Genomic DNA, 57,671 nt, shown 5'->3' with positions numbered 1-57,671 from the left:
CCGTTTGCTAAGCCCGCAGTATGAACGTCGGCAACTGAATCGAATACATGAGCGACATCAGAAAGACGTACTGGCTGATTATTGAAATAGCTAATAATAAGTGGGGCATATTCACTTGCTTTATGCATCTGATCATTATTACTGATTTCTGAAACGCTATCATCATGAATCAACTGCCCCTTAGCCCCTTTCACATTGGCATTGTTAATAGTTGCAGCAAGCTGGTTTAATCCAATTCCATATTTATTTAAAGCTGTAGGATTAATTTCAACACGAACTGCGGGTAATGAGCCCCCACCAACACCCACCTGCCCTACACCTTCAATACGCAAAATCTTTTGTTGCAATATAGTTGAAGCGACATCATACATCTGTCCTGGAGTATATTTATCCGAAGTCAATGCAATAATCATAATCGGCGCGTCAGCAGGATTTACTTTGCGATAAGTAGGATTATTAGTTAAGTTAGTGGGCAATTGACTTAATGACGCATTAATTGCTGCCTGGATGTCTCGCGCAGCTCCATCAATATTACGCGATAAATCAAATTGTACGGTGATACTGGCTTGCCCTAAAGTACTTGTTGAAGTAAGTTGAGTGACACCCGCAATTCGCCCTATCTGTCGTTCCAAAGGCGCTGCAACTGAGGTTGCCATAACTTCTGGGCTACCTCCTGGTAACTGAGCTTGAACCATAATGGTTGGGAAATCAATCTGAGGCAACGGTGCTACAGGTAATAAATCAAATGCAAGAATTCCTGCACAACTTAATCCAAACGCTAACAGAATTGTGGCAATAGGTTTCTTAATAAATAAGGAGGATAAATTCACAATCCAGTCTCCACAGCACCTGAATTGCGCTTGCCATAATTCATTATCTTACGCGATATACGATCAAAGGTCAGATAAATAATAGGGGTCGTATATAAAGTCACCAACTGACTCACGATCAGTCCCCCAATAATCGCAATACCTAATGGACGTCGTAATTCACCACCGATACCATTACTGAATGCCAAAGGAATTGCACCAAGCATGGAGGCCATAGTAGTCATCAAAATCGGCCTAAAACGTAATAAAGCAGCTTCATAAATTGCATTTTGAGGCTTGAGTTTGTATTCACGCTCTTGTTCAAGAGCAAAATCGATCATCATAATGGCATTTTTTAATACAATGCCAATCAATAAAATAATCGCAATTAAAGCAATGATACTCAGTTCATTCTTTGTTATATACAATGCAAACAATGCCCCCATTGAGGCTGAGGGTAAGGTAGATAAAATAGTAAGCGGATGTATATAACTTTCATAAAGCACACCTAAGATGATGTAAACAACAACCACTGCAGCAACAACCAACCACCCTTCATTAGCGAGTGATTTTTGAAAATTTTCTGTTGTTCCTTGAAAACCAGCTTCTATATTGAAAGGCATATCGAGACTATTTTTCACGGCTTCAATCTGAGTCACTGCATCACCTAAGGATGCATTATTTGCAAGATTGAACGAAAGCGTAGCAGAGGGAAATTGATCCTTATGAGTGATAACCAAGGGGCCAACCGACTGCTTCAAACGAGAAAACGTTTTAATGGGTACAGAACCGCTTGAGATCATCCCGGATGAAGAATTAAGGGTTTGTGAATTGCCTGTCAATGAATTACTCGACAAGTAATTTATCCCATTATTATTTGTTCCCGAAGAATTCATTGAAGAATTTGTAGAAGAATTAATTACAGAGGAATTAATATAAATATTGTCAAAAGCAATCGATTCTCTTTGCAATGGAGGCAATACTTCCAATACAACTCGGTATTGGTTTCGTTGCGTAAACATAATGGATATTTGCCGCTGACCGAACGAATCATATAAAGTATCATCAATCATCTGCATGGTAATACCCAATCGGTATGCTGTATCGCGATCAATATCCACTGAGGTAACCAAACCCATATTTTGTTGATCAGTATTAACGTCTTTCAAAATGGATAATTGGCGCATTTTCTCTAACATGAGCTGCGACCATTTAGTAACCTCCTCCCGATCAGGAGCACTAATGCTGTATTGATATTGTGTGCGACTGGTTAATGTATCAATCGTTAAATCTTGTACAGGTTGCATGTATAAAGAAGCCCCAGCAACCTGATTGATTTTGGATTGCAAACGATTCATCACCTCGATAACACCAGAACGTTGTTCCAAAGGTTTTAAGTTGATCAAAATACGCCCGCTATTGAGTGTTATATTCGTACCATCAATACCGATAAATGACGATACATTGTCAACGGCGGGATCAGAAAGTACTGCACGTACTAAAGCTTGCTGTCGATTAGCCATTTCTTTAAACGAAACCGATTCAGAAGCTACTGATATTCCTTGAATAATTCCAGTATCCTGGATGGGGAAAAAACCTTTAGGAATGAGATATAATAAAAGGCCTGTGATTAATACGGTAATCAAGAAAATCAGTAATATAAAAGGTTGTCGGGAAAGAACCCAATGCAGGGAGTTCTTATATCGCTCAATAAGATAATCTAATTGACGCTCCAGAAAACGCTCTAAATCAGTCACTTCACGTTCACTTTGCGGCTTTAGAAGCCGAGAACAAAGCATGGGCGTTAGCGTTAACGAAACGAATGCAGAAATGGCTATGGTTATGGTTATGGTCAATGCAAATTCACGAAATAATCGACCGACTATATCCCCCATAAACAATAAAGGAATCAATACTGCAATAAGAGAAATAGACAAAGAAACAATAGTAAATCCAATTTGAGCGGCTCCTTTGTGAGCGGCTTCCAAAGGTTTTTCACCCATCTCGATATAGCGCATGATGTTTTCAATCATCACGATCGCATCATCAACCACAAAACCTGCAGCAATAGTTAATCCCATCAACGTAAGATTATTAAGGCTAAACCCGAGCAAATACATTAGGCCTAATGTGCCTACAAGTGCCAATGGTACTGAAATACTAGGAATTATTGTTGCGGATAATTTACGTAAAAATAGAAAAATCACCATTACGACTAATGCTACTGACAAAAGTAATTCAAATTGGACATTTTCTACAGAAGAACGAATACTAATCGTACGATCTGTAAGTACTTTGATATGCATTCCTGCAGGAATTGCCAATTCCATTTGCTTCAATAAGTTTTTAACTCGCTCTGCTACCTCAATAACATTCGCTCCAGGTTGACGTTGGATATTGAGAATAATCGCTGGCTCTGAATCCATCCACGCTGCTTGCATCGTATTTTCTGCTCCATCAATGACATGGGCCACATCAGATAAACGCACTGGAGCTCCATTCTGATATGAAACAATTAATGGACGATAATCTGCAGCAGACAAGAGCTGATCATTTGAATTAATCGTATAAGCCAGGCGTGGGCCATCAAAATTTCCTTTAGCAGCATTCACATTTGAAGCCATAACGATGGAACGTACGTCTTCCATAGTTAATCCATATGCAGATAATGCATTAGGATTAGCCTGAATACGTACTGCAGGTCGATGTCCACCGCCGATACTTACCAAGCCAACACCCGATAATTGAGAGATTTTCGGAACAAGACGTGTCTCTGCATAATCCTCTACTTGAGTTAAAGGCAATGTACTTGTAGTCAAAGCCAATGTTAGAATTGGTGTATCTGCTGGATTGACTTTACTGTAGACAGGAGGATTGGGAAGATTAATTGGCAAATAATTACTTGCAGCGTTAATTGCTTGTTGAACTTGTTGCTCTGCCACATCCAAACTCATATCCAAATTAAATTGCAAGGTAATAATGGATGAACCACTTGAGCTGTTTGAAGTCATTTGATCCAAACCCGGCATTTGTCCAAATTGACGTTCAAGTGGAGCCGTAACTGTAGTACTCATTACATCCGGACTTGCTCCAGGATAAAAAGTTGATACTTGAATTGTGGGATATTCCACATCTGGCAGCGCTGAAACAGGTAATAGCCTGTAGGAAAGGACCCCACTCAGAAAAATCGCAAACATCAATAACGAAGTAGCTATGGCTCTTGCGATAAATGGACCTGAAATACTCATGTGAAACTGTTCACCTTTAAGCCTTTTTGGCTTTTTTGGACTGGAACACTCGATGCGTGCTCATTTTGGACAAGTACTTTGGAACCATTCATTAATTTATCAGCACCGTTTACTACTACTTTTTGCCCGGGTAATAAACCTCTTTTGATTACGGTATCATCACCGCTGGCGGGTCCCATAACTACCGTTTGAATTTTTACTGTATTATCTTCATTAAGAACGTAAATAAAATCTTCTGTTGTTGTATGCTGTAGAGCAGCTGTTGGCACAACCGTTGCCTGGTGCAATGTTTCAACTAATATCTTCACATTCACAAATTGATTGGGAAATAATTTGTTCTTTTTATTATTAAAGATTGCTCTGAGTTTTACGGTTCCTGTAGAAGTACTAATTTGGTTATCTAAAGCGAGTAATGTTCCTTTTGCAAGTAAATGGTCTTGTTGTCGATCATAAACGTTCACTTCCATCTCTTTACCAGCATAAGCTTGCGGTGCAATAAGCGGCACATAATCCTCTGCTACAGGGAAAATTACAGTAATGGGATCATGGGTAGTAATCACTGCAATACCTTGGGTGTTTGAGGTTTGCACAAAATTGCCTGGATCAACCAAACGCAAACCAATTCGTCCATCAATAGGCGAAATAATATTACAATAAATAAGATTGACTTTGGTACTCTGAATGAGACCCAGATCAGCTTTAACATTACCTTCATATTGTTCTACAAGTGATTGCTGCGTTGCTAAGGTTTGTTGGGAAATAGAATCTTCTTTCCATAGCTTTTGATAACGGTTTAAATCAATCTTTGCATTCGCTAACAGAGCTGAATCCCGTTTTAGATCCCCTTCATATTGAGTAAGTAATGCTTCATAAGGACGCTTATCAATTTGTGCCAGTAACTGACCTTTTTTAACCAATTGCCCTTCCTTGAACAGAACATTCATTAACAAACCATTTATTTGAGTTTGCACTGTAACGGTATACACCGGAGTTACTGTGCCCAGTGCCGCAACATAAATAGGTACATCACGAGTTGTAGAAATACCCGCAACAACGGGGATAGGTTTAGGACTCACATTATGCGTTTTCTTATTGGAGATATAGAACCATAATACAGCGACTAGAGTAACTAAAATTATGATTACGCCTAACGAATTTTCTGCAGGGAAATGTTCTCGCCAACGATCAGAAATCACCATTTTTTTATTCTTGGCTGGTGATTTTTCTCCTTCCATAAAAACTAGGTCCCTTAAGAAAAATATTGAAATTTATCATAACGAATTTTCGTTTGGGTAGCAAAAAAATCTAGATTAAAAAGGATTAGCCTTGCTTTTGACCGCAAAATAAATTAATTGCCCAAGTAAATACCAAAAATTAACACTATACTAATAAAAAATCATTTTTTTCAGCATCAAACTTAAATGAGTTACACAGGAGAGATATATGGAAATAAAGACCTTTCAATTCCTTAAAAATAAAGGATGGAGTTTGAAAGAATTTCCTGATCTTGACTCAGAGAACACATTAGTTCTAATTTTTGCAGCACCAGAGTTCAAGGATTTTCAAGATCCAATAATACAATTGGCTAACTTTTATTCCAACTCAAACATCATCGGTTGCTCCACTGCTGGAGAAATTTTTGGCAATAATCTTTTTGACCGTAGTATTACAGTTGCTGTAATCAAATTTGCTAAAACATCATTAAAAATTGCAAAAGCTGAGGTAAATAACAGCAAAGACTCAGAAAATGCTGGCAAGGTAATTGCCGAACAATTAAAAGCAGACGATCTACACAGTATTTTTATTTTATCTGACGGACTTAATGTAAATGGTTCGGAACTCGTGCAAGGATTAAATACGGTCAAGGCCAACCAAAATATCATTATTACAGGTGGATTAGCAGGTGATGGCAGCCAATTCGGAAAAACTTGGGCTATTTTAAATAATAAAATTCTTGATCATTATGCCGTTGCGGTAGGTTTTTATGGTTCTGATATTCATATTGGCCATGCTTCTATGGGAGGATGGGATATTTTTGGTCCAGTTCGTCGAATTACCCGCTCGGAATCCAATATTTTATATGAGCTTGATTATCAACCGGCTTTACAACTTTATAAAGAATATTTAGGTGAAAAAGCCTCTGAATTACCTTCTTCAGGATTACTTTATCCATTGGCTATTAATAATCCTCAGATACATGATGAGACCCAATTGGTTCGTACTATTCTTGCTATTAATGAGAAAGAACAATCCCTGACATTTGCAGGAGATATTCCAATGGGATGGCATGCGCAATTAATGAGAGCAAATTTTGATCGATTAATTGATAGTGCTCATGAAGCAGGTCTGCTCGCAAATAAATTGATGCTCAATGATAACCTGGAAAAATTAGGACCTGTTTTGGCTATTGATATCAGTTGTGTAGGCAGGAGACTACTTTTGGGCGAACGAACAGAAGAAGAAATTGAATCTACTATGTCTGCTCTGCCAAAAGGCTCAACTCAAGTGGGTTTTTATTCATATGGAGAATTATCGCCTTTTTCAGTGGGGAATTGTGAATTACATAACCAAACCATGACAATTACAACGATTTATGAGACATGAAAACATAAGGTTAAACTAAGACAATATGGAAATTCATAAATTATTAAAACGACAACTCGAACACTCAAACATTGGTCTAAATAAAAAACCAGAAACTGATGAGCAATGGGAAATTTTTATCCAGCGCATCAATAATACGTATATCGAAGCAGATCAAGAGCGTTATTTACATGAACGTTCGATGAAAATTTCTTCTCGTGAAATGATGAGTTTGAATGAAAAGCTTGAGTTTGCCCAACACATTGCAGGATTAGGATATTGGTCTTTTGACGGCAACACAGGGCACACCATCTGGTCCAATGAGTTATTCAATCTCTTTCATTTAAATCCGATCAATAAACCTCCTTCGCCGCAAGAATTTCTAGAGTTAGTTCATGAGCAAGATCGGTTTGAGTTTGTCCAAAAAATAGAGAGTGCTTTAAACGATAAAATTGATTATGAGTGTGAAATACGTGTAAGAAATCCTAATGGAAATTACCACTGGTACAGAGCGATTGGCCAATGCCAAAAGGGAAATAAGCAGCTTGCTGGCATTGTTATTGATATTCATAAAAGCAAAATTGCCGAAGAAAAAATCAAAGAATTAAATCAAAAAATATCAACTACCGCTCGTCGTGCGGGAATGGCAGAGGTAGCAACGACTATTTTGCACAACATTGGAAATATTTTAAATAGCTCCAATGTTTCCATCACATTATTAAAAAATAGTTTCCAACAAGATTATGATAAAAAATTATTAAAAATTATGGAGATGATGGAGGAAAATCAACACGATTTATCTGATTATTTATCCCATGATCCCAAAGGTAAAATTATTCCCAAATATCTATTAACCCTTGCCAAAATTATTTTGGAAGAAAATAAAAAAAATAATATTGAAGTGAATAATCTTCAGAATGATTTACAGCATATTAATCAAATCGTAGATACGCAAAAATCGATTAGTGGTTTATCGAGTGTAAATGAAAAAGTCTATCTTCCAGAATTGATTGATACCGCCATAAACATCACTATGAGTACCTCAAAAAATAGTAATATTAAGATAATTAAAGAGTTTCAGTCAGCACCATTAGTCATCGCAGATAAATCCAAGTTACTGCAAATATTGATCAATTTAATTCAAAATGCCAAAGAATCTTTACTAGAAAACACTGCTATTCACATTAAAGAAATCAAACTAATAGTACAAAAATCAGAGAAAAATTCAGTACAAGTCATTGTCGAAGATACTGGAGTTGGAATAAATGCGGATAATTTGCAACGTATCTTTGCTTTTGGTTTTACTACAAAAAAAAATGGCCATGGCTTTGGTTTACACAGTTCTGCCCTATCAGCCCGTGAAATGGGTGGATCTCTTTTGGCTGATAGCAAGGGTGAAGGTTGTGGTGCTCAATTTACATTGACTTTACCGATTATCGACAGATTAGATAAATTAGGGGGAACCTGATGAGTGATATACCACTAAATATTATGATTATTGATGATAATCCCTCGATACATCAGGATTTTATCAAGGTTTTGACTGCTTCGAATACAAAGTCAGAACTGAATCATTTAGACAAACAATTATTTGATGATGATCCATTTTTAAATGACTCAGGCGATCCTGATATAGAGTGTTTTTTACCTAAATTTATTTTTACTACAGCAAGTCAAGGCCAAGAGGCAATTATAAAAATTAAGGAAAACTTGGAAAGAGGGATACATTATGCCCTTGCATTTGTAGATATAAGAATGCCTCCTGGTTGGGACGGAATTGAAACAATTAAGCACATGTGGGAGGTAGATCCTGATATTCAAGTAGTGATTTGTACTGCTTACTCTGATTACAGTTGGGAAGAAACAGTTAAAGAATTAGGCATTGGAGATAATTATCTCATCTTGAAAAAGCCTTTTGATGTAGTTGCAGTAAGGCAACTTGCCTGCGCGTTAACAAGAAAATGGATTTTGGCCAATGATGCCAAACATCATGAGAAAATATTGCAGCAGACAGTTAAGGAACGTACCGAATCCTTACAACAATCCTTGTCACTCTTAAGATCCACATTTGAATCATCCGCGGATGGAATTTTAGTTATCGATTTAAACAACAAGTTAATCGATTGTAATTCAAAATTTATCTCCATGTGGAAGATCCCTCAATCCATGTTGGAAACTGATGATGGAAACATCTTTTTGTATTATATGCTGAATCAGCTCATTACCCCCAGAGAGTATTTAACAGATGTCGTTCGTCTAAGAAAAAACACTGATGAGGCTGGTAGGAGTATTGTGACTTTTAAGAGCGGCAAAATACTTGAATGCTATACTCTTCCACATCGGCTGAATAAGAAAACCATTGGTCGTGTATGGAGTTTTCGCGATATAACGGAACAAGCAAATCTTGAGAAACAACTTAAATATCAAGCACTGCATGATCCATTGACCCAATTACCTAATCGAGCGCTATTAATCCAAAGGATACTAGGCAGTATTGAATACGCACAGAAACACGAGTGTAAATTTGCCATCCTGTATTTTGATTTAGATCGATTTAAATTAATCAATGACAGTTTATCGCATGAAGTTGGTGATCAATTATTGCGTATGGTTGGGCAACGATGGTCCTCTCTAATTCGTAAAGAAGATACTTTAGCTCGGCTTGGTGGTGATGAGTTTGTCATGATTTGTCATGTAGTTAAAAATGAGGATACTAGTACAATTGCCAACAAAATTTTAGATTCAATGAAAAAACCATTCAAAATTGCAAATCGGGATATAACAATTACTCCTGCAGTTGGAATATGTATCTACCCAAAAGATGGGGAAACACCTGGAGATTTGTTAAAAAATGCCGATTTAGCGATGTATCAGGCTAAAGAGCGAGGGGGAAATCAATACTATTTTTATGCTACCCAATTACATGAGTATTCTAACCAATGTTTTAAACTCGAATCTGATTTACGGAATGCCCTTAAAAATCAAGAGTTTTTTTTATTATATCAACCGCAGTTTAATCTTGATAAAGAAAATTTATTATCCGTAGAAGCCTTAATTCGGTGGAATCATCCCGAAAGAGGATTATTGCTACCGATGGATTTTATTCCTCTTGCAGAAGAAACAGGTTTAATTATACCTATGGGTGAGTGGATTATCAGCGAAGCGTGCCAACAAATAAAAACCTGGCACAAAAAAGGCTTACCTTATATGCGAGTCGCGATTAATATTACCACCCGTCAATTACAACAATCGAATTTTATTTATTTTGTAGAAAAAACACTTAAAGAGTATCTACTTGATCCTCAATATATAGAATTTGAAATTTCCGAAAACGTGATTATAACGCACAGAGATATTGTAAAAACGCTCAATCAACTCAAGCAACTCGGCATTCAAATTGCATTAGATGATTTTGGAACCGGAAACTCCAGTATCAATTATCTGAAACAACTTCATATTGACTGCCTAAAAATCGATCAGTCTTTTATACAAAATATATCTGCTTCACGTAGTGATGAAGTAATCATTGAAGCAATCATTTCTATGGCGCGTAGTTTTAACTTTAAAGTTATTGCTGAAGGAGTAGAAAGTCAAAACCAACTGGATTTTTTAAAACAACAAAATTGTGACGAAGTACAGGGATTTTTTTTCAGCAAACCCCTGACATCCAGTGAGCTTGAACAGTTTTTAAAGTATCGTGGCTAGGCTTTCCTAATCGCTTATTTGTAGCGTGAACTACTACGCATTCACTCAAGCTACAACGGATCAGCTATATAGGTTCAAAGAACTCAGCTCGGGCCTAATTTTCTGCCATTGATTTAAGGGAGAGCAATCTGGTGTTGTCATCTTATCAACCGGCAGATAAAACGTTTGCTCTAACAAATGCTGCCCGCTTAGCGCTGCATGCGACACATGATCAGTAAAAACTATCCAGGTACTTTTAGCAGGAAAATCAATTCGCACTTTTTCAACATTTGCCTGATAAGTATCATCCAATTTCATCGTATCATGTAGATGCAGCATGTAATGATCATAGGCAGGTCTTAAAGTTTTTGTTGCTTTGACCCATTTCAGCATTTTTGCTTTCATTTTACTGTAAGGAGCAATTTTAGGTGCAAATCGATTAAGAACATCCTCAAATGGCTCACCAAGATTCCAAACTCGTGGTTCAGTAGGATTGATATTACAAAAAACTCGTAAAATTCTTAAACCATGGACAGGGCTTGCTGAAAAGGAATCCACATGCAAACGCGTATCATCTTTACGTTTTGAAGAAACACGGCCATTAATTTGCGCGGGCCGGAAACTGGTTCTTCCCCATTGCAAATGAGGCGCGTAAGAAGGAAGAGCAGTTTGAATTAATTGATGTGCAAATTCTGCATAACCATGCATCATATTTCTAAGTTTAGCATCCAAATTATTTATATCTTTTTTATAAGCGCTTAACTTTTTATTACGAATATCGTAACTTACATTTTTACGGCTGCCATCCAGGACATTCTCAGATAATAAAATCGAGTCTACAGGAGCATAAAAATATTCTGGAAAAAACAAAACTTTGCCAGCTTCTAATAGATTAACACTTTTTTGGTGATCGATTTGTTCTATGTTTTGCGTAAATAAATAGGAATTCATTATTTTACCTTAAATAATGTGTAATTTAGTAAAAATTTAATGCTACATCGAATATAATTCAAAAATCCAATTTTGACTTTTAGCTGGATCATACCATGTCATTTTGCCCTTGTGGATCACAAAATAAATATGAACTGTGTTGTGGTTTATATCTTGAGAAAAAACAACAACCAGAAACTCCAGAGCAATTGATGCGTTCTCGATATACTGCTTACAGTATGGGTAAAATTGATTACATCAAAAATACAATGAAAGGCAAAGCCTTAATGGGTTTTAATGAATTGGAGGCAGAGCAGTGGGCTAAAAGTGTAACCTGGATTAGTTTAGACGTTTTGAATTCAAATACACCGGATCCTGATAAAGGTTTTGTGGAGTTTGCTGCACGTTATTTCGAGGATAACCGAGTAAAAATTATTCATGAGCTAAGTGAATTTCACAAAGAAAATGGTCGTTGGTTTTATGTCAGCGGAGTTCACAAACAAAGATTAGAAAAAACTAATAAACCCAAAGTTGCACGTAATGCGCCCTGCCCTTGTGGTAGTGGCAAAAAATTTAAAAATTGTCATGCAAAATAACAATCAGAGTTAAAATTATGAATGGTCACTTGATGCTTAATATTTTCATCTTTCTTGCCGCAGCCAGCATTATGGTTCCTATTGCCAGCCGATTCAAATTAGGCTCCGTTCTCGGCTATCTTACCGTTGGTATTCTTATTGGCCCTTTTGGATTAAAACTAATAGGAAACTCACAACAAATTATGAATTTTGGCGAATTTGGTGTGATTATGATGTTGTTTCTTATTGGTTTGGAGCTGGAACCAGCCATGTTATGGAAATTACGAAAACTCATTGTGGGTTTGGGTGGTTTACAAGTACTCTTAACTACAAGCATCTTAACAGCTGTTGGGCTCCTCATTGGTTTTGATTGGCGAGCAACTTTAGCCGTAAGTATGGCTTTATCCCTTTCATCAACCGCTCTTGTTTTGCAGATGCTTCAAGAAAAAAATTTGCTCAAAACAGCCGAAGGTGAAACCTCATTCGCTGTATTATTATTTCAAGATATTGCAGTAATCCCTATCTTAATCATTATTCCATTACTCGAACAACATGCAAATATAAAAATCAACATCCACGAAACAGCATTTATCATGAATCTTCCTCGATGGTTACATGCAGTTTTGGTAACTGGAGTGATCGGTGCAGTTATTTTAGTGGGCCATTACTTATCCAGGCACTTGTTTTCAATTATTGCCAGAACCAATTTACGCGAAGTATTTACCGCCTTTTCTCTTGCTTTAGTAGTTGGTGTTACTTTATTAATGGAATCTATAGGCGTCTCTCCTGCATTAGGTGCTTTTATTGCTGGTGTTGTATTAGCTAACTCTCAATACAAACATGCAGTAGATGCTGATATTCAACCTTTTAAAGGAATTTTGCTTGGATTGTTCTTTATCTCTGTCGGAATGGGGATGAATTTCTCTCTCTTTTCCAATAAAGCACTGCTGATTATTGTTGCTGTACTTTCCTTAATTACCTTCAAAGCCATTATTTTGTACCTGTTAGGACGTTTCTTTGATTTAACTAAATTGCAAAGTTTAGGTTTTGCATTTGCGCTAGCGCAAGGGAGTGAATTTGCCTTCGTACTCTTCGAATATGCGGGTGTTACCAAAGTAATCAATCAGGAAAGTGCAGCCTTTTTTACTCTTGTTGTTGCATTATCCATGCTTGCAACTCCCTTTTTAATGCTTTTCTATCATCGATTTGTCCTACCCAAATTTATGAGTTTTTTACCGGAACGAGAATACGATTCGTTTAATGAAAAAAATGGGATTATTCTGGCAGGTTATGGTCGTTTTGGCCAAATTATAGGGCGCTTACTTAACGGTGAACATATAAAAATTACAGTATTGGAAAAAAATCCAGAACAAATCGAGTTGCTCAGAAAATTCGGTTATATCGGATATTTCGGAGATGCAAGCCGATTGGATATGTTAAAAAGTGCTGGTGCCGAACACGCGAAATTGCTCATAGTCGCCGTGGGAAATGTAGAAGCTAATTTAAAGATTGTGAAGTTAGCCAAACAACATTTTCCCCATTTAAAAATTTATGCCAGAGCTCGTAATCGTCGGCATGCATATGAATTATATCGAGCAGGTGTGGATTATTTCATTAGAGAATTATTTGATTCCTCTTTGAGCATGACTAAAGAGGTTATGAGATTTCTAGGATACGCGCATGAGGACATTCAGAGAAAAGCAACAGCCTTCAAAAAACACGATGAGACAACATTAATTCAATCCTTTGATTTTTTTGAAAAAGAAAGTGATTTAATCAATTTCTCACGACAAGCAAAAGGTGAATTAGAACGCATTCTTCAATCAAATTAAAAATGCATCCTGGTTCAGTTGCACTGAGCCAGGCTAACAATAAATTACACGGCTACGAGGAGTTTTAACTAGGCATGATTAATCTTCAGCAAATTTCTTTAGAAACTTTTCTCAGTGAATATTGGCAAAAAAAGCCTCTAGTAATTCGCAATGCATTGCCAGACTTTATTAATCCATTATCTCCCGATGAGTTGGCTGGTCTTGCTCTTGAAGAGGATGTAGAAAGCCGGCTTGTCTTTGAAACACCCCATGAAAAACCCCATTGGCATTTAAAGCGCGGCCCATTTTCTGAGCATGACTTTAATACCCTGCCCTCAACACATTGGACCCTTCTTGTCCAAGGAGTGGATAGATTAATTCCTGAAGTTTATGCGTTGCTTGAACATTTTAATTTTATTCCCCAATGGCGAATCGACGATATCATGATTAGTTATGCAGCACTTCATGGTAGTGTTGGACCTCATTACGATAATTATGATGTTTTTTTATATCAGGGTTTGGGGCGACGGGAATGGTCTCTTACCACTAAGAGGTGCAATAATGAAAATTACATCAACTCTCTCGAACTTCGTATCATGGAACAATTTGAAGTTGAAGAACGCATAATTCTCGAAGAAGGAGATATGTTGTATCTTCCACCACATGTAGGACACCATGGCATTTCTCTTACACAGGACTGTATGACTTATTCTTTTGGTTACCGCAGTTATCAAGGGCAAGAATTATTGGATAGTCTTGGTGAGTATTTAGCTGAAAAAGATACATTCAAAACATTATATCAAGATCCAGACTGGTCCCATTTGCGTAATACCTCTGAAATCACTCAGCCAGCCTGGCAAAACGCGCAAAAACTGTTACAGCAATTAATCAGTGATGAAAAAATAATTAAATCCTGGTTTGGATGCTTTGCAACACAGCTCGATCAACAAGCAGAACATCAATTACCATTGCCATTAGAAGACGATGAGTTAATTGATTTATCAAGTTTTATTAAAGAAATAAAAACAGGATTAAATTTCACCAGAGATGCATCATGTCGTTTTGCTTATCAAAGTCAGGATGAACAATCCGAATACCAACTTTATATTAACGGCTGTGAATGGGACATAGCTGGTGTGTCTCATGATTTACTAAGCTATGTGGCCAATAATCGTTACATATCTCATCAATTTCTTGCTAGTTATTTAAATACTACACAAAATCAAATATTTATTTATAATTTATGGAAATTGCAATGGCTACAAATTGCAGAAAATTAAAGTTTATTCATTTACTATTTTCTCAATTTAGAGTAGATAGGAAGTCGGAAAACTTGGATATAAATTGGTTAAACTCAAAATCGTAGAGTATAGTTAATATACATACTATAACAAGGATAGGTAATGAAAAAAATAATACTGGCTGTAATCCTAGTGTGTTCAACTGCTTTCTTAGTCAACTGTTCTAACGGCAATCCATGTTGCGGGACTTGTGCGAGTGATTGTGGTGGCTGTGGCGGTTGCAATGGAAGTTGGTATTAAAAATATCCGATCACTGCTGTATATGCTGTAACTTGGGGATCCCCCGGGTTATGGCGTAAGCCTTCACCCAGCTACAACTCATATGTCCTTGATGAGAAGGAATAAAATACTCCTGCACCACCCTATTAGCCAACATCTTCACTGCGTCGCATAAACTGAAACTTCAATTGGCCAAGATTGATTTTATGACTGAATAAAGTGATCAGCGCACCAGCTAATACCAACACAATTCCCACAACGCCCCACAGACTCACTTCTTCACCCAAGAGGAATACTCCAAAAATGACCACAAATACTGGTTCTAAAACAGATAAAATAGAAGCTTTTTCTGAGCTGATGTATTTCAAGCTGTATAACAACAAAATAATTGGAATTACGGTTGCAATAATTGAAATTCCCAAAAGATGATACCAAACATCCACTGAAGAAGGGGTTGAAAACGAGTGATTAAAAAGAGAAACAAATAAACTGGTTACCATGCATCCCAAACAAACCATAAAAGTAGACATATTTGGAGAAAGCTCATTTCTTTTACTGCCAATCACGTAACATGCATAAAAAAATGCAGAAGCAATGCCTAACAAAATACCCCATAAGTCAAAAGACAATGCATCGAAGTCCACCATAAGCACCATACCAATTAAAATAACCAGAATAGCGAAATAATAAATATGCGGAATAGACTGCCCATAAAGGAAATAATTGATCAACATAATCAGTACTGGATACGTAAAAAAGATAACCATCGCCAATCCAGAACCTATATATAGAGATGCTAAAAAATATAGCCAGGTAGATATACCATAAAAAAAGACCCCTGTTAAAAAGGCAATAGCCATATTTTTATAAGAATCGTTCGTTTTTTTTATTTTTGGCAGCATAATAATTAAAATAATCATGCTGGAAATTAAAAAGCGCCAAAACAACATTGTGCTCGCGGATAGATTGCCATTAATCGCATTCAAACCAAAATAACCAATAAAACCGTAAAGGAATCCGGATAAAATGGCGTAAATAGAACCGCGATACTCTTGATTTATCATTATGATACTGCCTGAAAAACTGACTTAAATAAAAGCAGGTTAGATTTTTAATCCAACCAGAACACATGAAAGCACTCTAAACCTACATAAAAATATAAAAAAATAGTGTATCATTTTTTCCACATAATACCATATTGAAAATAAAAAATACATAATGTATCATTTGCCTACTTTTTTATTGAGATTTCAACTATGCTTCGTTTTTTGCTCTTTATCTCCTGCCTTTTTGTAATAGGTAATAATGTTTATGCTGATTCGGCCGCGTGTTCTGAGCATGAATGCATTGCCGTTGTTGATGCAGGGAGTACTGGCTCTAGGCTTCATATTTTTGCTTATGATCTTGATGAAACCAACACTCCATCTCATATTGCTGAAATATGGTCTAAAAAGATCAAACCTGGATTTGCAATGATTGAAGCAAATCAAAATACTATCGATGCATATCTGACTACCCTTTTCTCTGGAGCTCCTGCACAAAACATCCCTGTTTATTTTTATGCAACAGCAGGCATGCGTCTTGTACCACAAACCAAACAAAAAATTTATTATCAGGAAGTACAAAAATGGTTTAGTCAGCAATCTGCATGGCAACTTATGGAAGCCAAAACCATTACAGGACATGATGAAGCATTATACGACTGGCTTGCAGTAAATTATCATATAGACGCACTCAAATCATCTTCTAGTAACCCCGTAGGAGTCATGGATATTGGTGGAGCGTCAGTGCAAATTGTTTTCCCAATACAAAAAAATACTGAAGAGAAAGGTACGCAAGTTGCATTAGATCTTTATGGCCAACATATTAATTTATCGGTCCACAGTTTCTTGGGACTTGGACAAAACGAAATGGCGCATCAACTTCTAGATACCGCTTCCTGCTTTTCAGATGGATATCCACTTTCTGATGGACGTTCTGGACAAGGTGATGCCTTAATCTGTGAGCGAGAAGTATCGCCCTTAATTAAAATGCATAAGGTCAAAAAAGAAGTACAACCTATTCTTTCTGCGAGTCATATTAACTCATGGTATGCGATCGGCGGTTTCCCAAATCTTGCAGAAAGCAAACCATTCCAATTTCAAAACAATCAATTGACTATTCAAGATTTGTTGCAACAAGCAAATAATCTGATTTGCCATCAACAATGGGAAACACTTAGTAATCAATTCCCTAACAATGAATACATTGAGTCATATTGTCTCTTACCGGCTTTTTATTATGCATTGATGGTGGAAGGTTATGGTTTAACAGCAAATCAACAGATAAATTATGTTTCTTCAGCACAAAATCTGGATTGGACTTTGGGTGTAGTATTACATCATTGATGATGTGTAGCCTGGTTGCGCTGTAACCAGGCTACATGCGTTCTAAATGAGGCTCACAATTCTTCTAAAGAAAAATCTTCAGCCTTTAAAAGAGTTGATTGACCATAAAAAGAACTTAAAGCATCACGAAATCTCTTTGCACGTGGTGATAATCCATACTGACAATAATGAACTACTTGTTCATAAACCGCCTTCTTAAAAGCAACAGTATCTGATTCTGAGCCATTTAAATTATCAATACTGATGTGAAATTTATGCCTGGCCGCTTTGGAAAGAATCCATTCTAATGCTTGCGGCTTTACCTCAACATGTTGAAATAAAGCTTGTTGTTCTGCAGTACGCCCATCAGGCATATACCAATACCCAAAATCTACTTGCTTTCTGCGCTCTTCCCCTGCAATGAGCCAATGAGCGCACTCATGTAACGCACTGCTATAAAAGCCATGAGCAAAATATATCGCGTTATAAGAATGCTCTTCATTAGCAGGTAAATAGATTGGCTCATCATCACCTTTAATGAGTCTGGTATTAAATTCTTTGCCAAAGCAATGATCAAAAAGAGTTATTAAATCCTGATAATGATGCATAAATAGCTTTTCACTCATTAATTTACACATAATGTCTAATTTATACTAATATAATAAAAGAGTCATTATTTTTTATGAGTTTACGGAATTTGGAGTTTCGACGATAATATGAAAAAAAAAGCACTGTCGTACCGATTGGGAAGATTTATAAATAAACTTCGATGGCCAATTATAGTTTTATGGTTGCTTGCCATTTTACTCTGCATCCCCTTTTTGCCACACATCATTTCTCCATTTAAAACAACTGGATTTATTGATGAGACTTCTGCGAGTGCGCGCGCCGAAGAGTATATGAATAAGCAATTAGGATATAATGATAACAATAAATTTCTTATCATGTATCACAGCAAACAGCTTTTGGCAACGAAAGATAAATTTAAAGAAAAAATTAAAAAATCATTGTCTGATTTAAAAGATTTTCCGATTAAACACACAATCATTTACCCTGATGATACGCATCAAATCTCCAAGGATAAACATACAGCTTATGTTGCAGTGATCATCAAGAGCAATAAGCCGCTTAGCAATGACTTATTAAACCAGTTTAAACAATCCATAAAAACACCGAGCCAGATGACGATGTGGATTGGAGGCGAGCCGCTCTTCGTAGAAAATGTGAACCAACAAACACAAACCGACCTTTATAAGGCCGATATTGTCGCCACACCCATAGCGATTATCACCTTGATTCTTGTATTTGGATCAGTAGTCGCGGCCACCCTTCCAATTATTCTGGGTGGCGGATGTGCCATAATCATCCTGACAACACTTTATTTCTTTGGACATCTGTTCACCCTTTCTATTTTCACCATTAACATCGCTTTATTGCTCGGCCTGTGTCTTTGTCTTGATTATTCATTGTTTTTTATTAATCGATTTAGAGATGAATTAAAGAACGGATTAAATATTGAGGAAGCGATAGCAACAACTCAAGAAACCGCTGGAAAAGCAATTTTTTTCAGTGGATTAGCCGTTTTTGTAAGCCTCAGTGCTTTATTTTTATTCCCGGTCAACATTCTTTTTTCAGTTGCAGTTGGTGGTTTGGCTGCTGTATTTTTTGCGGTATTAATCTCTACTATATTCCTACCTGCGATTCTTGCCGTATTGAAATCAAAAATTAATTTTCTTTCAGTACACATAATATTTAAGAACAAAAATCGTTCCAGTTCCTGGCGTTGGCTCGCAGAACGAGTTGTTCATCATCCCTATCTTTTTTTCCTTCCTATTCTCATTTTTTTATTAGTGCTTGGATATCCATTTTTAGAGGCGAAATTTGGCATATCCGATTATCGTATTTTCCCGGAGAAATCAGTAAACCGTGCTTTTTATGACACCTATGCAAAGAAATTTGACCTTGAACAATTAAGCCCTATAGTCCTGGTGATTGAATCGCCGTCTTCATCAATCTTATCACGTCATAACCTGTCCAAAATATATAATTTGGTCGAAAAATTGAAAGATAATCCAAGGGTCAAAGAGGTCAATGGCATTATCAGTAGCACTTCCGACTTAAAAAAGAATCAATATTACACTCTTTATCATTTGAATAAAAAATTGCTTGATCCACAGGTTAAACAATTATTGGATACGACAACAACCAAACATATGGCAATCCTTAATGTCATTAGCAAGTATCCCGTTAATTCAGAGGAAACCAAGACACTGGTAAATGAATTACAAAATATAAAATTAGGCTCAGGATTAAAAGTACAACTTACCGGAGTAACGGTGAGTAACTTTGATGTGCTACACAGTATTTATCATTATCTGCCTTATGCCATCATATGGATTATTGTATTTTCCTATCTAATTTTGCTTCTCTTATTAAGATCACTGTTCTTGCCTTTGAAAGCAATTATAATGACCTTAATAAGTCTATGTGCCTCATATGGTGCACTGGTTTTTGTATTTCAAGAGGGATACTTCTCCAGCATCCTTAACTTTCAACCACAAGAAATGCTCGACATCAGTTTATTGGTAATTATATTTTGTGCTCTGTTTGGTTTTTCGATGGACTATGAAGTATTTTTGCTCTCTCGAATCAAAGAAGCGCATCAATTAACTAAAGATAACAATAGCAGCATTATTTTTGGCATTGAAAAAAGCAGTCGTATTATTACTAGTGCTGCACTTATTGTTATTGTGATTAGCTGCTCCTTTTTGATCGCTGATGTCTTAATGGTCAAAGCATTTGGATTAGGCATTGCAGTTGCTATTTTTGTTGATGCCTTTTTAATCCGAAGCTTTTTAGTACCAGCAACAATGGCCATTTTTAAAAATTGGGTATGGTATCTACCCAAATGGCTGGATCGAATTCTGCCTAAGCTGTAGTACCAAGTGCAAATTTGAATATACCCAAACCGTCTAGTATACTGAATTTAAAGGTTTTTTAATTATTTTTTATAGTAGACGAAAAAAATCAAGAATATTGAAATCGTGAATACTTCATAAAAAATAACTACAAGACTTTTAAATTCTGCATAAGTTTTTAGTTTTACGCTACTCCTTAACTGCCGGATTTAGGATAAAAAATGGCGAATAAAAAAATAATACAAGCCTTATTTGAAGAGCATGCGCATCATTTCCCTAATCATGTTGCCGCTCTAAAAGGGAATGAAAAACTGACTTACAGTGAGCTCAATCGAAGAGCAAATCAACTCGCTCATTACCTACAAAGCTCAGGTTTAAAACCGGATACCCCTGTTGCGGTCTGTTTGGAGCGCTCCTTTGATTTTCTAATTACACTTATAGCCATTTTAAAAGCGGGCGGTGCTTATTTACCTATAGATGCATCCCAACCTGAAGAACGTTTACTATTTTTACTTCGTGATAGCCGAGCATCGATTTTAATTACTAAATCTACATTCAAAGATAAATTTAAACCATATCAGGGAACACTAATAGTATTGGACATAGATGATAAGGATATCAAAAAGCAGGTGACTGACAATCCATCTCCAACAAATAATCCAGAGCATTTAGCCTATATAATCTATACATCCGGCTCTACTGGAACTCCGAAAGGTGTGCTTATTGAGCACCGTTCGGTCATCAATTACTGCCACTGGTTTGCTAACTATACCCAATGCAAAGCGCAACAGCGTATCGATTTTTCTGCAAACCCTATTTTTGATATGTCAGTAACTACTACCCTCGTTCCTTTAATGCTTGGGTTAACTGTTGTTCTTTGCGAAGAAATTACCAAAAAAGAAGTTCGCTCGTATTTGCATTATTTAGCGAAATCACGCATCAACATCATAAAGTTAACTCCAAGTTACTTTAAAGTGCTTTTGCACGAAGCAAAAAATAATTTCATTATATTACCGCAGCTGCATTCCATTATTCTCGGCGGGGAAAATTTATCCTCTGCTGAATGCCAATCCTGGCTTGCATCGTATCCTAAACATGTTCTATTTAACGAATATGGACCAACTGAAGCAACGGTTGCAGTCTCCACTTATAAAGTAACTAATTTAAACTGTAACCATCTGGATACTAATGTTCCTATTGGCATAGCAGGAACTAATATGAGTTGCGTTATTCTCGATGCCAATAATCAACCTGTCCCTGAAGGGGAAGCAGGTGAGCTATTTATTGGTGGAACATGTCTGGCTCGCGGTTACTTAAATCAACCTCAATTAACACAAGAACGGTTTATTACACAGAGTAAAACTCGTTTATATAAAACTGGTGATTTATGCAAAAAACGTCCTGATGGAACAATTGAATATCTGGGAAGAATTGACGAGCAAGTCAAAATACGTGGATACCGTATTGAGCCAAGCGAAATAGCAAAATACATGATGAGTCATCACAGTATTAAAGAAGTTGCGCTTCTGGCTCAAAAAGACACTTTTGGAGAACAACGACTAGTAGCCTATTACATTCTAAAAGACCATGATGCCACATTAAATACAAATCAAATTCGCCAGTATTTGCAAAAATATTTACCGGAATATATGGTCCCTACAGTTTTTGTAAAAGTGGATGCCTTTCCTCTGACCATGAATGGTAAGTTGGATAAGTCAGCATTACCCGTACCTTTATTAACTGCTAGCCATAATTATGTTGAGCCTGTTACTGCTTTGGAAAAAAAGCTTGCGCAAATTTGGTCAGATGAATTAGGAGTTCAGCTCATCGGCGTTCATGATGATTTTTTTGATTTAGGGGGACACTCTTTATCAGCAGCACGAATCATTTCAAAAATAAATGATGAATTAAATAGAAACGTAAGCCTGCATGACTTTTATAAAGCCACGAACATTGCAACATTAGTCCCCATCATTAAGAATATTAAGAAGAACAAGAAAAAACGCACGCTTAGAGTCCCTAATTATCATAAGGTAGTTAATCTTCCTCTTAGTGATTTCCAGTTTTTATTGTGGATGTCGCACACATTTGAACCCAGAGCCCAAAAACTAAATATTGTCGCTAGAAAACGTCTCAGCGGTCGTTTAAATGAAAAGGCTTTAGATTTTGCTTTTCAAGCAATTTTAAAAAAGCATGAAACATTAACTTATCAAATATTCAAATTAAAACCCGCCCAAAAAAAACAGAAAAATTGGTCGTTCAAACTAGAGACTATTGATTTTACGATGCTTTCTTCACAAAAAAGCGAAAAAGAATTGCAAGACTCCATGACTCAATTAATTGATTTTTATCCATGGCCGAAAAACACTCCCTTGATTATTGGCAAATTATTTTACTTAAATGAGAATGAGTCGGAACTACAAATTTGTATACCGCATCTAATTTCTGATGATCATTGTACAGATATTTTATTCTCTGAATTATCCCAATTTTATGATCAATACTCTCGCTTAACCCTTGATCAAATTGAACCGGATTCGCACTTTAAAGAACATATTTTTAGTGAGCGAACCGCAATGAAAATGCACATGGATGAAGACATTCAATTTTGGGAAAAGTATCTCAGTGATACTCATTTATTTACTTTTCCCGAAGAACATATAGTCCCTGATATGCAAGCAGAACATGTTCCTTATTCAACTTATTCCATCATACCAGAAGACTCATTAAATCATCTCAAGCTTTTTTGCGAACTAAATCATATCAGTATTAATAGCGCATTATGTGGGGTAATTGCATTGGCTTTACGAAATTGCTGTGGAATCTATAAAAGCGAAGTACCTTATACTTATATAAATATTATTCAATCAACGCGCGACAACCCAATTTATGATAATACAATTGGTTGTTTTCTAAGAGTCGAGCCCGCTAAAATTATTCTTGATGACAAAGCGACTTTGACTGGTCTATCCCAACAAATACGCAATGGGATTATTGACACAAGTAGTTATCAACACTGCTCCAATTTAATAAAACTTTGCTCCATAGGTTCCTTTAAACCCAATATGATTGAAAATCTGTTTAACCATTTAATTACTCCACTTTATGTAAAGCTGCTCAAAATCCCTTCCATTTATCGCAAGATCTTAAAACGATGTGGCAGTCGGATGATTTCATTTAAACGTAATACTAAATTTGTCATTAACCTCAACATCAGAAGTAATTTTATTGACTGCTCTAATAAAAATTTAGAATTATTTGGTTTGAATACTAAACAGATTAAAAACAATAAAGATGATTTACTGGCAATAGATTATATTTTTGAAGCCAGTTTTATTCGAGATGACAATCAAAATGCTCACTACTTGGTCATTTCAGCAAACTTAAAACCCGAGTTTCGCAAACAAATTGCTTTGGAAGCAATTCGGATTATAAACTCAGTAGCATTTGAAAAAAGTTCATATGAGGCCGGTCAAAAATATGAACATGAGGAGCAACTGCTTTAGTAATTGCTGTTAGAATACTTTATTGTTTTCGTTCTTCACATATTAAAATCACAATATTAATACCGATGCCTTTTGCAGCCTGATTAATTTTCTGATAGAGTAACTTAGATAAATTTTCGAGCTAACTAGAGGATGTTAAAATGATACGAGGATTTTTTGCAGGTTTAATGTGCTTACTCAGTTTCTCTGCTTTTTCATACGGTAGTTCTTGCGGTAATGCTGTACCAACTAATGATGTAAATTTTTGTTCCTCATTTAAAAAAGTTGCAACCTGCTATTGTACCTCTTCAGGCTTGCCTTCTGGTATGTGCCAAGATATGAATATGCTTTATGCACGTATGGTAAGTGTCTATGGCTCATTGGATAAAGCATGTGCGGCTCAACCTTATACTACAAAACAAGATTGCCTTGATAACTGGAATTGTTATCGTCAGGGAGGAGTTGACTCTCGCGGCAGAATATGTAGTTCTACCAAAAAGCCCTGTCAGTAAATTATAGTAAATTAAAGTCAAAAAAATGGATTAAGGTTGGGCTTCGGCCCAACAAAATGCTAATGGTCAAAGCAATCTTGATAGAGTAATTATTGTGCATAATAAAAAATCGAAATTATTCTTATTATCATTCTTATTTCTTTCAACGCCTTATTGTTTGGCAGAGACAAAGAATCAACCACACCATCCTTTTTACGTAGGTGCAATTGGAGGGTTTGGTTCAACTACATGGAAAGGTTTGGTCCCCACTAAAGAAAATCAAAACGTTGCCTTGATGTTATCTACACCTACCAGTGTTGAGGAAGGCGGAAGTGTTTGGGGTATAATGGCGGGATATGAGTTTACTCGTTTTTTTGCAATTGAAGTAAACTACACCCACTTTCCTGAAGCAAATGTCCTTTTCGATTCCATAAGTTTATTCAGTTTTGAGCATGATGGCTTAGAATCTTTATCATCTCAAACGGAGACGCTAACTTTGATGGGAAAACTTATGGTCCCTATTCCTCATTCTCAAATGAAAATTTTTTCTGGCGCGGGAGTGGCTGGTGTACATCGTAAAGATATTGTTGTTGATGATTGGCGTCCGGGACCTGCTTTTAGCGTTGGTGTAAATTATGACTTTACTGAGCACATCATGGGTGAAATTGCCGGTAGTTTTACTGCTGGTTATGGAGAGTCGCAACTTAACCCGGCAGACACGTATTATCCGTTTCTTTATTCGGTAGCTGCGCATCTGATTTTTCGTTTTTGATGAGTTTTTATCACGAATAATGAACGTATTTCATTCTCGATCGTAGTTACCTCATCCCGAACATAGTGAGGCTTGCACTGACTTTAAGTTAAGTTTTTTTGTCATTCCCGCGAAGGCGGGAATCTATTCTTAAATAAACAAAATGCTTTGCTAAAAATGGGTTCTCGTCTTCCCGGGAACGACAGCTTTTCTTAACTTAATGCCAATAAATCAAATGATACGGCACTATGAAAATGATCAAACTAGAGAGAGCATTCTCCATAATCTCTGATGACATGGTCGCATGTAAAGATAGTCTATAGCGTTATAGCACAGATACTTACTAAAATAATTACTGCTTGCCTAAACGATATGTTTCATAATGTTTCTCTAAGATAGATTTTAGTTTCTCTTTATTATCCAAACCCAATTGACGGACCAAAGTTAAAGTATGTAGTACATGTGACGCCTTAGCCTTGGTTGCTTTAAAAGAGACCTGTAAATGAGCATTCTGAAAATCGTCACTTTCTCGCAATAAGGTTTCTTTTGTCATTCCTGGAGTGTGTTTGCTTTCCTGATCTGTTCCAGGTAAAAAATCTTTACCCTTTATCAGACAGCGTGTTATTTGATAATAAGTATTTATTTGTTGGTAGGTAAGGTCGATTTCAACGGTATTGTTCTCATGATACATATCCATTGACGAATTTCGAAGAAGATAAGGATGATGTATTTTAGCTAATCCAGTAACGTTCTGAGATGCTGGGCTCCCAGTACTTTGAGGAAGCAATTTATTCAACACATAATATCCAAATGGACGAACTGCATATGTATAAGGAACTAATACGTAATAATAAATAAAGGATCTCACAGCCGCATTAAATAAAAGATGGTGCGTTTTTCGTTGTGAATTATCATCTTCTGCAGAAATATATCTAAACTCCGTATCTGCAAATCCAGCATAATTCAAGCAATGATCGCAAAAAGCGTTGGGGCCTTGCTTGTCTTGTGGGGGTATAACCTGAAGAATATCCCAACCTTTTTTCCAAATTCCAAAAGCAGAAACTGGATCATTACCTTGTTTTTGCACTACAACTTTGGGCTTGTCTTTTAATTCATCCCAATAATCAAAGCCACTTTTAAATAGAGGATCATAAAGTCCAGGAGGATTCAAAGCATCAACACGTGATAGCTTATAATTTCCTTTATCGATAGCAAGCAATAGACTTAAAGCACCACCCAAACTTAGCCCACATACATGAATTGTATTCTTCTGTTGGCTTAGCCAGTCTCTTATTCTCTCTCGACCGCTACGATACAAAGACAAACCAATCGATTCAAATCCCTTAGAGTCAGTCTTTATTTGAGTGAGAAAACCCTGGCCTGCAGGATAAGTAGTTCCCATAAAGATTAAATGAGATTCTGCTTTCTCATGAAAAATTGGCTTAAGTCCATAAGCAAAAACACGATCATTATCATAGGAAAAAAAACTCTTCCACCAATGCCGTTCTGTTAATTCAATCGGAGTAACCTGGTATTCAACCAACTCCCAATGCCCATCAATACATTGAGGGATAGTAACGGACTCATAAGGAGTTAAATCACCATAAGGAAGTATAGACAAACAATTACTCAAATAAAGTTGTACCTGTTCCCCCTCATCTGAGCTTAAGTCTTTGCCTTGCAATTGCTTAAAGAGCTCCAAAAATCCTTGCTGCATGGCAAAACGAACTTCTCTTAATAAATCCGTGTCGCGTTGTAGAAAAAAAGAATATAAAACAGTCGGGGTTAAAAATTGAGTCCAGGATCCTGTCCATCCCATAGTGAAAAAGCGCAATATATTACGCGCTAAAATAGGGGCTTGTTCAGACACATCAGCACCATCAAGAGATTCAAACTCTTGTTGTTCAAAAAATTTTAGTTCTAATCCCCCTTTAAAAACAGTTCCTCCAGACAAAATTTATCTCCCTATTTCCAATTATCATTGAATGATATCCCTAGAGCCTGCTGACATTTCATTTAGTTTGGCCTACTTCCCGCGCATAAAGTGCGGGGAGTAGACTAATGAAGCAATTATCAACAGACCCTAGTTAAAGAAGTCTAAATCCAGAACGAATTCAATTATTTATGCTTGCCAATGCAATATTCAGTGTAGCATTTTTCTAAATTTGGCTTTAAATTTTCATTCTCAATTCCCAATTGCTGCACCAAAGTTAAAGTATGTCGTATGTGAGCTGCTTTGGCTGGGGTAACTCTGAACGGCACTACAAGATCGCGCTTCTGAGGCTCAGAGCATTCTTGGAGTAAGGATTTTTTGCTCACTCCATCAATATGTTTGCTTTTAATTTCTTCGCCGGGCAAAGGATGCTTATCTTTTACAAGACGACGCATTACATCATAATAAGTTTGTATTTGTTGATAAGTCAAATCTACTTTTACAGCATTATGATTATTATAAATATCCATAGTTGGATTACGAGCAAGAGATGGATCATGCAATTGAGCAAGTTCTTCTTTTTCTATGAACTCAGCTTGGGCAGAAGCCGCTTTTGAAACTTTATTTTTAGGAAAGCAATAGGAGGATATAAAAATACTGGCAAATAAACCGCCAACAATGCCCAAAAAAGCAAGTAGTGGTAAAACCCCAGCAACTGTAAGGGATGCACTAACTAAAATTCCCAAGATGGGTACTGTAACTCTCCAGTTTTGTGCAAGAAAAGAAAAAAGTGGACGAACTGCATAAGTATAGGGAAGCAGGAAAAGACCATAAATTAGGCTTCTACCGAGTGTATAAAGCCAAAAATTACGTGCTTTTCGTTTGACATTATCCTCTTCTGCCTCAATGTAATCGAACTTTGTATCAGCAAAACCGGCGTAATTTAAAAAATGATCACAAAAACAATTGGGGCCTTGTTTGTCATTTGGCGGAGTTACTTGAATAATATACCAATCATCCTTCCAGATCCCAAAAGCTGAAACCGGATCATTCCCTTGCTTTTGCACGACAACTTGTGGTTTATCGGTCAACTCATCCCAATAATCATACGTTCTTTTGGAATCATGAAGCCCTGCGGGATTTAATGCATCAACACGTGAGAGTGTATAATCCCCTTGATCGATGGCGAGCAATAAACTTAAAGAACCTCCTAAGCTTACCCCACATACGTGTATCTTATTGTTCTGTGTACTCAGCCATTCGTGAATTCTTTTTCGACCCATTCGATAAAGAGATTCGCCAACTGTTTCAAAACCATTCGAGTCTGTATTTACCTGAGGTAAAAATCCTTGCCCTGCCGGGTAAGTTGTTCCCATAAAAATTAAATGCGATTCAGCCCTTTTTTGAAAAAGAGGTTCAAGACCATAAGCAAAAACCCGATCTGTATCTTGGATAACAAAACGTTTCCATCCTGAGCGTTCTGTTAATTCAATTGGTTTAATCTGATATTCGACGAGCTCCCAATTTCCATCAATACATTGAGGGATTTTGATAGACTCATAAGGAGTTAAATCACCATAAGGGAGTAACGATAAACAATTACTCAAATATAGATGAACTTGTTCTTCTTGTTCCGCAGTTAACTGTTTAGTTCTTAATTGCTCAAAAAGCTCTAAAAAACCTTGTTGAAAAGCAAACCGTAATTCTCTTAATAATTCATGATCACGTTTTACAAAAATGGCATGCGCCACTGCCGGGGTTAAAAATTCAGTCCACTGTTCCGTCCATCCCATCATTAAAAATCGTACTGCATTGCGGGCAATAATGGGAGCCTGGTTTTCTTGTGCAACTCCTTCAAGGGTTTCAAATTTACTTTGTGAGTAAAAATTAAGATCTATTCCACCCTGAAATGTAGGCTTTATAGGCATATTTATCTTCCAAAATAATTACAGTGAGTAATTATCTTACCCCCGAAGCAAAATAATCGAAGAACGATCGGATTTAAATACAGATGAAATGAACAATAAAAAATACGAACGTTCTTAATATAGGATAAATACTTATTATAATTTTTCCTGTTGCAACGAGGTTACAACAGCTGGACGTTCTGCAACAACCTTCATGAATTGTTCCAGATTTTTATATGCAGAAAGATCCATTTTAAAATAATGAGCCCAGCGTAGTATGACAAACAAATAAGCATCTGGCAATGTAAAATCCTTGCCCATTAAATAAGGTCCTGTCGCAAGATGCTCGTTAACATACTTGAACCTCGTATTAATTACCGACATAAAAATGCTTTTTGTTTCTTCATTAAGATTAGGATTAAAAAACATACCTAAGGTCTTATGCAATTCCGTAGCAACATAATTGACCCATTCCAGAGTATGGTATCTTCTTAAATCACCAACTGAGGGTAGAACCTTTTGACCCGGTGTGATATCCGCCAAATATTGTAAGATGACCTGATTTTCAGTCAGTAAATCTCCATTATCAAGATGTAGTGCAGGTACTGCACCTTTAGGATTAATGGATAGATAATTTTCGTCTGTGCTCGTTTTCTTTGCTTTTAAATCAACCTCTTCATCTTGAAAATCAAGACCTAATTCATTGAGAACAATACGTACTGCCAATGAGCATGCTGATTTAGTATAATAAAGTTTCATATCCACTCCGTTGATTAATCGTCAATTATCCTGGTTTGTAATTGAGCATTAGGGTTTTAGCAGGAGAACCCCTGTAATTATCTATGATATGCTTTTTGGAATCACAATAGAACACCCAGAGATTATATGCTCTAGGAATCTAGTTCCACTTTTCTTTGAAGCTCTTCTTCTACTTCGGAAATTAGTTTCATCGTAGAGGATTGTCTTTTGATAAAAGAAAAAGTATCCCAAAAGTATGTTTTCCTTAAAGTTTCTAAAGTAGTCTTACTTTCAGTTTTCCAGTTCTGAATACTGGTCAGCAATTCATCAAGCGAAAAATTTTTGCTTGGACCAATTATGTCTAAATACAACTCTTTCAACTTCAAAAACTTCTTCTGAGTATATGAAGAGTTAGGCTCAAGGAGTAACATGTTCTCCATTCGCTGATATAGCTTTGTAATTATGTTCTTCTTTGTCTTATCTGATTCAAAGAATGCTGCTGGGGGTGGTGGAAGCACATAGAATGGAATGGATTCACTTGGCTTGCCAAATTCCAACTGCGTTTCATAAGGTAATTCCATAAAAAAGGTGGAGGAAACCAAAGAAGATACTGGTGCATGCTGGGTTGCCTCAATAAGTGCTATTGCTGAATGCCTGCATGTATTGCCAACGTGCAACTCACTAACACTCGCTTTTATCTTATTTACATCGATACTATTTACGTCGAGAGGAGGTAAAATGTTCTTTCCACCAAATCTTAATGTGACTTCCTCATCGTCTGTTTTATAAGGTTTGTAACATTCAAATTGGTTATAAAGTGACTGCGTGGCTTCTAATACTCTCAAAAACTCCACATATTGATCATATGTGATGTCGTAGGCTTGATAAGAAATTTTACTCCATTGCCTTTCATTCCGAGAGATTCCTTCATCCATCAACTTGCCCTTATTGGCAAAAAAAAGAGCATTGCAGAGAAACTCCGTTTGCATGAAATAATCTGACTCTATATCCTGATCATAACCGCCATTTAAGGAAATCATTTCATAAAATTGAGAACCACTTAGATGCAACCTGGGAGCCTTTTGTGGATTAATTTCATTTATATTTTTATCAAGTTTATCGAAATCAGCTATTTTTACTTCTTCAGATATCCCCAGGCTATGGCCTCCGTTTGCTGTGATGCAGGAGCTAACTTGCTCGGTAGTAAGATGCCATAGGTTAGCTTTTTGTCTCTTAATCTTTCTAAGATTTTCATCAATTTTTTTAAAATCATTAATTATTACTTCTTCGGATGTCCCATCTGACTTAATGTAATATAGGTTTTTACAGCCATTATTATCACAATAGATATAGCTTTCTTTATATTTTTTAAGATTAGCAGGTAATTCAGAACGCAGATGAAGGTTACATCCATTTTTAATACGATACAATTTTCTCTCTGCAACGTCGTTGCAATAGATATAGCTCCCTTTATATTTTGTAAGGTCGTGAGGTAGATGCCCCATTAAATGTAGGTCAGATCCTACAGCACCAGTATTGCCAAACTTGCCTACGCGACAAAGTAAATGACGAACTTTATTTTGGTCATAAACTCCCAGCATTACAAAAGAATGTGGACCTTGTTTGTTAATCGAAATAAAAAAATGATCCGTTTTTTTGTTAACGATTAGATCAGGGAGTGGCATATCTTTTGACATAAGCGCTCATGTTTTGAACTTAGAGCGCAAATTGTACCACATGAAATATATAGATACTACAATCGCCTATCATCTAATCCATAATTGAAGTTAATGTGTTTTTATAGGGGTAGATAGCCCCTTCTCCATGAAGCAGGAGAAGGGTAAAGAACGGGATTTAAGACATACATTGTAATTCAGGGTAATTTTTCAAAATTACTTTATATAAATTTTGGTTTGCTTTAATAATCTCATCACCCAATTTAGATTGAGGATTTCCTTCTCCACCCTTACCATTTAAAGCGACCACGGTAGTCACATTATTACAAGGTTGCCAAAAATACATTACACGAAATCCTAATGTACTACCTTTATATACCCAAAAGCGCTGCTTAAGTTCATTATCGTAAATAGATACAACACCCAATCCAAATCCATGGGGATCTTCTTCCGTCACTGTAGGAATAGCCAGTCCTGTTTTCAACGATACAACTGACTCTAATTCAGCTAAAATTCGCTCTCTGAAAGTTGGCTTAATTAATGTGCCATGATAAAGCAATTGAACCCAGCGTACGACATCTTCAGTTGTTCCCACGATGGCTCCAGCAGCTCCACCCCAAGATAAATCATTGCTTAAGGTATCAATTAATTTATTCTTTTCTTCATCATAAAAATATCCATGAACCCTTCGATCCTCAATCATTTTTTCTAGAGATTGACCATCAGGACCTGCCAGATAAAACATATCGTTTAAACCATTTTCAGCATTTATGATTCGCAATTTTAACTGGTTGGCAAACGTATCATTGGTAGCTTTTTCTATAACCATGGCAGCCAGGATATAATTAGAATTCGAGTACTCATAAAGATTCCCCTTTCTCTTTTCGAGCGGTTTTTCAGGATGAGCATACTTGAGTAACTCTTCATCAGTCCAAACAGTATCCAAATGAGAATCCATTTTCTTAGAGAACTCATCATCTGCGGAATAATTTGGAATTCCGCTGGTCATATTCAGTAACTGTCTTAAAGTAACATTTTTCCAATTAGGATATTGCGGTAACCATTTACCCAAAGGATCGTCCAGAGACAATTTATCTTCTGTTTGCAATTGCAGAATAATTAATGCAGTAAAAGATTTAGTAATACTGCCAATATCAAATAAATTGCTAGGGGTAATCTTTTGGGATAATGGAGGATATCCCATGGTACCATGCACCACAGTCTTAATTTCTTTTTGGTAATTTGCCTGATTCTGCGGAATCAGGACTGAGGCGGCAATAGCAGTGAATTTTTCCTTTTTATTGTACTTCATATAATACTTATCAATCTCTTTCTGCAATTGACTTGTAACATTAGAAGAGGTCTCTGAAGCAGCAGACAATATTGGCGAAATCAAAGAAGTGATTAAGGCTAATCCCAGGAATTTTGATTTTAATTTCATAAGATACCATCCTTGTTGCATTAAAATTGTTTGTCATATCAATTAGAACAGAGATATAACACGGGTTTACATCTGCAGGTTGCTATTCTAAATCAACCTGCAATTCATTAAGGGAATATCAGCTACTTGCTTGAGCTCTGATTTTTAACTGTTCCAAAGCATTTTTAAGGCGAGTTAATACCCTGTCGCGGCCTAATAAGGTTAATGTCATATCAATAGATGGAGACATACTTGATCCCGTAACAGCGACCCGCAAAGGTTGTGCGATCTTCCCCATATTGATATCAAATTGAGCACTGATATCATTTATGCATTCTTGCAAATGATCTTTTTCCCAAGAAATTACTTTTTGCAACTGTTCATAAAGTGCAGTCAATGGCTCCAAAATCACGGGGCGTAAATGTTTTTTGACTGCAGCTTCATCGTACTCAATCGAGTCCGTGAAAAAGTATAAACTCATTTGACACATTTCAACCAAGGTTTTGCACCGTTCAGCCTGAATAGAAACCAGATCAGTTAACTTGGGTCCATTGGATAAATCAATGCCAGCCTGCTCAAAGTACCAACGTAAGGATTCAGCAACCTCCTCCACAGGATCATTTTTCTGATAATGTTGATTTAACCAATACAATTTCTCATAGTTAAAACTTGAAACACCTCGACTTACATTCTTTAAATCGAAGCGTTCAATCATTTCATTAATACTGAAGATTTCCTGATCCCCATAAGACCAGCCCAAACGCACTAAATAATTTAATAAAGCATGAGGCAAAACACCTAGCTCTTTAAATTGCAAAACGCTCACTGCACCATGTCTTTTAGACAAACGTTTACCATCCTCTCCTAAAATCATAGGCAAATGAGCAAATACTGGAATAGAAGCATTCAGCGCCTTAAACAAATTAATTTGCCGTGGTGTGTTATTAATGTGATCATCCCCACGTATTACATGGGTAATATTCATGTCTACATCATCGATAACTACGGCAAAATTATAGGTTGGGTGGCCATCAGAGCGCACCAAAATCAAGTCATCCAATTCGCTATTTGCTACATGGATTTCTCCATACACTTCATCGTGAAACGATACTGTCCCTTGAGCGGGATTTTTGAAGCGGATTACAAAAGGCTTATCCGATAAAGGCAGGTTTTTATCTCGGCAATGACCATCATAACGGGGCTTTTCTTTGGCAGCCAATTGTTCAGTCCGTAACGCTTCTAAGCGCTCTTTACTGCATTCACAACGATAAGCTTTTCCTTCATCCAAAAATTGTTGCGCCACCTGATTGTAGCGTTCATAACGTTGGGTTTGATAAAAAGGACCTTCAGCATAATCCATACCTAGCCAAGCCATACCATCCAGAATAGCTTGTACTGATTCTTTGGTAGAACGTTCCTGATCTGTGTCCTCTATACGCAAAATAAACTCACCTTGATGACGTTTTGCATAAAGCCATGAAAATAAAGCAGTTCTCACGCCACCCACATGTAAAAATCCAGTTGGGCTTGGTGCAAATCGGGTTCTAACTGTCATAATCTGTTCCACATTGTAAGGAATAAAATAATCGGGCTATAATAACTGACTTTGCAGCCTGGGTGAAGCAAGTCACTTGAGATATTGTGCAAATCATTTCAGGTTACACTGTACTCTACTCCGGCTAAAATAAAAGTTTTCCGAACTATTTGGTGAGTTATCTTGAAAAGCATTGGTATTAAGTATCAACTGAGAATTACCACCCTGATTCCAGCCTTTCTAGTCGCCCTGCTTCTCGCTATTTTTTATAACGGACTGTTTGGTAATGACTTAAAACAACATATGTCCCGCTTGGGAGAAGCATATATCCGCCAATTACTCCCCGCAGCGCAGTATGCGATGCTCCGGCGTGATGATCGTACCTTACAGGGTTTAATTAATGCATCCACAATTAATCCGGAAGTAATTGCCCTTGCCTTTTATGGTAGTGATGGACAATTACTTGCCTATCGCGGTGGAAAGCACTCTTTGAGTAAACCATTTGATCCACCTAAATTTACGGGGGATTACATTGAAAGCAAGCAAATTAATCCTTTTACGATCAATTTCATCGCACCAATCACTATTCCCAAATTTAATCTTTATTCCAATTCAGCATTCAAGAAGCTCCTAAGCCCCATGGCCACGCGGGCGGATGATATTTTAGGGTGGTTATCTATTGATATTGATACGCGCTCGATGATAATAAAACGCTATCAAATGCTCATTGTAACCATTTTTATTACTTTATTTGGTTTGCTGATGGGATTAACCATTCATTATTTTCTCTCCAAGCGTATTTATTTACCTATTTCCCGCTTGCGTCGAAGCATGAAGCAAATTTTGCGCAATGAATTTGAAACAGAAATAAAAACAAGCAGTCCGGGTGAATTAGGCATTATTGAGCAAGGCTGTTCGCATTTGCAAAAAAAATACCTCGAAACAATTCGTGATTTAAATCAACATATTGAAGTAGCTACTGAAGATCTACAACAAAGTCTCGAGTTACTCGAAGAAAAAAATATCGAACTCTCCCTTGAGAAGAAAAAAATAGAAGAAAAAAGCCGACAAAAATCTGAATTTATTGCCAATATGAGCCATGAAATCCGTACCCCGATGAATGGAGTGATTGGTTTCACGAATGTGTTATTGGAAAGCAAACTGGATCCATTGCAATTGGATTATGTCAAAACGATCAAAGCTTCTGCGCAAGATTTATTAGGAATAATTAACGACATTCTCGATTTTTCCAAAATCGATGCGGGAAAACTTCACCTAGATTGCATCCCGTTAAATATTCGTCATTGTATTGATGAAGTTCTTACCCTTGCAGCACCCAATGCCCATAAAAAAGGAATTGATTTAATTCCTATAACCGATGTCAATGTACCCAAGATTGTGTTGGGCGACCCCTTCAGAATAAAACAATTTATCACCAATCTGGTGACTAATGCCGTTAAATTTACCGATCATGGTTATGTATTAGTCCGCACTAAAGTAGAGCAGGAAACGGATAAAGATTACACTTTATGCATCACGATTTCGGATACCGGCCTGGGTATTTCTACTGAAGATCAAAGTAAATTATTTACAGCGTTTAACCAGGCCGATACAAGCATTACTCGTCGTTATGGCGGCTCGGGCCTTGGTTTGGTTATTTGTAAAAAACTGTGTGAAGAAATGCATGGCCGTATTTCCTTTACCAGTGAACTCAATAAAGGCTCAAGCTTTACCGCTCATATCAAAGTTGAAAAGCTGGCAGCCTATGAAATCGAAAAAAATCAAATACACCCCTTCGCGCATTTTAAAATGTTGTGCTTCGATGATAATTCACTGCACTTGGAAGCACTATGCAACGGCTTGGGTTATTGGGGAATACACTGTGTCCCAGTAAACTCATTTAACCACCTAGAGAAGGCTTTGGAGAATAACAAAGACTGTCAAATTGCGTTCCTCAACATCAATAAGGGTTATGAGCAAAAAATCAGCAAACTCATCTCAGAACACAATTATTTCCCTTATGTATTGATTTCCAAATGGCTCATTAATGATTATACCGCGCTTGGTGCCCAAGGCTTTTTATATAAACCAATTAGCATCCAAAAACTTCAAGACGTTATTGAATCACTTACCAGCCAGGAACAGGTTGAAAAACCAGCAAATCATGAGTTGGATAACTTAAGGGAACAATTGCGTTTTATGCGACCTGATTTGCTTATAGCCGAAGACAATCCAGTGAACAAGATGCTGCTTAACTCTTTATTAGGTACTCATGCAAACATGACTGCGGTTGATGACGGTGAAATGGCAGTATCTGCTTGTAATGACAAAAAGTATGACCTCATTTTACTTGACTTACAGATGCCTAAAATAAATGGATTAGAAGCATCCCGTCTCATTCGTCAAAAATCACAACTTAACCGCCATACGCCCATCGTTTTAATAAGTGCGAATGGTAATGATGTGAATAGTATTGATCTGAAAAAATCCGGAGTCGATTTTTGCTTACAAAAACCTATAGATGAAAAACAATTACTGACTCACATCATCCGCATTGCCGATAAAGCAAAACATGCTGCAATTGATTGGCAATTGTGTGTACAAAAAGTATCAGGAAATCAAGCGCTTGCAGAAGAGTTTCTTGCCCGATTTGTCGAAGAGTTACACAAGAACCGTGAAGAATTCATCCAGTTAATGCATGATAAAAATATTAAAAAGCTAGGGGAAGTGGCGCATAAGCTTCATGGCGCATGTTGTTTTTCCGGAGTACCCACATTACAGAAAAAAGTAGTCCATGTAGAAAAACTAGCCGCACAAGCCGCCTCAATCGAAGAATTAGCGACTCCTTTTGCAGAATTAATTCAAAGCATTGATGCTGTAATTAGTGAGTACGAAAATCAAAAAATAAGAATTTAAATGTTTGTTTATCCCCATTTCTTCCAACTCCCGCGGGAGTTCGATGGCGATGAGCAATGACCTTTAACCAGGAGAAAGAATGACTATAAAAAATGCGATATATGCTCAATCAGGTGGTGTCACCGCCGTAATTAATGCTTCTGCGTGTGGCGTGCTGCAAACCGCCAGGTTATATCCGCAACACATTGGCAAACTATATGCAGCCAAAAATGGAATTATTGGTGCATTACACGAAGAGCTTATTGATACCTCACTGGAAAGTGATGCCGATATTGCCAAATTATTGCAAACTCCTTCTGGGGCATTCGGTTCATGTCGCTACAAACTCAAGGATGATGGCGCAGAATATGAACGTCTGATTGAAGTGTTTAAAGCTCATAATATAGGTTACTTTTTCTATAATGGTGGTGGCGATTCACAAGATACAGCGCATAAGATATCGCAATTAGGGACTAAAATGGGATACCCAATCACGTGTATTGGAATACCCAAAACTGTAGATAATGATCTTCCCTTTACAGATGCCTGCCCAGGGTTTGGTTCGGTCGCTAAATATGTAGCGGTATCAACCAAAGAAGCAGGTTTTGATGTTGCGTCTATGGCTGCATCCTCAACAAAAGTCTTTATTCTTGAAGTAATGGGACGTCATGCAGGATGGATTGCAGCAGCAAGCGGATTGGCCAGCCAACATCCTGATGAGCCTCCCCACATTATTTTATTGCCTGAAGTCCCTTTTCAACAGGATAAATTCCTGAGTAAGGTTGATGAATGTGTTAAAACCTATGGTTACTGTGTGATTGTCGTTTCAGAAGGAATTCGTAATACAGAAGGCAAATTCTTAAGTGATGCAGGACTTCGTGATGCATTTGGTCATGCTCAATTAGGCGGTGTTGCACCAGTCATTGCCCAGCTCATCAAAAGCGAACTGAATTATAAATACCACTGGGCTGTCGCAGATTATTTACAGCGTGCTGCGCGCCACATCGCCTCCAAAGTGGATCTGGAACAAGCTTATGCTCTTGGTAAAGCAGCAGTAGAATATGCCATAAAAGGTCAAAATGCCATCATGCCCATCATCATTCGCGAGCAAGATGAACCGTATCAATGGTCTATTGGCCATGTTCCATTAGCCGATGTTGCCAATCAGGAAAAAGCGATGCCTGCGGAATATATCGGTGCCGATGGAATGAGCATTACCGCTGCATGCAGAAGATACTTGTCGCCACTGATTCAAGGCGAAGCCTATCCAGACTACATTAATGGATTACCTGATTATGTGCGTTTAAAGAATCAATTAGTTCCCAAAGTCCTTAAATAGGATTCAATTTGTAGCCTGGATGAAGCGCAGTCATCCACGCTACAGTGCACAATTTATTGAAAATAATCCCATTTATAAATTAAGCAACCCATCACTTCATCTGCTACAATTACAACAAAGGCAAGTAAAGAGGACTTCCTTTTTTAGCCAAGGCAGGTTGTATTTGGCCTATTTGAGTTGTAAATTATTGATAAATGGCACTTTATTTGCATGTTTATCGTTGTACCAATCATTAGGAGCAGATAATGAAACAAAAAGGCTTTACTTTAATTGAATTAATGATCGTGGTGGCAATCGTTGGTATTCTTGCCGCAATTGCTATTCCTGCGTATCAGGATTATGTGATTAGAGCACGTGTTACCGAAGGGCTAAGTATCGCCTCTTCAGCAAAAACTACTGTTTCTGAAAACGCGTCAACTGGGGCTGCCGATTTAAGCTTGGGTTGGAGTTTTACAAATCCAACAACTAATGTACAAAGCGTAGATGTTGCTGGAGCTACTGGGATAATAACCATTACTTATCGTGCGACAGCAAACAATATAGTCTTAACGTTAACTCCACAAGCGAATGGTGCAGCGCTGGTTCCTGGAACACCACCAACAGATCCAATTGAATGGACGTGTAGAGTAGATTTACAGGCCAATGACCGATACGTCCCCGCAAACTGCAGAATTTAATCGTATCTTTTTTAAAAAGCCGCTTTTGGGCGGCTTTTTTATTGTAAATTTAAATTAACCAAGAGTTGAATATGTCACGTAAAGATCGTATTGAAGAATTAGTAAATCAAGAACTGGTTCCTTTTTATTTAAATGTTGAAGATGAATCAGGCAATCATCATGTTCCTGAAGGGGCACAAACTCACTTCAAGCTCACCATTGTTTCGTCACGATTTACCGAGTTATCGAAAATTGCACGACATAGACTGTTAAATCAATTACTGAAAGAAGAATTTGAGCTTGGATTACATGCTTTAAGCATGCATTTATTTACTCCTGATGAATGGGAACGCAGCGGCAACAGTGTTTTAAATTCTCCAGCCTGCAAAGGCGGTTTTAATAAAGAACGCAGAAATACGTAGTTTTAATCATTAGTAAGTTGTACGACCGCATATACTTCACCCAGGCGGTCCTCTTAATTCAAATCAACAAGAAACGGCATGCTTTTTGCTTTTTATTCATGAGGTTAGGACACCTCTTTTTATAATTTGAAAAGGATTCATAATGAAAATAGAAGAATACAAAGCTCAATTTCTCGAATTTACCGAACAAGCGATGAAACTCAGCAACAATTTCAAATCAAAAAATGATTTACAGCAAAAAGTAATGAGACTCAGCAGCCAGGCAGTTGAATTTTATAACAAGAACAGCGATCCCAAAGAATCTGATTATCAATTAAAAATTGAAATTTTTCTCGATTTCGATAACTTTTTAAAAACCATTAAACGAGATGTATTATTTCAATCACAAGATAAAAGAAAATCTATTTTTGCGAGTCCGAAACAAATAAAACCGTCTGATTCCTATGAGACGGTATCCAGTTTGGATTGCTCAATAACTCTATGATTTTAAAAGATTATTGACAGGTATTTTTAGCTATCAAATCACTCTTGAATTTGATTCAAAAACCTGTCAATAGCAATACAAAAAAGTATGTAGCTTGTAACTTGAAGAGATTATTGGTGCGCTAGAGCCGCTTGATTTTCATAAAAGTAACAAAGGTTATTGCTTTATGATAAAATAAACAGTAACGCCCTTCACCAACTTCCTATATAATGCCTTGCATTTTTAATGAGTCGTTTTAATTAATGAACAATTGGTCTTCTGAAAAAATATCTGTATTCGCTTTGGTCTTACTGATTACCGGTGCAATCGATAGCATTAGAAATCTCCCCGGTACCGCCCTATTCGGTTCCTCGTTGATTTTTTTCTTTATCTTTTCCGCAATTGTTTTCTTAATCCCTGTTGCTTTAGTAGCAGCCGAATTATCCTCCACCTGGTCTGATGAAGAAGGTGGAATTTATAGTTGGGTTAAACATGCGTATGGCGAAAATTTAGCCTTTTTTACTATTTGGCTGCAATGGATCAATACATTAGTCTGGTATCCAACCATTTTATCCTTCATTGCAGGCGTGATGGCCTATTTAATCAATCCTGAACTAGCCCAAAATAAATATTATTTGATCTCAGTAATCCTGGTTATATTTTGGTCATTAACACTCGTCGCCTTATCTGGATTACGCGCTTCAGCACACTTTGCAGGTCTTTGCGCCATATTGGGAATGATACTCCCCATGGGATTTATTATTCTGCTTGCGCTAATTTGGGTTATTAAAGGTAATCCTATAGCAATTGATATGAGCTTGTCTCATTTAATACCACACTGGAAAGACAGTCAATCCTGGGTATCACTCACGGCGATAATGACTTCATTTTTGGGTATGGAGCTCGCCGCAGTACATGTTCGTAACGTACATAAACCACAAACAAATTTTCCTCGGGCAATGTATTTTTCAGTATTGCTTATCTTAACCACCATGATTTTTGGTTCTTTAGCCATCGCGTTTGTACTGCCAAAAGAGAAAATCAGTCTAATTGATGGAGTACCTCAGGCTTTTAATAACTTTTTCCAGGCATATAATCTGGAATGGCTTTTACCTATCCTAATCGCATTACTTCTATTAGGGAGTTTAGGTAGTATGATCAACTGGATAATTTCACCAGCTAAAGGCCTGCTCATGGCAGCCAATCATAACTTCCTTCCAAAATTTATGTGCCAATTAAACAAACGCGGCATGCCTTCTCGAATATTAATCACCCAAGCAATTTTAGTGACGCTTTTATGCAGTGGTTTTCTGTTATTTCCTAGTGTGAATGCCATCTATTGGTTATTTACCGCCCTAAGCACCGAGCTCTACATCATGATGTATGTACTGATGTTTATCGCAGCCTGGAAATTAAAAAGCAAGTATGCACACCTTGAGAGACCTTTTGCGATACCTGGGAAAAAATTCGGTTACTATTTGACCTGTATTTTGGGCTTGTGTGGATGTACTATGACCTTAATTGTAGGTTTCATCCCGCCAGTTGAATTTATGAACTTTGGTAGTGCCGCACATTTTCGCCTGGTTTTTTCTATAGGAATCGCGCTCATGATGATGCCCGCATTTTTACTGTACTGGCGTAAGAAATATATTACAAAATCATAATCAGTGTAGCCTGGGTGTCCAGGCTACAAATTCCAGCTCAATCTTGTTATAACTCATCCTTTTCTTCTAATGAAATAACTCGAGCTTCATGTTCCAACATAACCGGAATATCATCATGAATCGGAAATGCCAAACGATCGAATTTACAAATAAGTTCTTGTTTATTTAGCAATAATTTTCCCTTACATAAAGGACATACTAATATTTCCAATAGTTTTTTATCCACAAAATTCTCCTATGAGACTAAGTCACTTTATTTCGTACATATACGGGTTGCGCTTGAGCAGCAGAAACAGGTTTTTGCGCAGAACACTGAGCAAACTGAATCATGGCTGCCGCAGAAGGATTCATTATTATTTTATCACTTATTTGTGATTTAATTTCGGGAGTAAAATCATTCCAATATAAATCTATTCCCGCTCCGGCAAGAATTACAGGGTGCTTCTCAGGGAGGCTAAGTTCATGCACTGGATTAACGTTCTCCTCTGCTTCCCACTGATTCTCGGCAAAATAAGCCCAATACATCTCATGCATACGCGCATCTAACACCGCCAATACGGGTGCAAGGTTCATTTTATTTTGCTGACGAACTGACCAAGCAATTGCAACGAGGCTACTCACTGGAATCAACTGCAAATCATGAGCATAAGCCAGGCCTTTTGCAATACTGCATGCAATACGTAAGCCGGTAAAGCTACCAGGTCCTCGACCAAATACTATGGCATCCAGCTGGTTCATTTGTAAACCGGCAGTCACCATCAACTTATCGATCATCGGTAAAATAAATTGCGCATGTGTTTTTTGATTACTTTGTTCCTCACAAAGTAATTCTTCTCCAGTTAACAAAGCCACACTGGCTGTTTCTGTAGATGTATCAATCGCTAACAGTTTCATAATCCAGCTCTAATTCTTTAATAAAGTTAAGCACTTTTTGTTCATCACGCGTTTTCGGTAATTGCGGCAAGCTGGCCAGGATACGCCCGCCGTAATCTCTGCTGGTCAGACGAGGATCTGCAATCATTAAAACACCTCTATCGGTATTATCGCGAATTAAACGCCCTACCCCTTGCTTTAAAGCAATTACAGCCCCAGGTAAAGATAACTCATCAAAACCCGACAGACCTTTTTCCTTCAAATAAGCCATCCTCCCACGAACCACCGGATCAACCGGGCTAGAAAACGGTAATTTATCAATAATAACACAAGAAAGAGCTTCACCTTTCACATCCACTCCTTCCCAAAAAGTTGCTGTACCCAATAAAACAGCATTACCTAATTGCCTAAAACGTTCCAATAAAATGGGTTTTGCCTCGGTTCCCTGAATTAATAAGGGATAGTTTAAAATATTGCCCATCATTTGAGCAACTTGTTTTAACGCTTTATGACTGGTAAATAGAATAAAGCAACGACCGCCCAAAGCTTCAATGAGAGGAATGGCTCGAGATACTAATAATTCATAATAGGTTGAGTCCTTAGGATCGGGTAATCCCCTAGGCAAATACAACAACGCTTGTTGTCGATAATCAAAAGGACTCGGCAATAATAAAGTCTTGGCTTCAAACAATCCTAATGGTTTACAAAAACAATCAAAAGAGTCTGCTATCGTTAAAGTGGCTGAGGTAAACACATACGTATTATCTTGGCGCTTGAGTAAATTACTGAATGGCTCAGCAACATCATATGGAGTAACATGAAAAACTAAAGTATGTTTAAAACGCTCGAGCCAACGTATTCTATTATTACTTTCTTGGGTAAAAAATAATAAGACTCGAGTCAACTCCATCAAGCGCTCTTTACAGCGCGCAAGACCAGGATATTCAGCAAGTGAGAGGTCGCTGAAACATTCCATCACCTCGTCTTTTAATGCCAACCACTCAGTCCAGGCATTCATAAAGGATTTGTTGTGTTTTATTTCTTCCCAACTGATTCGCTCATCCATCCTGGGTAAACTACTCAATAACTCATCCATTAATTTGTCTGCTTTATGACTTAATGCTTTCAAAGGTTGATTTGCAAGATCTACAACAGGCCATTCTTTAATAAGATCATCTAATAAATCTCGAAATTGACGTGTTCCAACGCGCTCGCCATTAAAATGAGTGGCTATTTCAGCAAGTTGATGCGCCTCATCAAAAATAACTACATCAACACCAGGTAATAACTCTCCAAATCCTTCTTCTTTCAAGCGTGAATCAGCGAAAAAGAGATGATGATTAATCACGACTACATCAGCATCCAGTGCACGTTTACGAGCCTTGAGTAAAAAGCATGTTTCATGATTAGGGCATTCAATACCCAAGCAATTATCCACTGTTGAAGTCACATAATGCCAAACTGGAGAATCTTCACTCAACTCAGGCAATTCAGATCGATCGCCATTTTTCATTTGTGATAATTTACTGCGTACATGTGCGACTTCATGGGCACATTGTGGGGTTTGAAATTGCCCCTCTTCGGAGTGCAATTCAACGCGATATTGACAGATATAATTAGATCGGCCTTTGAGGTTTTGGATCCGCGCGGACAGCCCCATGGCTCTTACTAAAGTGGGTAAATCTTTTTGATAGAGTTGATCTTGCAAGGTTTTGGTTGCTGTAGAAATCAGCGCTTTTTTTCCACTTAACAAACAAGGGAGCAAATAGGCAAACGTCTTGCCGGTTCCTGTGCCCGCTTCAGCAATTAAAATTGATTTCTCTTCAATTGCCGTTGCAATTGCCACAGCCAAATCGGACTGTGGCTTACGCGCCACAAAGCCCGGAATAGCAGTGGAAAGTCGTCCTTTCTCACTAAAAATTCGCTGACATGATTCAGCAAGCGAACTGATTTCTACCACTCTTTTTGTAAATACTGAAGTTTATCCTTAACCTCATCCCAATCTTTGGCATCAGACAGCGCATCTTTTTTGGCTGTAATATTAGGCCATGTTTTAGCAAGCTCTGCATTTAATTCTTTAAATTGCTGCTGTTCGGAAGTTAAATCATCTTCAGAAACAATCGCATTGACCGGGCATTCCGGTTCGCACAAGGCACAATCGATGCATTCATCGGGATGAATTACCAAAAAGTTCGGTCCCTCATAAAAACAATCAACAGGACATACTTCAACACAATCAGTGTACTTACACTTAATACAACTTTCTGTTACTACAAAAGTCATGATAAACCTTTCTTATACTGGAAATAGTAAATATTAAATCATAAAACAGACTACTTAAGATAGTAGTTTTCTTAGTAATTACATCATCTAAAGTGGACCTAATAAACTAAAATGTCTTAATGGCTTTATTATAAATTTTTAAAAATCAATATGATACAATTATCCACCTTCTGATCACTTTTAATCCTTGAAACATAAAGAGGACTATGCTGTAATTTTACGCAATTTTTAAAATTACTGATGCGAGTGATATTTGAAATCTCACTAATTCTTTCTTAACTTGTCACACGGAAATGAAATCTCATAGTGAATATAAATATTAACTCCATTTTTTTTGATTTTTGACATTGGAGTACCCGTGAGATTAAAAATAGAACCAATTAGTGCGAAACACCGAAAGCTAAGAAAGCTAATACAGGAATTTAATAAAATACCCGCCGAAGATGAAGTCCAACGTTTATTCCAGTTACAAAAAATCAATTATTACATCAATGCAACCCCCATATCTGAGGGAGAATATAAGTGGCTTGCAGCAAAAGATAATGAAAGTTGGCAAGCTCATCTGGAAGCTCATGGAATAAATCCTGACGGTTCGTTCCTTTTCAAAGGGTTCCAATTTGCAAATGCTGTAGCAAAACACATAGCAAAGCCTGAATTAAAAATACAGGAAGACGAAGACATCTACCAGCTCATGCAAAAACGTGATGCATTATTAAAAAGCAATGCGCCTTTTGACAACCATGTAAAAGAACAATTTTTGGACACAAGTTATCGTCTTAACCTACTGGCAGAGCGCGATGCCGTTCTCAAAGCCAATCTGGATGAACATGCGCAAATTTTACACCTGGCCAAAGAAAAAATCAGTGCAATTAAGGGTGATAGCGACCTAAGAAGTTCTGAGTATATGACAGAACCTCTAAGCAAAAAACAGGTCAATAATTTCAACTATAAATTCAAAATGAAACGCTGGGAAAAATATCTTGTTTTTCGCGTAGAAGATCGAAATGATTTGAGTTTTGAACAAGATCTTCACTCGTTTCCAGTAGCAAAATATTTCGTTAATGATGCTGCTCTATTTATGATGCAATTCAAAACTGAAGATCATCAAGAAATTGAATACAAACCAGTGGTAATAAGCCAATTTGCTGAGCAGGGAAGTTTAATTCACGTCGCAAAAAAACTAAACGGGGCCTCCCAACAAACAATCGCGGCAACAGCAAAATATTATTTTAATCAGATTAATGATTTTTGCCTCAAACTCAAAGAAGCAGGTGCCTATCATCCTGATATTAAATTAAGTAATTTTTTGGTACACAAAAATAAACTACTAGTCAGTGATCGCAAAGCTTTTGTCCGTTCCCCTAACCCACTTGCCAATAACCTACGCTGTTCTCCGCGTTATGCCCCACCGCAATATCTGGCTTGTCTCGATGAGGAATGTGAGAATTACTCGCGTAAAGCACGCACGACTCTCATCGACATAGAACAACTGATGTCATATCAAATGGGTAAAGCCCTCAAAGAATTTCTGATCGTGGCCCAACTTGGTAAAAAACCCAAAAAGACAAGTGAGGAACAAGGTAGTGTACTCGCTCATTTTCATAAGCCCAATCGTGCCATTACCAACTTGTCCATACTTATTGACGAACTAACACGTTATGAAGAAGGAAATAGGCTTACAATAGAACAGTTCACGAGATTGCTACCCTTTCTTAATCATAAGACCGACGATTTCTATGAACATCTTGAACGGGAGTTATCTTCAGAAACCTTGGGTATTGATCGTGAATTAAAAGAGGTTAAAAAACTCCTGGACTCCAATGTGTTTAAAGATACAAACTATTTAGAGCGAGCAAACGTAGTTTTTTCTGCCATTTCAGATCGCAATCCTACAGAACCTCGTCTAAACCATATCGCTGAAAAGTTAGCAACAAAATGTTATCAAAATTATTCAAAAAAATATTTTTCCGGAATTTCTCAAGATATTGAAGCGGCCCTTTTACTCAATGATTGGAATTCTGCAAGCTGGTGGAGAAAAATGGTACATAGTCTCTCCTTTGGCTTTTTCAGAGTTGCAAGAGTAACCACAGCAGACATGATAAAGATTCCACTAGATTATAATGATCAAAACTTTCGAACTCATTTTATTCAATTTGAATTCTTGCCACCAGAAGAACTCGATAGTTTGGGCATTACTCAAGCAAATAACTTTAAAGAGTACTTTAAAGTACATTTTGATGAGATAAGAGCATTAAACAACAGTGAGTCAATCCCTGAGGATGAACAAAGAGTTGATACGCCAAAAGCCGCCAAGGAAGCCCAAGACACGCCTCTAATCTCCTCAAAAGAAAAGGATGAAGAATTAGATGAGGAGCTTCTACCTTCTGAAACGATGGTTGTAAAGAAAAATACTAAAAAATCAGAAAACAAACTTCCTTCTTTGAAAAACTCGGCTGATGTACCTGCCACCGAGCCCCAAAAATTCACGTCTCAAACCGAAGAGAAACCGCAACATATGAGAAAAACATCTCTTACTCTTACAGAAAACTATAGATTTTTTACAGCGCTTGCAAATGGTTTTAAGGACGTAGATGATCCACAGATTAAAAGAAGGTCTATTCATCGAGTCGGCTCCACCCTCTTCCGTGGGGAGATAAGATCACGACATCCACGAGTTGAAGAGATTTTTCAGCAGCCGTTGTCCCAAGCAGAAAATCACCAAGAAAGCGTGGGTGTCAGTATATAACAATAAAAAATATAAAAAACGCAGGGAAGCGCGCTCATTATCCAGTACTTGTTTTTTCGACTTAAACTTAATAAAAAAATCAAATCACTCTAGAGTCTGTTGACATTTCATTTGGTCCGCCTACTTTATGCGCGGGTTCGATACAAAGACACACTAAAATGTACCTGTTTTTAATGCCGCCTTTACTGGGTTCCGCGCAAAGCGCGGAACCCAGGCTAATGAAGCAATTGTAAACAGTCCCTAGTTTTCATCTGTATTTGTATTGATTATTATACGGAAATCCCTAATGTACTTTTTGACCAAAAAGGTAAAAGTTGTCTATATTTATAAATAGGTCAAGTTGGTTTAATAAGGATATAACCAATGGAGTTGGAGCAAAAAAACAGGATTATTAAACGTTTTTTAGAAGAAGAAAGTGAAAATCCTGTTACAGTGGAGCTGCAAGATCTAGATCTGGCTCTTTATACCGATCTGGACAAGTTATTAGATCATATTGATCTTCATAATAGTGGCTTATTTAACCTGCAAACTCTGGAAACAGACCAGGATCAGTGGCGGGAGTTTTGTGGTGTCATTAAATATTCGGCTACTTTTGAAAAAGAAGGCTCCCCTCCTCTATTAAAAAGCGTTGATCTCAAAAAGGCAGAGGAAGGTATACGCTACACCCTGAACGCACATGACATTATTCGATTACCCAAAGATAATTACTACGAACGCCCAACCAGTATACCTCAAGATGTTGATAGCGAGTTAGATGATTTAGTAGTCAATAGTAGAGCAAAGCTTTATACCCTGATACAAACCTTTCCAGAAACCAAACCGTTTGATGCATCCGACTCATTGCAAATCACAGCATTAATTCAACGCTATGAAGAGGAAATAGCACGGCTATCTGATAATAACTCAGAAAGAGAAAAAGCAGAAAAAAAATTAAATATCTTAGTCGATCTCAATAAATTAAATGAATTAAAACGAATTATTATTCCACAAGACAATGGAGCGGACCTCTGTTATTGCACCTTGCAAGAAAACGCAGGTGGTGTAACAGAAAAAATCTCGTTAATCAGTCTTGATAGTGTAAAACGGCAGTTACGTCATCTATGTGATAGAGCGGAAGATTTAAATATTGAAGACTATAATACTGAGAGAGAGCACTATAAACTGAGTACTCAAGCCATTATAAAATTACCCAAACATGGTGATATTAAAGAAGTACAACATGAAGCCATGGCACTCAATATTTCCCGATTACTGGAATTAGATACGACTGCTGCGACCACAATTTCCCATAATGGACATCCTGCATTATTTATTCCTTTCGAAGATATTCGTTTACTTAGTGAGTTTTCTTTAGGAAAAACATTTTATGCATGGTTAGCAGGAAAAACTTATACTCATTACTCAACCATTAAAGCCTTGGGTGAAGGCTTTCAAGCTGATTGCTTTATTAATGATTTTGGTAATGTGCTCGGTTTGCTTTATCTATGTAGTGATACCGATACAATAGGCGGCAATTGTCAAAACAAAGCATTAAGACAGGCGAAATCACTTTTTATTTTTGATCAATCGATTATGGATACCCACAAATTTATTCTTGATTCACGCTTGTGTCTTATACCTGGAGAATTTCTTATAAAACATACACGCCATGGTTTGGGACGCAATCGAACCATTATTGAAGATTCATCCATGGATTCCAAATTTCAAAGTATCGTGCAGTTGCGCTCAATAGGCGATAAAATAATTCAATATATCAGCCATATCGCATGGCAGCATCACAAGCAACAAATCCGAATTAAACGACAATTTAAAAAGCCACTAAGCATCGAAAAACAAAGTGAATTAACTACTTATTTAAGCGACTTGATCGTTCTTGAGAAAGATGCAGAAACACTACGAACAAAAATAATGGAACGCCTTAAGTCTATCGACGATATGCTGCCACAAACAACAGAAAATGCCGGGTTTCTTGAGATAAAACAAGCCTTAATTTTTGAAAAATTACTGCATAATCCCATATTATTTAGTGACGATGGCCGACCATTTAAATATCCATGGACACACAGACAACAGAATAAAATTAAGAAAATAGATGAGCTCGGTGATGACATAATACAATTGACTTTTAGTGACAAAGTCTCTGTGGCCATGCTGGATTTTATTAAGCGACGTGGTGGAGGTGATTCGATTACCACTACCTCTGCCAAAACAATAACCCTAAGTAAAGTTCATTTGGCAGCCTTAAGAGAAGACTTGCTCCATCCCGAGCATCAATTAGTCTTCGAGCCGTCTACAAACTATTTGGACCCTGCAGATTTGGCGATAATCAAGGAAGCTTATAATGCCGGAAACAGAAATTATATTATGAACACGATTAGAACCTATCGTGAAAAAATGAACTCCATGAGTTCCACTGATGAAAAATTGAAATGCATTATTGAGACTGAGAAACAACTCAAAGAACTCATTGATACAGCCTACGATAAAGGTTTTGGCATGCACGTCATTAAAAAATTCTTTTTTGACGCACAACAACAATTACAAAAGCTGATGCCTCCTTTAAAAACCTCAATAAATCTAAATGCAGCATTTAATGCTGCTTTGAAGCTGGATAGAGTATCTGAATTTAATGCGGTAGTATTAGAAGCGGTAAAACAAGATAAAATTACAAATCAACTATTCACCGGCTTTCTCGACGAATGCGTCCTCAGAGCAGGAATAGCAACAAATTACACTCAAGCACAACATGAAAGTCGAATGCTCTCGAGTTCTGCAAAAAAAGTGATACTTCAACTAGAAGCACTTTTAATGCCCTGGATGCGCGTTTTAACAACAAGTTTGCAACAAAATGAATTGAATTACACTGAATCAATAGATGTCACTGAAACAAAGCAAGAGAAAAAAGAACCATCAACATTGGATAAGATACAAGAAGAACAAATAAGAATGTCATGTAATTGATAAGTCAAGGAGACTTGTTTACTAAAATGCAGTTAATGGAGCTACTATGCCTATACATGAGAGACGTCAACATTTTCGAGTAGAAGATCACATTTATTTTAACTACCGAATTATGGAACCAGGGGAACTGTGTCCTGATCGCACAGTTGTGGATCAACTTTTGGGAAAAAATGGACAACGATACCTTGAGGCAGCGCATTATTTTCAAGAAATTGATTATGAGTTGGCTGAACTAACCCAAGTCATTGCACTAAAAGAACCAACCATAGCCCATTACCTTAACCTGCTCAATGCCAAAATAGACTATTTATCACGACAAATGCTGATGACAAATACCATTCAGCTACGCAAGGTCAATATCAGTCTAGGTGGGATGGCATTTAAAACACCTGATCTCATTAAAGAGAAAACGCTGTTAAAATTGGTAATCTATACTAAACCGAAAATGATACCCATAATCGTTGAAGGGACTGTAGTCTATAGCCAATACCAAAACGAAAATACGTACCGTACAGCAGTATCGTTTAACGGATTAACTAACGAGCAGGAGCAAATTCTATCTCAACATATTTTATTGGCACAGGCAAAACATCGTTCAGATTAAAAATAAATATTTTTAAGTACACAATTGCCGAATAACACGTAAACTATACAAGTTTATATGTTGGAAATATGAGGCAAAACATGACCAGAACAGTATATTGCTGTAAGTTAAAACAAGAAGCCGAAGGCTTATTAACCCCTCCCTTCCCTGGAGCATTAGGAGAACGGATTTATAATGAAGTATCAAAACAAGCTTGGAATATGTGGCTATCCCATCAAACCATGATCATCAACGAATACCGTCTGAATTTAATGGAAGCTAAAGCCCGTGAGTTTTTAAAAGAAGAGATGCAAAAATATTTTTTTGGTGAGGGCTCTCAAAAACCTGCAGGGTACACTCCTGAATAAATCAATATATTAGACAATGGTTTCTCTCTGCTGAAAAATCAATGTACTTATGGGACTAGCACTAAAATTGGTGCAGCTCATCCCATAAGATTGAAAAAGAAGTGAAACTCCTCCTGAGTCGGAGGAGTTTGTGTAATTAAGATTTAACATAGGACATGAGAATATTGGATTTAAACACATCAGAGGTTACTTGCTGCAACGCATGAAGTGTTCTTTGAGAATTCCCAGTAATCAGTTTGTTATTAAACGCCATAATCGTTCTTAAAGCATCAACCCGCATTAACTCGAGATCATCATTCTTTGTGATAAGCTTCATATCCTCAATAAACTTATTAATGGTGTCACTGTGTTTGCCCTTAAAAAATGAAAAGAAAGCACGACAATGTAAATTCTTATTGCTTTCGATGCTTTTTATAAGTGCTGTAAGTTTACTCTTTAACTCACCGCTATCTTCATCTGCCAGATTTTTCATATTTTTGAGGACAATATCCTTAAAATTGTGTTGTTTAACAGAATTCACAAGGGCAGCACCCTTTAGGATTTTATCGATTCGAGAAATATGAGGAGCTATATCGTCTTCCTTCTTTAAATTATTCTCATAATCAAGAACGTGCATATTGCGTATATGCAGTAATTGTTTCTCAGGAATGTTTGAAAAATCTTTGTTGAGCAACCGAGGTAATATTGCATTTAAGAAGCCAACATTATTTGTTTTTAACAATTGTACTACTGCAACGCGCTGATCGATGCCCTTAAATTGCTCCGCTTTTAACTTCAAATGAACATGTTTATTATAAAGATCTATAATTTCTTCAAACAAATCTGGTTGTTTAAACGCTTCTAATTCTTGACTATGAAGAGCATTTAAATAACGACCAACTTTTGCCTTGTTTTCTTCTATAATGTCTCTGGAAAAGGCCATGAACAACTCTTTGCGGAACGCATCTAGAGCTGCATTTTTATCATTTCCAGTTAATTTCATATAAGTGGCTTCTAATGTAGAAGCATGAATGCCTTTATAAACACCCCTAGGATCTTTCTTATAAGCCAATTCCAGCAGTTCTTTAAAAGACGTTCGTCCATAAACCTCTGCATAGAGTTCATTTTGTAAAAATCCAGTAACAAAACCACTACCGGTCTGATAGTGCGGCAGATAGCGACTATCACCGTGATGAAAAATAGTTATATTTTGAACATCAGAGCTAATGGTAGTAATGACTGTCCCTTTCTCACCTCGAGGGGTTCGGAATCTTGAGCGCAAATGAGGATTAACCGGTAATTCATTAATTGGTAAATTAGGAAAGACTAAACTGGCTATCTTACGAGTATATTGGGTTATCTGCTCTTCATACTCTTTTATAGGTGCATTTTTTTCATCCATCATTTTTGCTGGAATTTCAGCGCCAATATATAGAATATCATTGGCATAAAATACACGGATGCGAGGTGGACGAACGAGGTTCCAACCAAACTCTTTTAATGCAGATTGCCAACTAGTAAGATCCAATGAACGTTGATTATCTCTTAAATCATCACAAGTTACTTTTCCAGTGATAACAAATGTAGTGGTGCCATGGCATGGTACCTCAGTCATCCCTTTAACATCTTCTGTAGCCTCAGGCATAAGGAGTTGCGTTTTTTCTGGATAAATAATTTGTTGTTTTTTCTTATCGTCTCTTAAAGCACCAGTCGCCACATGAATTTGAATATCCTGGTTTTCAGTATTTAAACCCTTTATAAGCTCAGCAACTCCTTTTTGTATTGATGCATCGTTAGTTACATCGACATTCTGATTTATCAATACAGGCTTTTTCCCCTTGGAAAATAATGTCTTTAGGAAGGCAAGTTGTAAATCGCGAATTTGAATTTGAGAAAAACGCTTGTTCGAGAAAACTTTATCATCGCCGTGCTGAAATCCTTGAACCACGGAAAAATCACGCTCATGAATTAAGCCATCCAAATTCACTCCATCAGCAATTAATTTTTGGGTGACATCTTCATTTTCAAAACGAAAAATATTGGCACGTGCTTCATCTCTGTCAATATCTAGGGTCTCTGGTCTTAAGCGATTATCAATCAAAATAATTTGAGCATCAGGGTCAAGATTTTTGATTTTGATTGCACGATGAAGATTAGCTGGTCCACTGCCTATAAATACATGAATAGTCATCACTTCTCTCTTAAAAATTATTGAGCAAGAGCGAGTCCATTCACTAAACATCATAATGACAGAATATTTGATTCGTTTTAGCTAGGCGTGAATAATACACTATAAAACCTTAACGATTTGTTAAGAGTGATCACTAATTGTAAGAATTTGATTCTTTATAAAAATTAAGGGATAGATTTCTTGTAATATGAGTATTCCAAAATGTTTCGATGTGTTTCTAAATCCAGTAAACCCGAGATAGATACTGTATAACCCTAGACATACTGAGCGAAAATTTTCACAAGGGACGAATCGAGAGTTATTTAGTTAAAAAAATTAATAAGAGACAAATCCACTCAAAAGGTTTTGCCCCTCGTTCCATCTCTACATGATGAAACATACTCAAAATCGAAATTAATCTTCCATTTTGATCTTGAATTGATCATAAAGAGATAAAATTAATAAATAAATTCTAATAAATTATGCGTAAAAGCAATTTGATGCAAAAAAACAAATGAAATAAATAGTTAGAAATAAATCCTCTTGTAATAACAATAATTATTTTTTCAAAAAAATTTGCATTCAACACTTGACTCAAAACGTTTATCGGAGTTTAATAGCAACCCTCGGGGCCAGATAGCTCAGTCGGTAGAGCAGAGGACTGAAAATCCTCGTGTCGGCAGTTCGATTCTGCCTCTGGCCACCATGAGAACCCGAGTATAACGATTTATTGCCTCTTTCCCAATTACAGGGGCACTCACATTTAACAGCAAAGCACCCTAACACGCACTCTCTAATTTTCTAAATTTCTAAAACCATAAGCCCTTCGCTGAATGAGTTTCATTTTGCGATGAAAGCCTTCAGTTATTCCATTAGATTTGCTAAACCGCCACATTCTAGCCACCTCATCTTTCCAGGCATTTAGAGTTTTGCCTAAAGAGGCTAAGGCTTTAAATGCGCTTTGTTTTAATTCAGACAACATATCCAGGAATGTTGGGATTACTTTACGACATGCTTTTTGGGTTAATGCTCTCTTCATCAAGAGCGAATGCAGCTGTTGCTGGAATTGATAGATAGCCTCAATTGCTGGGTTTTGAGTTAAAAAAGCATCTCGTTTGGTTTTCTTCTCGTAACTTAAGTTATCGGGTCTTGTTCTTAGTAACGCCAGGATACCTCTATTGCTTTTTATCTTGTTCGATAGCTCTCGATAAGTCATCATACATTGATGCTGTATTAATCGAATTACATGGAATCTATCGGCTACTATCATTGCATTAGGAAAGTACTTTTTTACCAGAGAACGATAAGTGCTACTTAAGTCCATACAAATCACTTTAACTCGTTCTTTCCCAGGAAGCGGCATTAGGTACTCTTTCAAATCACCTTCACTTCTCCCTTTCACTACATCAAACACTTTATGTTTTCTTAGGTCACATAAGGTAGTTGCGAATCCTTCTTTCTTACTAAAAAAATGTTCATCAATACCCAAGACTATCGGACAGGGTTTATTTATTAACTCTCTATGTTGTTCTTTATAATGACGCTGATACCAGCGTTCTATCGTCGCTTTGCCTTTCTTATAACGCGCCGATAAGTCTTTTTGAGATACTCCTCGACTATGCTCATGAAAAACTGCTGCCTGCGCTCGCCAAGTCGCGCGTTGATGTTTATTGATGCCGGGGAATTGTTGATTACTATAGCGGCTACACGCATAACAATACAACTTATACGCTTTAAACCTTAATATACTTCGCCTATGGCCTATTAACTCATGATCAACCTTTCGTATATACGAGGCTTTCTTCCGTACTTTCTTACTTTGACAGTGACTACAACGCGCTAATCGGTTGTATCTTACATCTAATAATAATGGTTGATATCCGCTCACTTTTACTATGGAAAATCCAGGTAAATTTAGGATAAGATTGTACTTCGGCACTTTAATCTCCTTTTGATCGCTAAATCAAGGACTTAGTCTAGACTAATTTGATTAAAGTGCCTCCTCAAATGGTGTAGAGCCCATTATTTATAGGTTGCTGACTGGTTTGATTATTCGATTGATTAGAGTTATTTTGATTGGATTGTTCAATATCTGTTTTGGTACCCTTTACATGAGAACCTGCTTGCGCAAATTCATTTAGTTAGCATTAGTATCCTATTTAATTTAAACATAATCTAAATTTTGTAACATGCAGTGAAAAAAGCAGAGAAAGGCTCAGGCCTTGAATTTTGAATTAGCCATAATGCAAAATTCGAGGCCTTTACAAGGCTATCCTATTTTGTTTCAGATATTAAAGAAGATAGTGATGAAATTAAAGCCCCTATAAAAGAAGCGACATTTAATTGCAATCAATTTAGCGGAGCGAATTAAATATTTAGCGATTTATTCGCTCTGCTTAGCAACTATTCCTTAGAAGGAAATTTTTCAATATGACATTCGCCTTTGCGACCATAGTATGATGCAAACTGTCCATCAATCCAGACCACATAACTCACACAACCTCCTGCAATAATTCGTCGTAAAAACTCAGAATAATCTATTTGCTTTTGTTGAATACTACGTATTGCAGCATTAATGGTTTCCACATCAAATTGCTCGGTCAAACATGGGCAGTCTGAAAATGATAACCGTTCAATATATGTTTCCCCATTTTTAGCATAAAAAACTTTTTCTAGACGAACAAGATCTGCATAATATCGTTCAATATCAATACCTATGAGTTTTTTCACGGTCTCAGGAAATGAAACTCTGCCTTCAAGAGCTCCTATCGTACATTCATGAATTATTTTGCTGTTCATTATTCCCCCTATTCAATTGGATGTTTGAGCATCTGGTGATGCTTGGCAAGTTTTTTTAAAACGGTAAGGAGCATTTGTCGCTCAGATTCTGTCAAAACAGAAAAAAAATTTTCATCATTCTCATCAGCAAGAGCAACTAGCTCAGGAATTAGAGAAATTGATTTAGTAGTCATAGTGATGTCCTGATATCGACGATCCCCTATTGCTTCTTTACGAGTAACCAAACCCTTATGAAGTAAACGATCAATAAGCTTTGATATAGCACCGCGAGATAACCCTGTTAATTCTGCAACTTTACTTGGTGATGTTGTATCATTATCACTATACATTTCTCTCAAGATAACCCATTCTGCGACTGTAATATTGCTTGAGTCGAGTTTTCGAGCAAAGGATTGCGAGACATTGTTTGAAACAAGCCGCATCCAATAGCCAATGTGAGAAGTTAACTCACTCACCTTAATTTTAGATATTTTATTCATTATTAAAGCCTCCAATTGCAATATAGTTTACTAGGAAACTATTGTCAAGGAAACAAATAACATAAAGTACATCTAGTTAAGTGTATTCAGATCTATAATTTTTATGGAAGAGGAAAAGTTGGCTGGGGAAAATTTGCATATTTGAATACGACACTGTTATTCATCGCAAGATATTTGAAGTGGTTTTCTGCGAAAAAATTTATCATAAAATCAATTAGGATCTGTTGATCATTGCTTCATTAGCCTACCATGAGTAAACGGCATTCAAAAGCTGCTAAAGAGCCATGGGTTCTTGTGACCTCCCTACCTCAAGCACAAGATAATCCAAATCACATAGTCAATATCTATTTAGGAAGAGAAGTCATAAAAGAACAATGCCATTTTCTCTATTTCTGAATTAATGCTTGCAGAGGAGTTATTGCGCCAGATGATTGTAAATACACAACTGGAGCAAGCGATGAATAATTTCGTGTGGATCTCTCAGGCATAAAGCCTGAGAGATGGTCACAAAAAGTGACCATTATTTTTAAAAAAAGAATAATTTTTTTTGAAGTGCATGAAGATATGTGATCCAATATATTTTCGACATTATAAGGGTTCACCATCATGCAC

The 57,671-nt window shown here is 37.0% G+C and carries 43 protein-coding genes and 1 tRNA gene (1 of these 44 running past the window's edge); 23 read left to right on the top strand and 21 right to left on the bottom strand.

Translation table 11 applies throughout. The annotated features are described in order from the left end of the window. The 3 genes in view from ELY20_RS13825 to ELY20_RS13815 are tightly spaced (each overlapping or abutting the next) and all read right to left on the bottom strand, a layout consistent with a single transcriptional unit that may run on beyond the window. Nucleotides 1–830: the start of an efflux RND transporter permease subunit gene (locus ELY20_RS13825; protein WP_110143346.1), read on the bottom strand. The gene continues 2,269 nt to the left of window position 1, outside the view; 830 of the gene's 3,099 nt are visible here — the first part of the coding sequence; the start codon lies at nucleotides 828–830; the stop codon falls past the left edge of the window. Continuing rightward, nucleotides 827–4,057: an efflux RND transporter permease subunit gene (locus ELY20_RS13820; RefSeq protein ID WP_110143345.1), complete on the bottom strand. Its 3,231-nt coding sequence runs from the start codon at nucleotides 4,055–4,057 to the stop codon at nucleotides 827–829. Before ELY20_RS13820 ends, ELY20_RS13825 begins: the two co-directional genes overlap by 4 nt. Beyond that, a complete protein-coding gene (locus ELY20_RS13815; RefSeq protein WP_110143344.1) occupies nucleotides 4,054–5,292 on the bottom strand; it encodes an efflux RND transporter periplasmic adaptor subunit in 1,239 nt (412 codons plus the stop codon). Before ELY20_RS13815 ends, ELY20_RS13820 begins: the two co-directional genes overlap by 4 nt. Nucleotides 5,293–5,500: 208 nt before the next feature. Here ELY20_RS13815 and ELY20_RS13810 point away from each other — a divergent pair, with 208 nt between their 5' ends. From ELY20_RS13810 to ELY20_RS13800, 3 genes are read left to right on the top strand one after another with little or no spacing between them, the layout of a single operon-like run. Next, entirely contained in the window at nucleotides 5,501–6,661 is a 1,161-nt protein-coding gene (locus tag ELY20_RS13810) for an FIST signal transduction protein (RefSeq protein ID WP_110143343.1), read from the top strand. Between the two features lie 25 nt (nucleotides 6,662–6,686). After that, the gene (locus ELY20_RS13805; protein WP_110143342.1) at nucleotides 6,687–8,108 is read left to right on the top strand and encodes an ATP-binding protein; all 1,422 of its coding nucleotides are present in this window, start codon (nucleotides 6,687–6,689) and stop codon (nucleotides 8,106–8,108) included. Further along, nucleotides 8,108–10,345, top strand: a complete 2,238-nt coding sequence (locus tag ELY20_RS13800) for an EAL domain-containing protein (protein WP_110143341.1) — start codon at nucleotides 8,108–8,110, stop codon at nucleotides 10,343–10,345. Before ELY20_RS13805 ends, ELY20_RS13800 begins: the two co-directional genes overlap by 1 nt. 60 nt (nucleotides 10,346–10,405) lie before the next feature. Here the strand turns inward: ELY20_RS13800 and ELY20_RS13795 are convergent, their stop codons facing one another. Then, entirely contained in the window at nucleotides 10,406–11,275 is an 870-nt protein-coding gene (locus ELY20_RS13795; protein ID WP_110143340.1) for a Kdo hydroxylase family protein, read from the bottom strand. A 95-nt stretch (nucleotides 11,276–11,370) separates the two neighbouring features. On the opposite strand from ELY20_RS13795, the gene ELY20_RS13790 reads away from it, so the two are divergent. From ELY20_RS13790 to ELY20_RS13780, 3 genes are all read left to right on the top strand, one after another. Beyond that, a complete protein-coding gene (locus tag ELY20_RS13790) occupies nucleotides 11,371–11,850 on the top strand; it encodes a YchJ family protein (RefSeq protein WP_110143339.1) in 480 nt (159 codons plus the stop codon). A 17-nt stretch (nucleotides 11,851–11,867) separates the two neighbouring features. Next, on the top strand, nucleotides 11,868–13,661 hold the full coding sequence (locus ELY20_RS13785; RefSeq protein WP_110143338.1) for a monovalent cation:proton antiporter-2 (CPA2) family protein: 1,794 nt from the start codon (nucleotides 11,868–11,870) through the stop codon (nucleotides 13,659–13,661). A gap of 74 nt (nucleotides 13,662–13,735) precedes the next feature. Next, complete coding sequence (locus ELY20_RS13780; protein WP_110143337.1) at nucleotides 13,736–14,920, top strand: cupin domain-containing protein; 1,185 nt, start codon at nucleotides 13,736–13,738, stop codon at nucleotides 14,918–14,920. 386 nt (nucleotides 14,921–15,306) lie between these two features. Here ELY20_RS13780 and ELY20_RS13775 read toward each other — a convergent pair whose 3' ends face one another. Further along, a complete protein-coding gene (locus ELY20_RS13775) occupies nucleotides 15,307–16,224 on the bottom strand; it encodes a DMT family transporter (RefSeq protein WP_199739196.1) in 918 nt (305 codons plus the stop codon). Nucleotides 16,225–16,416: 192 nt separating this feature from the next. Here ELY20_RS13775 and ELY20_RS13770 point away from each other — a divergent pair, with 192 nt between their 5' ends. Then, complete coding sequence (locus ELY20_RS13770; RefSeq protein WP_110143335.1) at nucleotides 16,417–17,547, top strand: acetate and sugar kinases/Hsc70/actin family protein; 1,131 nt, start codon at nucleotides 16,417–16,419, stop codon at nucleotides 17,545–17,547. A gap of 53 nt (nucleotides 17,548–17,600) precedes the next feature. Here ELY20_RS13770 and ELY20_RS13765 read toward each other — a convergent pair whose 3' ends face one another. Continuing rightward, the gene (locus ELY20_RS13765; protein WP_110143356.1) at nucleotides 17,601–18,134 is read right to left on the bottom strand and encodes an elongation factor P hydroxylase; all 534 of its coding nucleotides are present in this window, start codon (nucleotides 18,132–18,134) and stop codon (nucleotides 17,601–17,603) included. Between the two features lie 108 nt (nucleotides 18,135–18,242). Here ELY20_RS13765 and ELY20_RS13760 point away from each other — a divergent pair, with 108 nt between their 5' ends. The 4 genes from ELY20_RS13760 to ELY20_RS13745 all read left to right on the top strand — a co-directional run bounded on the left by ELY20_RS13760 (nucleotide 18,243) and on the right by ELY20_RS13745 (nucleotide 25,192). After that, nucleotides 18,243–20,465 (top strand): MMPL family transporter, encoded by a 2,223-nt coding sequence (locus ELY20_RS13760; RefSeq protein ID WP_110143334.1) that lies wholly within the window; start codon nucleotides 18,243–18,245, stop codon nucleotides 20,463–20,465. 200 nt (nucleotides 20,466–20,665) lie between these two features. Then, complete coding sequence (locus ELY20_RS13755; protein ID WP_110143333.1) at nucleotides 20,666–23,950, top strand: non-ribosomal peptide synthetase; 3,285 nt, start codon at nucleotides 20,666–20,668, stop codon at nucleotides 23,948–23,950. Between the two features lie 140 nt (nucleotides 23,951–24,090). Further along, nucleotides 24,091–24,441, top strand: coding sequence for a hypothetical protein (locus ELY20_RS13750; RefSeq protein ID WP_110143332.1), 351 nt, complete (start codon nucleotides 24,091–24,093; stop codon nucleotides 24,439–24,441). 94 nt (nucleotides 24,442–24,535) lie between these two features. Beyond that, a complete protein-coding gene (locus tag ELY20_RS13745; protein ID WP_110143331.1) occupies nucleotides 24,536–25,192 on the top strand; it encodes an outer membrane beta-barrel protein in 657 nt (218 codons plus the stop codon). A 331-nt stretch (nucleotides 25,193–25,523) separates the two neighbouring features. On the opposite strand, the gene ELY20_RS13740 is transcribed toward ELY20_RS13745, so the two are convergent. From ELY20_RS13740 to gltX, 6 genes are all read right to left on the bottom strand, one after another. After that, a complete protein-coding gene (locus tag ELY20_RS13740; RefSeq protein ID WP_127059500.1) occupies nucleotides 25,524–27,125 on the bottom strand; it encodes a hypothetical protein in 1,602 nt (533 codons plus the stop codon). A 164-nt stretch (nucleotides 27,126–27,289) separates the two neighbouring features. Next, a complete protein-coding gene (locus tag ELY20_RS13735; protein ID WP_110143330.1) occupies nucleotides 27,290–29,032 on the bottom strand; it encodes a hypothetical protein in 1,743 nt (580 codons plus the stop codon). A gap of 135 nt (nucleotides 29,033–29,167) precedes the next feature. Continuing rightward, entirely contained in the window at nucleotides 29,168–29,770 is a 603-nt protein-coding gene (gene gstA, locus ELY20_RS13730; RefSeq protein ID WP_110143329.1) for a glutathione transferase GstA, read from the bottom strand. 131 nt (nucleotides 29,771–29,901) lie between these two features. Further along, nucleotides 29,902–31,446 (bottom strand): hypothetical protein, encoded by a 1,545-nt coding sequence (locus ELY20_RS13725; RefSeq protein WP_110143328.1) that lies wholly within the window; start codon nucleotides 31,444–31,446, stop codon nucleotides 29,902–29,904. Nucleotides 31,447–31,603: 157 nt separating this feature from the next. Further along, the gene (locus ELY20_RS13720) at nucleotides 31,604–32,866 is read right to left on the bottom strand and encodes a serine hydrolase domain-containing protein (RefSeq protein ID WP_110143327.1); all 1,263 of its coding nucleotides are present in this window, start codon (nucleotides 32,864–32,866) and stop codon (nucleotides 31,604–31,606) included. Nucleotides 32,867–32,984: 118 nt separating this feature from the next. Next, nucleotides 32,985–34,400: a glutamate--tRNA ligase gene (gltX, locus tag ELY20_RS13715; protein ID WP_110143326.1), complete on the bottom strand. Its 1,416-nt coding sequence runs from the start codon at nucleotides 34,398–34,400 to the stop codon at nucleotides 32,985–32,987. Between the two features lie 159 nt (nucleotides 34,401–34,559). On the opposite strand from gltX, the gene letS reads away from it, so the two are divergent. The 6 genes from letS (at nucleotide 34,560) to ELY20_RS13685 (ending at nucleotide 41,818) form a co-directional block, all read left to right on the top strand. After that, the gene (gene letS / locus ELY20_RS13710; RefSeq protein WP_110143325.1) at nucleotides 34,560–37,295 is read left to right on the top strand and encodes a two-component system sensor histidine kinase LetS; all 2,736 of its coding nucleotides are present in this window, start codon (nucleotides 34,560–34,562) and stop codon (nucleotides 37,293–37,295) included. A 79-nt stretch (nucleotides 37,296–37,374) separates the two neighbouring features. Then, nucleotides 37,375–38,613 carry a 6-phosphofructokinase gene (locus ELY20_RS13705; protein ID WP_110143324.1) on the top strand — a complete coding sequence of 413 codons (1,239 nt, stop codon included), beginning with the start codon at nucleotides 37,375–37,377 and terminating at the stop codon, nucleotides 38,611–38,613. Between the two features lie 245 nt (nucleotides 38,614–38,858). Further along, complete coding sequence (locus ELY20_RS13700; protein ID WP_110143322.1) at nucleotides 38,859–39,290, top strand: pilin; 432 nt, start codon at nucleotides 38,859–38,861, stop codon at nucleotides 39,288–39,290. Nucleotides 39,291–39,361: 71 nt separating this feature from the next. Next, entirely contained in the window at nucleotides 39,362–39,691 is a 330-nt protein-coding gene (locus ELY20_RS13695) for a BolA family protein (RefSeq protein ID WP_110143321.1), read from the top strand. A 142-nt stretch (nucleotides 39,692–39,833) separates the two neighbouring features. After that, nucleotides 39,834–40,175, top strand: coding sequence for a hypothetical protein (locus tag ELY20_RS13690; protein WP_110143320.1), 342 nt, complete (start codon nucleotides 39,834–39,836; stop codon nucleotides 40,173–40,175). 242 nt (nucleotides 40,176–40,417) lie between these two features. Beyond that, on the top strand, nucleotides 40,418–41,818 hold the full coding sequence (locus ELY20_RS13685) for an APC family permease (protein ID WP_110143319.1): 1,401 nt from the start codon (nucleotides 40,418–40,420) through the stop codon (nucleotides 41,816–41,818). A 46-nt stretch (nucleotides 41,819–41,864) separates the two neighbouring features. Here the strand turns inward: ELY20_RS13685 and ELY20_RS13680 are convergent, their stop codons facing one another. From ELY20_RS13680 to fdxA, 4 genes are read right to left on the bottom strand one after another with little or no spacing between them, the layout of a single operon-like run. Further along, the gene (locus ELY20_RS13680) at nucleotides 41,865–42,044 is read right to left on the bottom strand and encodes a Trm112 family protein (RefSeq protein ID WP_110143318.1); all 180 of its coding nucleotides are present in this window, start codon (nucleotides 42,042–42,044) and stop codon (nucleotides 41,865–41,867) included. Between the two features lie 17 nt (nucleotides 42,045–42,061). Continuing rightward, nucleotides 42,062–42,712, bottom strand: a complete 651-nt coding sequence (gene tsaB / locus ELY20_RS13675; protein ID WP_110143317.1) for a tRNA (adenosine(37)-N6)-threonylcarbamoyltransferase complex dimerization subunit type 1 TsaB — start codon at nucleotides 42,710–42,712, stop codon at nucleotides 42,062–42,064. Next, nucleotides 42,693–44,651 carry an ATP-dependent DNA helicase gene (locus tag ELY20_RS13670; protein ID WP_110143316.1) on the bottom strand — a complete coding sequence of 653 codons (1,959 nt, stop codon included), beginning with the start codon at nucleotides 44,649–44,651 and terminating at the stop codon, nucleotides 42,693–42,695. The genes tsaB and ELY20_RS13670 overlap by 20 nt, the downstream gene beginning before the upstream one ends. Continuing rightward, a complete protein-coding gene (gene fdxA, locus ELY20_RS13665; RefSeq protein ID WP_110143315.1) occupies nucleotides 44,645–44,974 on the bottom strand; it encodes a ferredoxin FdxA in 330 nt (109 codons plus the stop codon). Before fdxA ends, ELY20_RS13670 begins: the two co-directional genes overlap by 7 nt. Nucleotides 44,975–45,332: 358 nt before the next feature. Between fdxA and legK7 the strand changes: the two genes are divergently transcribed. The 4 genes from legK7 to ELY20_RS13645 all read left to right on the top strand — a co-directional run bounded on the left by legK7 (nucleotide 45,333) and on the right by ELY20_RS13645 (nucleotide 51,632). Then, nucleotides 45,333–47,720 carry a LegK7 family Dot/Icm T4SS effector kinase gene (legK7, locus tag ELY20_RS13660; RefSeq protein ID WP_110143314.1) on the top strand — a complete coding sequence of 796 codons (2,388 nt, stop codon included), beginning with the start codon at nucleotides 45,333–45,335 and terminating at the stop codon, nucleotides 47,718–47,720. A gap of 363 nt (nucleotides 47,721–48,083) precedes the next feature. Beyond that, a complete protein-coding gene (locus ELY20_RS13655) occupies nucleotides 48,084–50,681 on the top strand; it encodes a hypothetical protein (protein ID WP_110143313.1) in 2,598 nt (865 codons plus the stop codon). Between the two features lie 46 nt (nucleotides 50,682–50,727). Then, entirely contained in the window at nucleotides 50,728–51,285 is a 558-nt protein-coding gene (locus tag ELY20_RS13650) for a PilZ domain-containing protein (RefSeq protein ID WP_110143312.1), read from the top strand. Between the two features lie 80 nt (nucleotides 51,286–51,365). After that, on the top strand, nucleotides 51,366–51,632 hold the full coding sequence (locus ELY20_RS13645) for an oxidative damage protection protein (protein ID WP_110143311.1): 267 nt from the start codon (nucleotides 51,366–51,368) through the stop codon (nucleotides 51,630–51,632). Between the two features lie 136 nt (nucleotides 51,633–51,768). Here ELY20_RS13645 and ELY20_RS13640 read toward each other — a convergent pair whose 3' ends face one another. After that, nucleotides 51,769–53,802 (bottom strand): hypothetical protein, encoded by a 2,034-nt coding sequence (locus ELY20_RS13640; RefSeq protein ID WP_110143310.1) that lies wholly within the window; start codon nucleotides 53,800–53,802, stop codon nucleotides 51,769–51,771. 609 nt (nucleotides 53,803–54,411) lie between these two features. On the opposite strand from ELY20_RS13640, the gene ELY20_RS13635 reads away from it, so the two are divergent. Then, nucleotides 54,412–54,487, top strand: a tRNA-Phe gene (locus ELY20_RS13635). Between the two features lie 87 nt (nucleotides 54,488–54,574). Here ELY20_RS13635 and ELY20_RS13630 read toward each other — a convergent pair. The 3 genes from ELY20_RS13630 to ELY20_RS13620 all read right to left on the bottom strand — a co-directional run bounded on the left by ELY20_RS13630 (nucleotide 54,575) and on the right by ELY20_RS13620 (nucleotide 57,059). After that, nucleotides 54,575–55,720, bottom strand: a complete 1,146-nt coding sequence (locus tag ELY20_RS13630; RefSeq protein WP_110143309.1) for an ISL3 family transposase — start codon at nucleotides 55,718–55,720, stop codon at nucleotides 54,575–54,577. Between the two features lie 464 nt (nucleotides 55,721–56,184). After that, nucleotides 56,185–56,580, bottom strand: a complete 396-nt coding sequence (locus ELY20_RS13625) for a DUF1398 family protein (RefSeq protein WP_110143308.1) — start codon at nucleotides 56,578–56,580, stop codon at nucleotides 56,185–56,187. 8 nt (nucleotides 56,581–56,588) lie between these two features. Next, the gene (locus ELY20_RS13620; RefSeq protein WP_110143307.1) at nucleotides 56,589–57,059 is read right to left on the bottom strand and encodes a MarR family winged helix-turn-helix transcriptional regulator; all 471 of its coding nucleotides are present in this window, start codon (nucleotides 57,057–57,059) and stop codon (nucleotides 56,589–56,591) included. Nucleotides 57,060–57,308: 249 nt separating this feature from the next. Here ELY20_RS13620 and ELY20_RS16800 point away from each other — a divergent pair, with 249 nt between their 5' ends. Then, nucleotides 57,309–57,455 carry a hypothetical protein gene (locus ELY20_RS16800; protein ID WP_158618888.1) on the top strand — a complete coding sequence of 49 codons (147 nt, stop codon included), beginning with the start codon at nucleotides 57,309–57,311 and terminating at the stop codon, nucleotides 57,453–57,455. On the opposite strand, the gene ELY20_RS17015 is transcribed toward ELY20_RS16800, so the two are convergent. Next, nucleotides 57,446–57,671, bottom strand: a 226-nt coding sequence (locus tag ELY20_RS17015; protein ID WP_148112579.1) for a hypothetical protein, incomplete at its 5' end; no start/stop codon positions are given. The two genes, ELY20_RS16800 and ELY20_RS17015, sit on opposite strands and share 10 nt — an antisense overlap.

The sequence above is a fragment of the Legionella qingyii genome, assembly GCF_003990155.1.
Taxonomy (GTDB): Bacteria; Pseudomonadota; Gammaproteobacteria; order Legionellales; family Legionellaceae; genus Legionella; species Legionella qingyii.
This window is presented reverse-complemented; position numbering and strand designations above follow the sequence as displayed.

Coding starts and splice junctions, on each gene's coding strand:
- ELY20_RS13800 (WP_110143341.1), top strand. CDS start 8,108: ATGAGTGATATACCACTAAATATTATGATTATTGATGATAATCCCTCG.
- ELY20_RS13720 (WP_110143327.1), bottom strand. CDS start 32,866: ATGAAATTAAAATCAAAATTCCTGGGATTAGCCTTAATCACTTCTTTG.
- ELY20_RS16800 (WP_158618888.1), top strand. CDS start 57,309: ATGAGTAAACGGCATTCAAAAGCTGCTAAAGAGCCATGGGTTCTTGTG.
- ELY20_RS13775 (WP_199739196.1), bottom strand. CDS start 16,224: ATGATAAATCAAGAGTATCGCGGTTCTATTTACGCCATTTTATCCGGA.
- gstA (WP_110143329.1), bottom strand. CDS start 29,770: ATGAAACTTTATTATACTAAATCAGCATGCTCATTGGCAGTACGTATT.
- ELY20_RS13765 (WP_110143356.1), bottom strand. CDS start 18,134: ATGCATCATTATCAGGATTTAATAACTCTTTTTGATCATTGCTTTGGC.
- ELY20_RS13755 (WP_110143333.1), top strand. CDS start 20,666: ATGGCGAATAAAAAAATAATACAAGCCTTATTTGAAGAGCATGCGCAT.
- ELY20_RS13815 (WP_110143344.1), bottom strand. CDS start 5,292: ATGGAAGGAGAAAAATCACCAGCCAAGAATAAAAAAATGGTGATTTCT.
- ELY20_RS13645 (WP_110143311.1), top strand. CDS start 51,366: ATGACCAGAACAGTATATTGCTGTAAGTTAAAACAAGAAGCCGAAGGC.
- ELY20_RS13625 (WP_110143308.1), bottom strand. CDS start 56,580: ATGAACAGCAAAATAATTCATGAATGTACGATAGGAGCTCTTGAAGGC.
- ELY20_RS13725 (WP_110143328.1), bottom strand. CDS start 31,446: ATGTCAAAAGATATGCCACTCCCTGATCTAATCGTTAACAAAAAAACG.
- ELY20_RS13750 (WP_110143332.1), top strand. CDS start 24,091: ATGATACGAGGATTTTTTGCAGGTTTAATGTGCTTACTCAGTTTCTCT.
- fdxA (WP_110143315.1), bottom strand. CDS start 44,974: ATGACTTTTGTAGTAACAGAAAGTTGTATTAAGTGTAAGTACACTGAT.
- ELY20_RS13770 (WP_110143335.1), top strand. CDS start 16,417: ATGCTTCGTTTTTTGCTCTTTATCTCCTGCCTTTTTGTAATAGGTAAT.
- ELY20_RS13620 (WP_110143307.1), bottom strand. CDS start 57,059: ATGAATAAAATATCTAAAATTAAGGTGAGTGAGTTAACTTCTCACATT.
- ELY20_RS13760 (WP_110143334.1), top strand. CDS start 18,243: ATGAAAAAAAAAGCACTGTCGTACCGATTGGGAAGATTTATAAATAAA.
- ELY20_RS13795 (WP_110143340.1), bottom strand. CDS start 11,275: ATGAATTCCTATTTATTTACGCAAAACATAGAACAAATCGATCACCAA.
- ELY20_RS13785 (WP_110143338.1), top strand. CDS start 11,868: ATGAATGGTCACTTGATGCTTAATATTTTCATCTTTCTTGCCGCAGCC.
- ELY20_RS13690 (WP_110143320.1), top strand. CDS start 39,834: ATGAAAATAGAAGAATACAAAGCTCAATTTCTCGAATTTACCGAACAA.
- ELY20_RS13705 (WP_110143324.1), top strand. CDS start 37,375: ATGACTATAAAAAATGCGATATATGCTCAATCAGGTGGTGTCACCGCC.
- ELY20_RS13735 (WP_110143330.1), bottom strand. CDS start 29,032: ATGCCTATAAAGCCTACATTTCAGGGTGGAATAGATCTTAATTTTTAC.
- ELY20_RS13820 (WP_110143345.1), bottom strand. CDS start 4,057: ATGAGTATTTCAGGTCCATTTATCGCAAGAGCCATAGCTACTTCGTTA.
- ELY20_RS13695 (WP_110143321.1), top strand. CDS start 39,362: ATGTCACGTAAAGATCGTATTGAAGAATTAGTAAATCAAGAACTGGTT.
- ELY20_RS13685 (WP_110143319.1), top strand. CDS start 40,418: ATGAACAATTGGTCTTCTGAAAAAATATCTGTATTCGCTTTGGTCTTA.
- ELY20_RS13805 (WP_110143342.1), top strand. CDS start 6,687: ATGGAAATTCATAAATTATTAAAACGACAACTCGAACACTCAAACATT.
- gltX (WP_110143326.1), bottom strand. CDS start 34,400: ATGACAGTTAGAACCCGATTTGCACCAAGCCCAACTGGATTTTTACAT.
- ELY20_RS13790 (WP_110143339.1), top strand. CDS start 11,371: ATGTCATTTTGCCCTTGTGGATCACAAAATAAATATGAACTGTGTTGT.
- ELY20_RS13700 (WP_110143322.1), top strand. CDS start 38,859: ATGAAACAAAAAGGCTTTACTTTAATTGAATTAATGATCGTGGTGGCA.
- ELY20_RS13655 (WP_110143313.1), top strand. CDS start 48,084: ATGGAGTTGGAGCAAAAAAACAGGATTATTAAACGTTTTTTAGAAGAA.
- ELY20_RS13810 (WP_110143343.1), top strand. CDS start 5,501: ATGGAAATAAAGACCTTTCAATTCCTTAAAAATAAAGGATGGAGTTTG.
- ELY20_RS13780 (WP_110143337.1), top strand. CDS start 13,736: ATGATTAATCTTCAGCAAATTTCTTTAGAAACTTTTCTCAGTGAATAT.
- tsaB (WP_110143317.1), bottom strand. CDS start 42,712: ATGAAACTGTTAGCGATTGATACATCTACAGAAACAGCCAGTGTGGCT.
- ELY20_RS13650 (WP_110143312.1), top strand. CDS start 50,728: ATGCCTATACATGAGAGACGTCAACATTTTCGAGTAGAAGATCACATT.
- ELY20_RS13640 (WP_110143310.1), bottom strand. CDS start 53,802: ATGACTATTCATGTATTTATAGGCAGTGGACCAGCTAATCTTCATCGT.